This is a genomic window from Belnapia sp. F-4-1, from assembly GCF_000802185.1.
GTDB lineage: Bacteria > Pseudomonadota > Alphaproteobacteria > Acetobacterales > Acetobacteraceae > Belnapia.
The window spans coordinates 1,570,819-1,625,867 of the sequence record NZ_KN676113.1 but is presented as its reverse complement, the minus strand read 5'-3'; the positions used below and the strand labels follow the sequence as shown (position 1 = coordinate 1,625,867).

General features: G+C 72.9%; 54 protein-coding genes (1 of these 54 running past the window's edge). 29 read left to right on the top strand and 25 right to left on the bottom strand.

Annotated elements, in window-relative coordinates; all coding sequences use genetic code 11:
- Together LH62_RS07880 and LH62_RS07875 are read right to left on the bottom strand one after the other, a co-directional pair.
- Nucleotides 1-311, bottom strand: partial view of a penicillin-binding protein 1A gene (locus LH62_RS07880; protein ID WP_082012413.1) — the 5' end (the start) only. 2,239 nt of this gene lie to the left of the window's left edge; only the first 311 of its 2,550 coding nucleotides appear in the window; it begins with the start codon at nt 309-311; the stop codon falls past the left edge of the window.
- A 96-nt stretch (nt 312-407) separates the two neighbouring features.
- Complete coding sequence (locus LH62_RS07875; RefSeq protein WP_043360454.1) at nt 408-1,556, bottom strand: N-acetylmuramoyl-L-alanine amidase; 1,149 nt, start codon at nt 1,554-1,556, stop codon at nt 408-410.
- Between the two features lie 864 nt (nt 1,557-2,420).
- Here LH62_RS07875 and LH62_RS07870 point away from each other — a divergent pair.
- Nucleotides 2,421-5,423, top strand: coding sequence for a ribonuclease E/G (locus LH62_RS07870; protein ID WP_043360451.1), 3,003 nt, complete (start codon nt 2,421-2,423; stop codon nt 5,421-5,423).
- A gap of 66 nt (nt 5,424-5,489) precedes the next feature.
- Here the strand turns inward: LH62_RS07870 and LH62_RS07865 are convergent, their stop codons facing one another.
- Nucleotides 5,490-6,695 carry an MFS transporter gene (locus LH62_RS07865; protein ID WP_043360448.1) on the bottom strand — a complete coding sequence of 402 codons (1,206 nt, stop codon included), beginning with the start codon at nt 6,693-6,695 and terminating at the stop codon, nt 5,490-5,492.
- Nucleotides 6,692-7,393: a helix-turn-helix transcriptional regulator gene (locus LH62_RS07860; RefSeq protein ID WP_043360445.1), complete on the bottom strand. Its 702-nt coding sequence runs from the start codon at nt 7,391-7,393 to the stop codon at nt 6,692-6,694. Before LH62_RS07860 ends, LH62_RS07865 begins: the two co-directional genes overlap by 4 nt.
- 97 nt (nt 7,394-7,490) lie before the next feature.
- Here LH62_RS07860 and LH62_RS07855 point away from each other — a divergent pair, with 97 nt between their 5' ends.
- Entirely contained in the window at nt 7,491-7,841 is a 351-nt protein-coding gene (locus LH62_RS07855; RefSeq protein ID WP_043360443.1) for an antibiotic biosynthesis monooxygenase, read from the top strand.
- Between the two features lie 5 nt (nt 7,842-7,846).
- Here the strand turns inward: LH62_RS07855 and LH62_RS07850 are convergent, their stop codons facing one another.
- The 3 genes from LH62_RS07850 to LH62_RS07840 form a co-directional block, all read right to left on the bottom strand.
- On the bottom strand, nt 7,847-8,584 hold the full coding sequence (locus LH62_RS07850; RefSeq protein WP_043360440.1) for a DUF4189 domain-containing protein: 738 nt from the start codon (nt 8,582-8,584) through the stop codon (nt 7,847-7,849).
- Between the two features lie 119 nt (nt 8,585-8,703).
- Complete coding sequence (locus tag LH62_RS07845; RefSeq protein WP_043360437.1) at nt 8,704-9,885, bottom strand: pyridoxal phosphate-dependent aminotransferase; 1,182 nt, start codon at nt 9,883-9,885, stop codon at nt 8,704-8,706.
- 4 nt (nt 9,886-9,889) lie between these two features.
- The gene (locus LH62_RS07840) at nt 9,890-11,344 is read right to left on the bottom strand and encodes a gamma-glutamyltransferase (RefSeq protein WP_043360435.1); all 1,455 of its coding nucleotides are present in this window, start codon (nt 11,342-11,344) and stop codon (nt 9,890-9,892) included.
- Between the two features lie 163 nt (nt 11,345-11,507).
- Between LH62_RS07840 and LH62_RS07835 the strand changes: the two genes are divergently transcribed.
- The gene (locus LH62_RS07835) at nt 11,508-12,236 is read left to right on the top strand and encodes a DsbA family protein (protein ID WP_043360433.1); all 729 of its coding nucleotides are present in this window, start codon (nt 11,508-11,510) and stop codon (nt 12,234-12,236) included.
- Nucleotides 12,237-12,239: 3 nt separating this feature from the next.
- Nucleotides 12,240-13,049: an MBL fold metallo-hydrolase gene (locus LH62_RS07830; protein WP_043360431.1), complete on the top strand. Its 810-nt coding sequence runs from the start codon at nt 12,240-12,242 to the stop codon at nt 13,047-13,049.
- Here the strand turns inward: LH62_RS07830 and LH62_RS07825 are convergent.
- Nucleotides 13,013-14,569 (bottom strand): M81 family metallopeptidase, encoded by a 1,557-nt coding sequence (locus LH62_RS07825; protein ID WP_043360428.1) that lies wholly within the window; start codon nt 14,567-14,569, stop codon nt 13,013-13,015. The two genes, LH62_RS07830 and LH62_RS07825, sit on opposite strands and share 37 nt — an antisense overlap.
- Before the next feature lie 66 nt (nt 14,570-14,635).
- Here LH62_RS07825 and argE point away from each other — a divergent pair, with 66 nt between their 5' ends.
- Both argE and LH62_RS07815 read left to right on the top strand, forming a co-directional pair.
- A complete protein-coding gene (argE, locus tag LH62_RS07820) occupies nt 14,636-15,793 on the top strand; it encodes an acetylornithine deacetylase (RefSeq protein WP_236552504.1) in 1,158 nt (385 codons plus the stop codon).
- 2 nt (nt 15,794-15,795) lie between these two features.
- The gene (locus tag LH62_RS07815) at nt 15,796-16,764 is read left to right on the top strand and encodes a succinylglutamate desuccinylase/aspartoacylase family protein (protein ID WP_043360423.1); all 969 of its coding nucleotides are present in this window, start codon (nt 15,796-15,798) and stop codon (nt 16,762-16,764) included.
- Nucleotides 16,765-16,820: 56 nt separating this feature from the next.
- On the opposite strand, the gene LH62_RS07810 is transcribed toward LH62_RS07815, so the two are convergent.
- A complete protein-coding gene (locus LH62_RS07810; protein WP_043360420.1) occupies nt 16,821-17,594 on the bottom strand; it encodes a molybdopterin-binding protein in 774 nt (257 codons plus the stop codon).
- A 34-nt stretch (nt 17,595-17,628) separates the two neighbouring features.
- Nucleotides 17,629-17,907 (bottom strand): hypothetical protein, encoded by a 279-nt coding sequence (locus LH62_RS30195; RefSeq protein WP_144404418.1) that lies wholly within the window; start codon nt 17,905-17,907, stop codon nt 17,629-17,631.
- Between the two features lie 109 nt (nt 17,908-18,016).
- Between LH62_RS30195 and LH62_RS07800 the strand changes: the two genes are divergently transcribed.
- The 3 genes from LH62_RS07800 (at nt 18,017) to LH62_RS07790 (ending at nt 21,666) form a co-directional block, all read left to right on the top strand.
- Nucleotides 18,017-19,303, top strand: coding sequence for a glycosyltransferase family 4 protein (locus LH62_RS07800; protein ID WP_236552503.1), 1,287 nt, complete (start codon nt 18,017-18,019; stop codon nt 19,301-19,303).
- A 173-nt stretch (nt 19,304-19,476) separates the two neighbouring features.
- Nucleotides 19,477-20,187 (top strand): response regulator transcription factor, encoded by a 711-nt coding sequence (locus LH62_RS07795; RefSeq protein ID WP_052213922.1) that lies wholly within the window; start codon nt 19,477-19,479, stop codon nt 20,185-20,187.
- 63 nt (nt 20,188-20,250) lie between these two features.
- Nucleotides 20,251-21,666, top strand: a complete 1,416-nt coding sequence (locus LH62_RS07790; protein ID WP_236552502.1) for a mannose-1-phosphate guanylyltransferase/mannose-6-phosphate isomerase — start codon at nt 20,251-20,253, stop codon at nt 21,664-21,666.
- Between the two features lie 419 nt (nt 21,667-22,085).
- On the opposite strand, the gene LH62_RS07785 is transcribed toward LH62_RS07790, so the two are convergent.
- Together LH62_RS07785 and LH62_RS07780 are read right to left on the bottom strand one after the other, a co-directional pair.
- Nucleotides 22,086-23,054 carry a tripartite tricarboxylate transporter substrate binding protein gene (locus LH62_RS07785; RefSeq protein WP_043360410.1) on the bottom strand — a complete coding sequence of 323 codons (969 nt, stop codon included), beginning with the start codon at nt 23,052-23,054 and terminating at the stop codon, nt 22,086-22,088.
- 31 nt (nt 23,055-23,085) lie between these two features.
- Nucleotides 23,086-24,480, bottom strand: coding sequence for an MmgE/PrpD family protein (locus tag LH62_RS07780; RefSeq protein ID WP_201445445.1), 1,395 nt, complete (start codon nt 24,478-24,480; stop codon nt 23,086-23,088).
- A 130-nt stretch (nt 24,481-24,610) separates the two neighbouring features.
- Between LH62_RS07780 and LH62_RS07775 the strand changes: the two genes are divergently transcribed.
- From LH62_RS07775 to LH62_RS30190, 5 genes are all read left to right on the top strand, one after another.
- A complete protein-coding gene (locus LH62_RS07775) occupies nt 24,611-25,390 on the top strand; it encodes an SDR family NAD(P)-dependent oxidoreductase (RefSeq protein ID WP_043360405.1) in 780 nt (259 codons plus the stop codon).
- 21 nt (nt 25,391-25,411) lie between these two features.
- A complete protein-coding gene (locus LH62_RS07770; RefSeq protein ID WP_043360402.1) occupies nt 25,412-26,371 on the top strand; it encodes a tripartite tricarboxylate transporter substrate binding protein in 960 nt (319 codons plus the stop codon).
- Nucleotides 26,372-26,373: 2 nt separating this feature from the next.
- Nucleotides 26,374-27,390: a LacI family DNA-binding transcriptional regulator gene (locus LH62_RS07765; protein ID WP_043360400.1), complete on the top strand. Its 1,017-nt coding sequence runs from the start codon at nt 26,374-26,376 to the stop codon at nt 27,388-27,390.
- An 18-nt stretch (nt 27,391-27,408) separates the two neighbouring features.
- Complete coding sequence (locus tag LH62_RS07760) at nt 27,409-28,302, top strand: NAD(P)-dependent oxidoreductase (protein WP_043360398.1); 894 nt, start codon at nt 27,409-27,411, stop codon at nt 28,300-28,302.
- A gap of 227 nt (nt 28,303-28,529) precedes the next feature.
- Nucleotides 28,530-28,760: a hypothetical protein gene (locus LH62_RS30190; protein ID WP_144404417.1), complete on the top strand. Its 231-nt coding sequence runs from the start codon at nt 28,530-28,532 to the stop codon at nt 28,758-28,760.
- Nucleotides 28,761-28,804: 44 nt separating this feature from the next.
- Here the strand turns inward: LH62_RS30190 and LH62_RS07755 are convergent, their stop codons facing one another.
- Nucleotides 28,805-29,245: a hypothetical protein gene (locus tag LH62_RS07755; protein WP_043360396.1), complete on the bottom strand. Its 441-nt coding sequence runs from the start codon at nt 29,243-29,245 to the stop codon at nt 28,805-28,807.
- Nucleotides 29,242-29,973, bottom strand: a complete 732-nt coding sequence (locus LH62_RS07750) for a DUF2786 domain-containing protein (protein ID WP_043360393.1) — start codon at nt 29,971-29,973, stop codon at nt 29,242-29,244. The genes LH62_RS07755 and LH62_RS07750 overlap by 4 nt, the downstream gene beginning before the upstream one ends.
- A gap of 80 nt (nt 29,974-30,053) precedes the next feature.
- On the opposite strand from LH62_RS07750, the gene LH62_RS07745 reads away from it, so the two are divergent.
- The 3 genes from LH62_RS07745 (at nt 30,054) to LH62_RS07735 (ending at nt 32,339) form a co-directional block, all read left to right on the top strand.
- Complete coding sequence (locus LH62_RS07745; RefSeq protein WP_043360391.1) at nt 30,054-30,437, top strand: VOC family protein; 384 nt, start codon at nt 30,054-30,056, stop codon at nt 30,435-30,437.
- Between the two features lie 94 nt (nt 30,438-30,531).
- Nucleotides 30,532-31,746: a sorbosone dehydrogenase family protein gene (locus LH62_RS07740; protein ID WP_082012817.1), complete on the top strand. Its 1,215-nt coding sequence runs from the start codon at nt 30,532-30,534 to the stop codon at nt 31,744-31,746.
- Complete coding sequence (locus LH62_RS07735; protein WP_043360388.1) at nt 31,743-32,339, top strand: c-type cytochrome; 597 nt, start codon at nt 31,743-31,745, stop codon at nt 32,337-32,339. Before LH62_RS07740 ends, LH62_RS07735 begins: the two co-directional genes overlap by 4 nt.
- Here LH62_RS07735 and LH62_RS07730 read toward each other — a convergent pair.
- Entirely contained in the window at nt 32,336-33,310 is a 975-nt protein-coding gene (locus LH62_RS07730; RefSeq protein WP_043360386.1) for an L-threonylcarbamoyladenylate synthase, read from the bottom strand. The two genes, LH62_RS07735 and LH62_RS07730, sit on opposite strands and share 4 nt — an antisense overlap.
- Nucleotides 33,307-34,068, bottom strand: a complete 762-nt coding sequence (gene cysQ / locus LH62_RS07725; protein ID WP_043360383.1) for a 3'(2'),5'-bisphosphate nucleotidase CysQ — start codon at nt 34,066-34,068, stop codon at nt 33,307-33,309. The genes LH62_RS07730 and cysQ overlap by 4 nt, the downstream gene beginning before the upstream one ends.
- Nucleotides 34,069-34,158: 90 nt before the next feature.
- Here cysQ and LH62_RS07720 point away from each other — a divergent pair, with 90 nt between their 5' ends.
- Genes LH62_RS07720 through LH62_RS07710 form a run of 3 tightly spaced genes read left to right on the top strand, consistent with a single transcriptional unit; the run spans nt 34,159 to nt 37,588 of the window.
- A complete protein-coding gene (locus LH62_RS07720; RefSeq protein ID WP_043360382.1) occupies nt 34,159-35,664 on the top strand; it encodes a leucyl aminopeptidase in 1,506 nt (501 codons plus the stop codon).
- Between the two features lie 10 nt (nt 35,665-35,674).
- Complete coding sequence (locus LH62_RS07715; RefSeq protein WP_052213920.1) at nt 35,675-37,078, top strand: M17 family metallopeptidase; 1,404 nt, start codon at nt 35,675-35,677, stop codon at nt 37,076-37,078.
- A 60-nt stretch (nt 37,079-37,138) separates the two neighbouring features.
- Nucleotides 37,139-37,588 (top strand): DNA polymerase III subunit chi, encoded by a 450-nt coding sequence (locus tag LH62_RS07710; protein ID WP_043360379.1) that lies wholly within the window; start codon nt 37,139-37,141, stop codon nt 37,586-37,588.
- 6 nt (nt 37,589-37,594) lie between these two features.
- Here LH62_RS07710 and LH62_RS07705 read toward each other — a convergent pair whose 3' ends face one another.
- Together LH62_RS07705 and LH62_RS07700 are read right to left on the bottom strand one after the other, a co-directional pair.
- Entirely contained in the window at nt 37,595-39,271 is a 1,677-nt protein-coding gene (locus LH62_RS07705) for a radical SAM/SPASM domain-containing protein (RefSeq protein WP_160299797.1), read from the bottom strand.
- Nucleotides 39,272-39,367: 96 nt separating this feature from the next.
- On the bottom strand, nt 39,368-40,336 hold the full coding sequence (locus LH62_RS07700; protein ID WP_043360375.1) for a tripartite tricarboxylate transporter substrate binding protein: 969 nt from the start codon (nt 40,334-40,336) through the stop codon (nt 39,368-39,370).
- Between the two features lie 211 nt (nt 40,337-40,547).
- Between LH62_RS07700 and LH62_RS07695 the strand changes: the two genes are divergently transcribed.
- Nucleotides 40,548-40,727, top strand: a complete 180-nt coding sequence (locus LH62_RS07695; RefSeq protein WP_043360372.1) for a hypothetical protein — start codon at nt 40,548-40,550, stop codon at nt 40,725-40,727.
- A gap of 1 nt (nt 40,728) precedes the next feature.
- On the opposite strand, the gene LH62_RS07690 is transcribed toward LH62_RS07695, so the two are convergent.
- Nucleotides 40,729-41,172 (bottom strand): nucleoside deaminase, encoded by a 444-nt coding sequence (locus LH62_RS07690; protein ID WP_201445444.1) that lies wholly within the window; start codon nt 41,170-41,172, stop codon nt 40,729-40,731.
- A 45-nt stretch (nt 41,173-41,217) separates the two neighbouring features.
- On the opposite strand from LH62_RS07690, the gene LH62_RS07685 reads away from it, so the two are divergent.
- Genes LH62_RS07685 through LH62_RS07655 form a run of 7 tightly spaced genes read left to right on the top strand, consistent with a single transcriptional unit; the run spans nt 41,218 to nt 50,496 of the window.
- Nucleotides 41,218-41,934 (top strand): gamma-glutamyl-gamma-aminobutyrate hydrolase family protein, encoded by a 717-nt coding sequence (locus LH62_RS07685; protein WP_043360369.1) that lies wholly within the window; start codon nt 41,218-41,220, stop codon nt 41,932-41,934.
- Complete coding sequence (locus LH62_RS07680) at nt 41,931-42,731, top strand: pseudouridine synthase (RefSeq protein WP_043360366.1); 801 nt, start codon at nt 41,931-41,933, stop codon at nt 42,729-42,731. Before LH62_RS07685 ends, LH62_RS07680 begins: the two co-directional genes overlap by 4 nt.
- A complete protein-coding gene (gene rsmD / locus LH62_RS07675) occupies nt 42,728-43,282 on the top strand; it encodes a 16S rRNA (guanine(966)-N(2))-methyltransferase RsmD (protein ID WP_043360365.1) in 555 nt (184 codons plus the stop codon). Before LH62_RS07680 ends, rsmD begins: the two co-directional genes overlap by 4 nt.
- Nucleotides 43,279-44,442 (top strand): glycosyltransferase family 4 protein, encoded by a 1,164-nt coding sequence (locus LH62_RS28160; RefSeq protein ID WP_052213918.1) that lies wholly within the window; start codon nt 43,279-43,281, stop codon nt 44,440-44,442. The genes rsmD and LH62_RS28160 overlap by 4 nt, the downstream gene beginning before the upstream one ends.
- A gap of 37 nt (nt 44,443-44,479) precedes the next feature.
- Nucleotides 44,480-47,098 carry a glycosyltransferase gene (locus tag LH62_RS07665; RefSeq protein ID WP_160299796.1) on the top strand — a complete coding sequence of 873 codons (2,619 nt, stop codon included), beginning with the start codon at nt 44,480-44,482 and terminating at the stop codon, nt 47,096-47,098.
- A complete protein-coding gene (locus LH62_RS07660) occupies nt 47,095-49,146 on the top strand; it encodes a DUF6212 domain-containing protein (RefSeq protein WP_144404416.1) in 2,052 nt (683 codons plus the stop codon). The genes LH62_RS07665 and LH62_RS07660 overlap by 4 nt, the downstream gene beginning before the upstream one ends.
- Nucleotides 49,147-49,194: 48 nt before the next feature.
- Complete coding sequence (locus LH62_RS07655) at nt 49,195-50,496, top strand: NAD(P)/FAD-dependent oxidoreductase (protein ID WP_043360358.1); 1,302 nt, start codon at nt 49,195-49,197, stop codon at nt 50,494-50,496.
- Here the strand turns inward: LH62_RS07655 and LH62_RS07650 are convergent, their stop codons facing one another.
- Complete coding sequence (locus LH62_RS07650) at nt 50,497-51,486, bottom strand: alpha/beta fold hydrolase (RefSeq protein ID WP_043360355.1); 990 nt, start codon at nt 51,484-51,486, stop codon at nt 50,497-50,499.
- Entirely contained in the window at nt 51,483-51,683 is a 201-nt protein-coding gene (locus tag LH62_RS31060; protein WP_043360353.1) for a hypothetical protein, read from the bottom strand. Before LH62_RS31060 ends, LH62_RS07650 begins: the two co-directional genes overlap by 4 nt.
- Before the next feature lie 119 nt (nt 51,684-51,802).
- Here LH62_RS31060 and LH62_RS30185 point away from each other — a divergent pair, with 119 nt between their 5' ends.
- Nucleotides 51,803-52,180, top strand: coding sequence for a hypothetical protein (locus LH62_RS30185; protein WP_043360351.1), 378 nt, complete (start codon nt 51,803-51,805; stop codon nt 52,178-52,180).
- On the opposite strand, the gene LH62_RS07635 is transcribed toward LH62_RS30185, so the two are convergent.
- The 4 genes from LH62_RS07635 to LH62_RS07620 all read right to left on the bottom strand — a co-directional run.
- Nucleotides 52,177-53,016, bottom strand: a complete 840-nt coding sequence (locus tag LH62_RS07635) for a hypothetical protein (protein WP_043360349.1) — start codon at nt 53,014-53,016, stop codon at nt 52,177-52,179. The two genes, LH62_RS30185 and LH62_RS07635, sit on opposite strands and share 4 nt — an antisense overlap.
- A 151-nt stretch (nt 53,017-53,167) precedes the next feature.
- Complete coding sequence (locus LH62_RS07630) at nt 53,168-53,710, bottom strand: polymer-forming cytoskeletal protein (protein WP_052213915.1); 543 nt, start codon at nt 53,708-53,710, stop codon at nt 53,168-53,170.
- A 168-nt stretch (nt 53,711-53,878) separates the two neighbouring features.
- Nucleotides 53,879-54,601, bottom strand: a complete 723-nt coding sequence (fabG, locus tag LH62_RS07625) for a 3-oxoacyl-ACP reductase FabG (protein WP_043360346.1) — start codon at nt 54,599-54,601, stop codon at nt 53,879-53,881.
- Nucleotides 54,601-55,049: hypothetical protein (locus tag LH62_RS07620; RefSeq protein WP_236552501.1), on the bottom strand; the 449-nt coding region annotated here is incomplete at its 5' end. The genes fabG and LH62_RS07620, both read right to left, overlap by 1 nt.

The window sequence follows — 55,049 nt, the reverse complement described above, 5'->3', positions numbered from 1 at the left end:
ACGCGCCGCTCGGTGGCCAGCTCCGCCAGCAGCCGGCTGTCGGCGGCATAGATGCGCGACATCTGCGGCGGCTGGTAATCGGCCAGCCAGCGGTAGTCGGGCAGGTCCGCCGCCACTTGGCGGTAGAGCCCGTAGCCGGCCACCGCGCCGCCTGCCCCGCCGACGGCCAGCAGCATCAGCAACCCGCCGAAGACGCCACGAAAGGGCGTCCGCCGCCGGCGCTTCTTCTCCCGGGGCGGCGGGTCGCGTGGCGGTGGGGGCGGCGGCGCGACGTCGAGGGTGGGCTCGGGGCGGTAATCAGGCGGCGACATGGCGGTCCCAATACAGCGTCGCGGAGCGGGCGGCCACGCAACCAGGCGAGATATAGGCCCCCGGCCCGCCGGCACCACGCAGAAGTGCGGCCTGCCTCAGCCGGCCGCCACCAGCGCGCCGGAGGTGCCGAGGAAGCCGTGGATCGCCTCCGCCAGCGCCGTGGCGACCTGGGCCCGGTGGCTCGCCCGGTTCAGCGCCGCCTCGTCTTGCGGGTTGGACAGGAAGCCCATCTCCACCAGCGCCGCGGGCACATCGGGCGCCTTCAGCACGACGAAGCCGGCCCGCCGGTGGGTGTTCGGCAGCAGCGCGACCCGGTCCTCGAGCGAATCCACCACCAGCCGCGCCATGCGCTCCGAGCCGGAGCGCGTTTCCTGCCGGATCAGGCTGAGCAGGATGCGCTGCACCTCGGGCGAGACGCTCGGCAGGCGGAGGCCGCCATTGCGGTCCGCTTGGTTCTCCCGCTGCGCAAGCCGGGCCGCCAGGCTGTCCGTCGCGGTCTCGGAAAGGGTGTAGACGCTCGCCCCCCGCGCCCCCGGCGCGCTGTCCGCATGCAGCGAGAGGAAGAGCGCCGCCTCCCGCCGCCGCGCCATCTCCACCCGGCTGCCGAGCGGGATGAAGACGTCGCGCCCACGGGTCAGCGCCACCCGGCAGCGGCCGGCGGCTTCCAATTGCCGCTTCAGCTCCAGCGCCGCGGCGAGGGTGATGCGTTTCTCATGCGTGCCCTGGCCGCCGATCGTCCCCGGGTCGCGTCCGCCATGCCCGGCATCGAGCATCACCAGCGGCAGGGTGCCGCGCGGCGGCAGGGCGGCGGTGGCGAGCGGCCGGCCATGGGCGATTCGGGAGAAGCCCTCGGCCGGCCCGGGCCGCAGCCGGATGACGAGCTGACCGCGCGCCACCGCCACCTCCGGCGCCGCCACCGGCCCGGCCAGCGCCAGGATGAGCGTTTGCGTGCCGCCGCTGCCTTCGCGCCGCGCCTCGGTGACGAGGCCGGCGCCAGCCAGCCGGTCCGGGCCGCGCCAGCGCTGGTTCGGCAGTTCGATCACAAGCCGCGCCGGGCGCAGCGTGGCGGAGACGCGCCAGGCGATGCCCGGCCCGATGGGCAAGGTCAGCCGCGTTTCGCCCCGCGCCGCGCTGAGCCGCGCCTGCGGCGCCGCCGCCTCGGCGAGGCCGGGTAGAATCAGTCCTGCGGCGCCGGCGATCAGCCCGCGCCGCCCCAGCCGAAACCGGCCATACCCCTCGGTCATCGATGCCACGCCCCCCAGCGTTGCGGCGGCAATCTAGCCCCTGGCCGATACCGGGTGAAGCCGCATCGCCGGGCATTGCCCGCTTGTGTGGCGTCGTTATGACCAGAATACGGGCGATGCTACCCACGGTGGTTCAGATGACGGCCGCGTCAGCCTTGTGGAAGCCAAACCCCTCCCTTATGGTGCCTTGCCCCGGCGGCGCCCGCTGCCGGCGGAGGATGACGGCGCTTCTGCGCCTGCAGGCCATGGACCGGATCGGTCCGCAGGGTCGGCGGTGCGGTTCGCGGCAGTCCGGCATGGGGGGCAGCAGCCGCCCTCGCGTTTCGCCGGGCCGCCACCCGCCACGGTCCCCCGACAGGCCCCTGGGTCCGCCCTGGGGCATGGCGTCGGTGGGGCTGCCCGGGACGCCGCCTTCGTCGCCATGCGGGACGTGTCGCGTGCGGACCCTTGACGCCCCATCCCAACCCTTCGGGACGTCCCTGGTGCAAGCGTGGCCGACGTCGCCCCAGCCCCGCCCCGCGGGTCTGGCACCGGGGGCGCGAACCCTGGGGTGCCGCCCCGGGCCGATGCCTTGCGCCGCACCCGGCGCGGCGGCAGCCCGGGCCCCGGCCCCCGCCGGAGGAGGATGGATGGGCGCATGACGCGCGTGCCCTGCCCCCGCGATTGGCCGCCACAGGCGGCGATCAGCGGGAGGATGCAGGTCACTAGGATCGAAGCCCGGTGGACCGGAGAGGAGGGCCACCAACGTGTGGCCCCCCGCTCCGCGACAGCGGGCCGCGTCGCGCCATCCCTCGCTTTCGGGTCACGCCACCCCGATCCGCCGCGCCGCACCATCGTGCCGCGCGGCGCGGAGCCACCGCTTCGATGACAAAGCGCATGCTGATCGACGCATCCCACGCGGAAGAAACCCGCGTGGTGGTGCTGGACGGCACCCGGCTCGAGGAATTCGACCTCGAGGCCGCGAGCCGCCTGCCCCTCAAGGGCAATATCTACCTGGCCAAGGTGGTCCGGGTGGAACCCAGCCTCCAGGCCGCCTTCGTGGAATATGGCGGCAACCGCCACGGCTTCCTCGCCTTCAGCGAGATCCACCCCGACTACTACCAGATCCCCGTCGCCGACCGGCAGCGGCTGATCGAGATGCAGGCCGCCGAGGCGCGCGAGGAGGAGGAATCGGAGGAGCGCGAAGCCGCCCTCGCCGATGCCCTGGAAGCCGCCGCCGTCGAGCCCGAAGCGGCCCCCGAGGCCCCGCCGGCCGAGGCCGTCGCCCCCGAGGCGGAGCCGGTTGCCGAACTTGCGGCGGAGCCGGTTGCCGAGCCTGCGGCAGAGGCGTCCACGGCTGAGGCGGAACCGGCCGCCGAGCCTGCGGCGGAGCCGCCCTTCCCCGAGGCGGATGCGCCCGCCGCAGCGGAGCCGGCCGCCGAGCCTGCTTCCGGCAGCCCCATCGAGATCGCCGCCGAAGCCCGCTTCGAGGCCGCGCCCGCCCCGGGTGAGGGCGACCAGCCCGAGCTTCCGGTCGCCAACGGCGTCCTCCCCAACGGCCATGACCACCAGGCCACTGCCGCCGATGAAGACGGCGAGGAAGACGAGGACGGCCCCGCCCCCGAGACCATCGGCGGCGAAGGCCCCGAGGAGGTTTCCCGCGAGCGGCGCATCCCGCCTCGCTTCCTCCGCCACTACAAGATCCAGGAGGTCATCCGCCGCCGGCAGATCATGCTGGTTCAGGTGGTGAAGGAGGAGCGCGGCACGAAGGGCGCGGCGCTCACCACCTACATCTCGCTCGCCGGCCGCTTCTCCGTGCTGATGCCGAACTCGCCCCGCGGCGGCGGCGTCTCCCGCAAGATCACCTCCGTCACCGACCGCAAGCGCCTCCGCGAGGTGATCGACGAGCTCGGCCTGCCGGGGGGCATGAGCCTCATCGTCCGCACCGCCGGCGCGCAGCGGCCGAAGCCCGAGATCCGGCGCGACTGCGAGTACCTGCTGCGGCTCTGGGACAACATCCGCGACCGCACCATGGCGTCCACGGCGCCCGCACTGATCTACGAGGAAGCGGACCTCATCAAGCGCTCGATCCGCGACGTCTATGCTCGCGACGTGGAGGAAATCCTCGTCGACGGCGAGGACGCCTTCCAGGAGGCGCGCGAGTTCATGCGCATGCTGATGCCGCAGCATGCCCGCAAGATCCAGCTCTTCCGCGACGGCGGCCTCTTCGCCCGCCATCAGGTCGAGGCGCAGCTCGATGCGATGCACTCGCCGATGGTCCAGCTCCGCTCCGGCGGCTACCTGGTCATCAACCAGACCGAGGCGCTGGTCGCCATCGACGTGAACTCCGGCCGCTCGACGCGCGAGCGGCACATCGAGGACACGGCGCTCCGCACCAACCTCGAGGCGGCGGACGAGATCGCGCGGCAGCTCCGCCTGCGGGATCTCGCCGGGCTCATCGTCATCGACTTCATCGACATGGAGTCGGCCAAGCACGACGCCATGGTCGAGCGCCGGGTGAAGGAGGCGCTGAAGCATGACCGCGCCCGCATCCAGGTCGGGCGCATCAGCCATTTTGGCCTGCTGGAGATGTCGCGCCAGCGGCTCCGCCCCTCGCTGACCGAGACCACCTTCGTCACCTGTCCGCATTGCCAGGGCCGCGGCCAGGTCCGCAGCCTCGAGAGCAGCGCCTTGCAGGTGCTGCGCGGCATCGAGGAAGAGGCGGCGCGCCGCCGCTCCGCCGAGATCTGCGTCCATGTCGCCTCGCAGGTCGCCTTCTACCTGCTGAACCGGAAGCGCGAGCGGTTGCAGGCGATCGAGGCGCGCTTCGGCATGTCCGTTGTCTTCGAGCCGGACGACACGCTGATGCCGCCCGCCTTCCGGCTGGAGCGGCTGCGCGCCGCCGAGCCAGGCCGCATCCCCGAGGCGCCCAGCGCGCTCCGCATGGACTACGCCCCGGAACCCGAGCCGGAGCCCGAGGCGGAAGCCGAAGCCGAGGCCGAGGCCGAGGAAGCCGTCGAGGCCGCCGCGCCGGCCGAGGCCAGCGAGGCCGAACGCGCCGAGGCCGAGCGCCAGGGCGAGCGCCGCCGCCGCCGCCGTCGCCGTCGCGGCAATGGCCAGCGGGGCGAAGGCGCCCAGGCGAACGGCCAGGCCGAGGGCGACAGCGAGGAGGAAGGCGAGGGCGAGGAGGAGCAGGCCGAGGCGCCCGCCGCCGCCGAGGCTCTGCCCGAGGCCATCGCCGTCGCCGAGGCTGTCGCCGTCACGGAGGAGCCTGCCGAAACGGCAGGCCAGCCCGATGCCGAGGGCGAGGGCGAGGCCGGCCGCGATGGGCCCCGCCGCCGCCGTCGCGGCCGCCGTGGCCCGCGTGCCGGCACCCCGCGCGAGGGCGAGGAGGCTGCCCCGCAGGAGGCCGAGCCGGCCCCGAAGCCGCGCTACACCGGCCCGACCCCGGCCGACCCCTTCGCCGGCCATGTGGACGACATCATGGCCGCGATGGAAGCCGCCGAGGCTGCGGCCGAAGCCGCCGCCGCGGCCCGCCGCTCGGCCCGCGCCGCGCCGCCGCCGGCGCCCGAGCCGGTGGCCGAGCCCATACCCGAGGCGCCCGTCGCCAGCGAGCCGGCCGCCGAAGTTGCGCCTCCGCCGCCGGAGCCGGAGGCGGAAGCCGCTCCGGTTGTGGAAGCGCCTGTCATGGAAGCGCCTGTCGCCGACGCTCCGGTCGCCGCAGCCCCTGAGCCTGCTCCCGAGCCGGCGCCGGAACCCGTCGCAGCCGAGCCCGCCCCGGTGTCGGAGCCGGAACCCGAGGTGGTGCAAGGCCCCGCCATCCAGCCGGTCAGCGTCGATGCGCTGGATGAGGCGGCGCCGAAGCGGCGCGGCTGGTGGCGGCGATAAGCCAGGATCGAGGGGGGCAGACCCCCCTCGATCTCCTGCCACCAAAGGGCCGGGGGCCTTTAGGGATCAGCGCCGAGGTGGTGAATCGGCGCCGGTCAGGTAGCCGGCGAGGCCCAGGGCCAGCGCGCCCGCCAGGGTAGCGAAAGCCACGGGCCAGGCCGTGCCGGCCGGGGCGGCCGCCACGGCCCAGCCGGTCATCGCCGGCAGCGCGGCGCTGCCCAGCGTCTGCGCCAGGTTCACCGTCGTCGCCCCGCGCCCGACCAGATGGTCGGGGAAGAGCGACCGCCCCTGCGCCACCACCACCACCGGGTAGCAACTCATCAGGCAGAGCAGCACCAGCAGCCCCGCCGCCACCGGCAGCGGCGCCTGCGGCCAGAGGGCGAGCGCCAGCAGCACCAGCACCGCGCCACCCGCCATCCCCGCCACCAGCCATTTCCGCGTGTTCAGCCGGCGCTCCAGCGGCCCGACGCAGAGCAGGCCGAGCACCAGCGCCAACCCCATCGCCCCGAGCACCGCGCCGCGTGGGCCAGGAGCCAGGCCGTGCACCTCGGAAAGATAGGGCCCGGCCCAGACCGCCAGCACCGTCGCCATCGCCGCATAGCCGACCAGATGCATCGCCAGCACCGGCAGCAGCCCCGGCGTGGTCCAGACGGTGAGCTGGCCGCGCAGGGCCCCGGCCAGCGTCTCGTGGGGCTGCGCCGGTGCCGGACGGTCCGGCGGATCATCGCGGACCCAGCCCCACCACAGCGCGGCAAGGCCGAGGGTGAGCGCGGCCGAGAGCGCATAGGCCCCGCGCCAGCCCAGCAGCGAGGCGGCCCAGGCGAAGGGTGCGCCGGCCAGCAGGATGCCGATCTGGCTGAAGGCGAAGACCCGGGCGAGGGCTGTCGTCAGCCCCTCGCCGGCATGCCAGCGGGCGCAGAGCACCACGCTCGCCATGAAGGAGGCGGCGCAGCCGAGGCCGAGCAGGAAGCGTCCGGCGAGAAAGAAGCCTGCATCCGGCGCCAGCCCCTGTGCCAGTGCTCCCGCCGCCGCCGGCAGGCTGAGCGCGGCGACGGTCAGGCGCGGCCCGAGGCGGTCGAGGGCCAGGCCGACCGGAATCTGCAGCACCAGCAATGCCAGGAAGAAGGCGCCGTTCGCCGCGCCGAGCAGCCCCGGCCCGGCGCCGAGGTCGCGCGCCAGCTCCGGCCCGATGACGCCGAGCGCGGCGCGGTGGAACTGGCTGGCGCTGGTCATCAGCGTCAGCGCCAGCAGCAGGCGCGCGGCGGGGCTCATGCGGCGATGCCGAGCGCCTCGCCGAGCCGCCGCGCCCCTTCCGGCGTCAGGCGCAGGCGGCGGCGGGCGAGCGGGTCGCCCTCCCGCTCCGCCGGGATGCGGGTGAGCCAGTGGCGGCGTAGGCAGCAGGCGGCGATCTCCCGGCCGAGGCCGCCGGCGAGATGGGCGCGGCGCTCCGACCAGTCCATGCAGTCGCAGGCGAAGCGCCGGGCGGCGCGGGCTGCGTCGAGGTCGACGCCCATGGCGGCGAGGCCGACCTCGCCCGCCGCCGTCACCACCCAGCCCCCGGCGGTGGGGGCGATCCAGCTCCGGCCGGTCAGCCCCGCATGCAGGGCGACGCCGAGGCGCCCGGCCAGGTGGTCGTAGCAGAGGCGGGCGGTGCGGAAGGCCTCGCCATGCGGCCAGCGTCGCGCAGGAGAGACGGCTTCGGTGAGGCCGCCGAGGGTTTCCAGCATCGCCGCCACCTCCTCCGAGGCCAGGCGGTGATAGCGGTGCCGCCCTTGCGGATGGACGGCGATCAACCCTCCCTCGACGAGGCGGCCGAGATGCGCGCTCGCCGCAGGCGCCCCGATGCCGGCGACGCGGGCCAGCTCGCCGGCCGTCAGCGCCTCGCCGGAGAGCAGCGCCGTCAGCATGGCGGCCCGGGCCGGGTCGGCGAGGAGGACGGCGGTGGCGGCGAAGGCGGCGGGGCTGGTCATGACGCCAAGCCTAGCGCGGATCGTAAATCGGCGCTTCGCCGCCGGGCGAAGGACAGGCGGCGCGCGGCATGGCAGGGTCGGCCCTGGGAGGACCCGCATGATCGCCGTTATCTTCGAGGTCGAGCCGGCCGAGGGCCGCTTCGACGAGTATCTGGACCATGCCGCCCGGCTGAAGCCGGAGCTGGAGAAGGTGCCGGGCTTCATCTCGGTGGAGCGCTTCCGCAGCCTGACCAACCCGGCAAAGCTGTTGAGCCTTTCCTTCTGGGAGGATGATGCGGCGGTCGCCTGCTGGCGCAACCACGACCTCCATCGCAGCAGCCAGGCGGCGGGGCGGGCAGGCATCTTCGCCGGCTACCGGCTGCGCGTCGCCGCGGTGCTGCGCGACTATGGGATGGCGGAGCGGCGCGAGCAGGCACCGGCCGACAGCCTCGCCCTGCACGGCTGGTAAGGGGTTCAGCCGCCGCAGCCGCTGGCGACGACCTCGCAGGCGGCGCTGCGGTCACGGGTGCCGCAGCTGGCCATCGCATGGCTTTCCGCCGCCTCGCGCGTGGGGCCGGAGCCGCCGGCGGCGAAGGTGATGGTGTAGGTGCTCGGATCGGCGGTGCGGACCAGCCCGTTGCTCCGCCGCGCCTGCGCCACGGCACCGCAGCGGTCGGTGATTTCCAGGGCGAGGCGGCATGCGGTGCCCTGCGCCTGGCAGCGCCGCTCCGCCTGGCCATGGGCGGCGATGCGATCGGCCATGCCATAGGTAAGGCCGAAGCTGCTGCTGGGGGCCGGGGCGAGGTAGACGGCGCCGCTCCGCCCGCCCGCGCCCCCAGGTCCCGCAAGCGCCGGCGGCACCGGCGCGGCGGCGAGGCCACGGACCTGCGGCGTGTAGGGACCGTTGCCGATCGATCCGAGGCGTTGCCCGGTCGGGCCGCGCAGCGCGGCGTAGTTCGGATCAGGGGCCGATACGCTGCGGCCGGCGAAGGCGGTCTGGCCGCCACTGCGCTGGAAATTCTGCCCGGCGACGCAGCGGATCAGGCAGGCCTGCACCGGCGCCGGATTGGTGCGGATATTGGCCGAGGCGGCCTCGCAGCTCCGGGTGCAGGCGGGGGTTGCCGTGGTGATCTGCGCCTTGGCCAAGGCGGGAGCAAGCAGAATGCCGAGCACCACGTCCCATATGGCGAGGCTGCGGAACGGCCCTGGCATGCGGTTTCCCCGTGATGCGCCGATTTCGGCGGACGGGCGCGTCCCACCCGACCTGGCCAGCACGGGTAAGGTTTTATCAACTTATTGGATATATCCATTAACGCAATAACGCGGGGTCGTTACCTTTGGAGGAAGCGGGCGATCCGTGCTGGCGCCGCCGCCATCTCCGGCTCCGGCCCGCAATAAGAGAAGCGGAGGAAGCGTCCGCCCCGCGCCGCGTCGAAATCGACACCGGGCGTCGCCGCGATGCCGGCCTCGGCCAGCAGGCGGCGGCAGAATTCCGGGCTGTCATTGGTCAGGTGCCCGACATCCGCCCAGAGGTAGAAGGCGCCATCGGCGGGAGAAAGCCGGTCGAGCCCCGCCGCCGGCAGCTCGGCCAGCAGCGCGGCGCGGTTGCGGGCGTAGCGGGCGAGGTTGGCCTCGAGCTCCGGCCGGCAGGCGAAGGCGGCCTCGGCTGCCACCTGCGCCACATGCGGCGCATTGATGAAGAGGTTCTGCGCCAGGCATTCCACCGGACGGACCAGGTCCTCCGGCAGCACCAGCCAGCCGATGCGCCAGCCGGTCATCGAGAAGTATTTCGAGAAGCTGTTGACGACGACGGCGCTGGTGGAATGGGCGGCGGCCGTGCGCTCCTCCACCGTGCCGTAGGTCAGGCCGTGGTAGATCTCGTCCGAGATCAGCCGCACCCCCTCCGCCTCGCACCAGCGGGCGATGGCGATGAACTCCTCGGCCGGCAGCATGGTCCCGGCCGGGTTGCAGGGGCTGGCGAGGATCAGCCCGGCGGGGCGGGGGTCGAGCGCCTCCAGCATGGCGAGCGTCGGTTGCCAGCGCGTCGAGGCGTCGCAGGGCAGGATCTGCGGCCGCATGCCGAGGGCGGTCAGGATGTTGACGTAGGGCGGGTAGTAGGGCGCCGCCATGGCCACCGCATCGCCCGGGTCGAAGGCGGCGAGGAAGGCCAGCGGAAAGGCGCCCGAGGCGCCCACCGTCACCGCGATCCGCTCCGCCGGCACCGCCGTGCCGTAGCGCTCGGCGTAATGCGCGGAGATGCGCTCGCGCAGGGAGCGGAGGCCGAAGGCTTCCGTGTAGCCCATGGGCGCCCCGGCCTCGAGCGCCGCCACCACCGCCTCGGCCGCGCCGCGCGGGGCGCCGGTGCCGGGCTGGCCGACCTCCATCCGGAGGATGCCGAGCCCGTCGGGGAAGGCGCCGGCGGGAAGCACCGCCGCCCGCGCATTGGCGGCGGCGATGACATCCATCACCAGGAAGGGCGGTGCCGCGGCCCCGCGGCCGACCTTGAGGGCCATGGCGCTACTGGTCGATGGCGCCCAGCGCGACGCCGGCGCCGCGCGGGTCGGTGACGATGGAGCAGCGGTCCGGATAGCCCGGCAGGTAGTTCGGGCAGACCGCGAGCTGGGTCCGCGCCGGCTCCGGCGAGCCGCCCTCGATGGCGTCCCGCGGTGCGGCGGAGCGCAGCAGTTGCAGCGCCACGGGCCCGGCCACGCCGGCCGGCGCCGCCTCCTGCCCGGAGGCCGCGGCGGCAAGGCGGAAGCTCTTAATGTTCGGGTTGTAGGCCAGCGCCGCCGAGAGCAGCGGTGGCCGCACCTGGCCGATATTCGGTGCCGGCGCCATCAGGAAGCCGAAGCTCGGCGCCATCCGCCCGGTGCCGAAGAGGTTGTTCACGGTAAAGGCGCAGCTCACCGCATTGCCGCTGCGGTCGAAGACGACGAGGCCGGTGGAGGCGCCGACCGGCCCTGGCTCGGCCGCCGGCAGGCTGGCGGCGAGGATCGCGCGTGCATCGCCACCTCCCTGGCGCCAGGCGGCGGCGGCGGCGAAGCCGCGGCGGGCGGCATCGTTGAGGTTCGCCCCGCCCTGGAGCGCGGCGAAGGTGGCGGCGGCGGCCAGCCCGCCATCGGCGGGCGGGGGCAGGAAGGCGAGGCGGTCGCCGTTGCGGGCGGGCAACTCGATCGGGGCAACGAGGTTGGGCAGGCCGGCGCGCAACTCCTCCAGCGTGAGGTTGCCGCCGGCGGTGCGGGAGGCGACCTCCAGCCGCCGGGCAAGGGTCCCCTGGTGCAGGTCGCCGACGCCGGCGATCCGGAGCTGGCCGAGCGTGCCGGCGAGTTCCGGCTGGACCATCATCTCGCCAGCGCCCTTTGGCTGCCCGTCCGGCCGGGCGAAGATCGCCCGTGCGCCAGGGTCGGCGAAGAGCGGGCCGGAGACGGCGGCGAGGTCGGTGGCGAGGCCGCGGCTGACCTCCGTGCCGAAGCGGGCCAGCTGCTCGGCCGGGGCCATCAGCTCCTCGAAGGGGCGGCCCGGGTTGCGGGTGTAGAGGCCAAAAAGGCCGCGGGCGAGCAGCGGCACGGCGGCCGGCCGGTCGGCGCCGGCGGGGATGGCGGCGCGGCTGCCGGGGAGGAAGAGCACCGCCTCGGTCGCGCCCTTGGCCGGGTCGAAGGAGAGGCAGGCGCCGCCGCCGCCGAGCCCGGCGCGGGAGGGCAGGGTGACGGCGAGGGCGAAGCCGGCCGCGACCGCGGCATCCGTCGCCGTGCCGCCGGAGGCCAGCACGTTGCGGGCGACCAGCGCCGCCGCCGGGTCTTCCGTCGCCACGCCGCCGAGGAAGCCGCGGACGAAGCCGGGCGCGCCGGCCGGCGGGCCGCCGCCGAAGACGGGAGAAAGGAGGTTGTTCACCGTGCCGCAGCCGGGGAGGGCGAGGGCGGCGGCCAGCAGGACGAACCTGGCCCGCCTGAGGCCGCTGGCGCTGGTGGTCATGCTGTTGCCTGGTCCCCCTGTCGAGGCGGCGTGGGGCCAGGGCCTGCCCCCGCGCGCCGCGCCGATCCTGGGGCGGCCATAAACGCCTTCGTCATCAGCGGCAACCGGTGTTGATTCCGGGGCGCCGGGCTAGACTGGCGGCGATCCTCGGGAGACTGCCCGCTTGAAACGCATCCTCGTCGCCCTGGTGGCCCTCGGCCTGGTGGGCACCGCCGTGGCCCAGGGCTTCACGCCCGAGCAGCGGCGGGAGATCGTCACCATCCTGCGCGAGGCGCTGGTGCGGGACCCGACCATCCTCCGCGAGGCCATGGCCGCGGCGGACCAGGCGGAGCAGAGCGAGCGCGCGGGGGCGGTGCGTCAGGCCATCGCCAGCCAGGGCGAGGCGCTGTTCCGCGACCCGGCGGACCCAGTGAAGGGCAACCCGCAGGGCGCCGTCACCATCGTCGAGTTCTTCGACGCCCGCTGCGGCTATTGCAAGCAGATGCAGCCGGCGATGGAGCAGCTGCTGCGCCGCCAGCGCGACGTGCGGCTGGTGCTGAAGGACCTGCCGATCCTCGGCCCGAACAGCGTGCTGGCCAGCCGCGCGCTGATCGCGGCGCAGCGCCAAGGCAAGTATGCCGAGCTGCACGATGCGCTGATGAAGCTGCGCGAGGAGCCGGCCGAGCCGGTGCTGCGGCGCGAGGCGGAGCGGGCCGGGCTCGACTGGGCGCGGCTGCGGCGGGACATGGACGATGCCGGCATCCAGGCGCGGCTGAACGGCAATATCCGCCTTGCCCAGGCGCTGCGGATCGAGGGCACGCCGGCGCTGGTCATCGGCGAGGCGCTGGTGCCGGGCGCCGTCGACCTCGCCACGCTGGAGCGGATGGTGGCGGAGGCGCGGCGGGGGGGCTGAGCGGTGCCGCACTTCATCTGCCAGGCCTGCACCGTCCAGTTCGCCGAGAGCGCGGCGCCGCCCGCGCAATGCCCGATCTGCGAGGATGAGCGGCAATTCGTCCCGGCCCGCGGCCAGTCCTGGACGGTGCTGGAGGCGATCCGCGGTGGCCACAGCAATGCCTGGCGGCAGCTGGCGCCGGATCTGCTCGCCGTGCAGACGGTGCCGGCGCTTGGCATCGGCCAGCGGGCGCTGCTGGTGCGGACGCCGGGGGGCAACCTGCTCTGGGACTGCATCGCCCTGCTCGACGGGGCGACAGAGGCGATCATCCGGGGGCTCGGCGGGCTGGCGAGCATCGCCATCAGCCATCCGCACTACTACTCGACCATGGTGGACTGGGGCCGCGCCTTCGGCGTGCCGGTCTGGCTGCATGCCGATGACCGGCAGCATGTGATGCGGCCCAATCCCTGCCTCCGCTACTGGGAGGGGGATGCGCAGCCGGTGCTGCCGGGGGTGACGCTGCACCGGCTCGGCGGGCATTTCGCCGGAGGGACCATCGCCCATTGGTCGGCCGGGGAGGGCGCGCTGCTCTCGGGCGACATCCTGCAGGTGCTGCCGGACCGGCGGCACCTCGGCTTCATGCGGAGCTATCCCTGCCTGATCCCGCTGCCGCCGGCCGAGGTGCGGCGGATGGCGCACTATTGCGACCGGCTCGGCTTCGACGCGATCTACGGCGCCTTCCATGAGCGGGAGATCGTCACGGGCGCCAAGGCGGCGCTCGCCTGTTCGGCGGAGCGCTACTGCGCCTGGGTCGGCGGGATGGTCGAGCCGTAGCGGACCTCGGCATCGATCGGGAAGACCGGCCGGGGTAGGCGCCGCCAGGCGAAATTCGCCAGCACCGGGCTGGTGAGGCCGGGGACATCGACCTCGATGATTCGCGCGTCAGGGAAATGCTCGTCGAAGCCGGCGCGGAAATGGCCGCGGCTCTTCACCACAAGGCAGCGCAGCGTGGCGATGTCGATGCCGTGCATCTCCAGCATGCGCGGCTCGGCGAGCTGGCGGCGGAGCGAGCCGACGACGACACGCAGGCCGGAGCCGCCGAGCTCCAGCAGTGCCGAGGGGCCGAGGTCGAAGCGCCGGCCGGCCATGATGCCGCGGCGGCCGAGCCCCTGTCCGTCGCGCAGCGCCAGCACCCGGGCTGGGGCGGTGAAGCGGCGGCTGAACCCGCTTTCCACCCGGTTGAAGACGGCGTCGAAGGCGGCGCCCTCGCCCAGCGCATGCGCCTCGGCGGCCAGCGCCGGGTCGACCAACACGCCGGCGACGGCGCCCGTTGCGCCGGCCTCGTGCAGGGCCTGCAGGATGAAGGTGGTGCTGCCGCGGCCGCCGCCCCCCGGATTGTCGGCAACATCGGCGAGCAGCACGGGCGGCGCCCGGCCTTCGCCCGCCGCGACGGCCATCCGCACCGCCTCGTCGAGCGGGGTCAGGTCGCGGCGGTAGCGAAGGTGCTCGGCCCAGACCCGGTCGGCGAGGGCCTGCGCCGCGGCCTCGGCCGCCGCGGCATCGCCGTCGCGTGCGGTGACAGTCACCGTCATCCCGCACTTCGGCAGGTCGGAGAAGACGAAGCCGGCGGCGACCGAGGCATTGGCGATGCGCTGGTCCTCGCGCATCAGCGCCTCGGCGGCCTGGATCGCCTCGGCATAGGGGCCGGCGGCGGTCAGCAGGGTGACGGAAGGCGGGGTCAGCGGCAGGCGGCGGAAGGCCTTCGCCATGCGCGCGCCACCTAACATGTCATGCAGCAGGTCGGCGCAGTCGGCGGCGCGCTCGGCCATGTCGACATGCGGGTTGGTGCGGTAGACGACCAGCGCGTCGACGGCATCGACCAGACGTTCGCTCACATTGCAGTGAAGGTCATGGCTGCACACCACCGGTATGGCGGGACCGAGGATGCGGCGCACCAGGGCGGCGAGCGTGCCGTCGCTGTCCTCGTCGCCGGTGGCGGAGGAAGCGCCGTGGCTGGCGATGTAGACGCCGTCGAGCGGCAGGGCGGCGGCGAGGCCGCGGCCGGTCTCGTCGAGGAAGTCGAGCAGGACCGCCTGCTCGATGGGCCCGCCGGGCGGCGCAGCGGCGACGAGGATGGGCACCGGCTGCCAGGGGCCTGCTGCATCCATCCGCCCGTAGAAGCCGCCGATCTCGGCCGGCAGGTGGCTCGCCTCGGCACGGGCGAGACGCGTGATCTCGTCGCCGCGCACCAGGCATTGGCGGGCGAAATCCTCGAGCGTCGTGGGCGGGGCGAAGGCATTCGCCTCGAGATGCAGCCCGAGCACCGCGATGCGTGGTCCCCTGCCTTGATCCATGCCACAGCCCTCCCCGGATTGCCGGCTTCGCCACCCCGTATAGACTGCCGGATGGGAGACAATGAAATGATGCAGCTCGGCGAGGCACTGGGGCTGCTCGACCGGCTGGTGGCCTTCGACACCACCAGCCGCAACAGCAATCTCGATCTGATCCGCGATGTGGAGGCGTGGCTGGCGGCGCATGGCATCGCCAGCCGCGTCACGCTCGATGCGGAAGGCCGCAAGGCCAATCTCTACGCCATGGTCGGGCCGCGCGTGGCAGGCGGCGTGGCGCTCTCGGCGCATGTCGATTGCGTGCCGGTGGATGGGCAGGACTGGAAGGCCGACCCCTTCCGGTTGCGGCGCGAGGCCGGCCGGCTGATCGGCCGCGGCACCAGCGACATGAAGGGCTTCGCCGCCTGCGCCATCGCCATGATGCCGGAGTTCGCCGCGATGGACTTGCAGCGGCCCGTGCATCTCTGGCTGACGCATGACGAGGAAACCAATGCCGCCGGGGCCTGGCGTCTGGTCACGGAGCTGGAGCCCGACCCGCTGCCCGGCGTCTGCATCGTCGGCGAGCCGACGGGGATGGCGCCGGTGGTCGGGCACAAGGGCTATGCCAGCTGGGATGTCACCGTGACGGGCCTTTCCGGCCATTCCTCGCGTGCCACCGAGACGGCCAACGCACTCCATGCCGCCGCCGAGGGCGCCGCCTTCCTCGCCCGCCGGGCGCGGCTGTTAGCGAAGCTCGGGCGGCGGGCGGAGGGGTTCGAGCCGCCCTTCACCACGGTGCATGTCGGCACCTTCCGCGCCGGCAGCATCCTCAACATCGTGCCGGACCGTGCCGAGATGACCTTCGAGGTGCGCTCGGTGCCGGGCGACGATGCCGAGGCGGTGCTCGCCGAATTCCAGACCTTCATGGAGACCGAGGCGATGCCGCCGCTGCGCGCGGTGCACCCCGCGGCCGAGCTGCGGATCGCGCCGCGCTCCGTGCTGCCGCCGCTCGACCTCGCCGAGGATGCGCCGCTCACCCTGCTGGTGCAGCGGCTGACCGGGCGCAATGCCGCCGGCCGCGTCAGCTATGGGACGGAGGCAGGGGTTTACCAACGCGCCGGCATCCCCACCATCGTCTGCGGACCCGGGCACATTGCCCAGGCGCATCAGCCGGAGGAATGGGTGGCCGACAGCGAGATCGACTCCTGCCTTGGCTTCCTCGGGCGCCTGGCAGGCACGCTGGCGGGGTGAGCATGCCGCGCACTTCGCCTCCGGTTCAGGGCGGCTCCGGCCTGCTGCGCCTCGAGGTGCAGATCGCCGCGCCGGACCTGCGCCCCTTCCTCGGCGGCAATGCGCTGCCGGGGGTCTGGAGCTTCGCCGCCGAGGCGCCGGGGCCACATGTCGCCGTGGTCGCGCTGATGCATGGCAACGAGATTGCCGGCGCCGTGGTGCTCGACCGCTGGCTGCGCGCCGGGCTGCGGCCGGTGCGGGGGCGGCTGTCCCTCGTCTTCGCCAATGTCGATGCCTATGCCCGCTTCGACCCGGCGGACCCGACGGCCAGCCGCTTCCTCGACGAGGACATGAACCGGCTCTGGGACGAGGAGACGCTGGAGGGCGGCCGCCGCTCCACCGAGCTGCGCCGGGCGCGCGTGCTGCGGCCCTTCTTCGATGACGTGGACATCCTGTTCGACCTGCATTCGATGCTCTGGCCCTCGGACCCGCTGATGCTCGTCGGGCGGTCGGCGCGGGCGGCGGAGCTGGCGCTCGGCCTCGGCGTGCCGCCACTCGTCGTTTCCGACCAAGGCCATGCGAGCGGCAGGCGGCTGATCGACTATGGGCCGCTCAGCCGGCGCGCCGCGATCCTGGTCGAGGCCGGCTCGCACTGGGAGACGGCGACGATCGCCACGATGGAGGCCTCGGGCGCCGCGCTGCTCCGGGCGAGTGGCGTGGTGGCGCCGGAGCATCCAGTGCTGGCGCCGCCGGCCGCGCCGGCGAAGCCTCGCCTCGCCGAGGTGACGCGCACGGTTGCGGCGCGCACATCCGCCTTCGCCTTCGTCCAGGCCTTCCGTGGCGGCGAGGTGGTGAAGCGACGGAACACGCTCATCGCCCTCGACGGCGAGGCGGAGATCCGCTCGCCGCATGACGACTGCCTGCTGGTGATGCCGAGCCTCCGGACCATGCCGGGGCAGACGGCGGTGCGGTTGGCGCGGTTCGTGGGGTAATTCTCGGTTGCCCGTTCATGCCTCCGGCCGCGCCGACCTTCGGCGATCGAGCTTTGTCAGCCCTCCGGCGGCGGCTCGCCCTCGCGTGCCTCGCCGAATTGCGCCAGCAGGGCCAACATCGCGCGGGCCGCGGCCTCCACCGCCTCGGCCTCGGTGCCCTTGGCGACGAGCGCGACGCCGCCGCCCTTGCCGCGGTAGTAGGGATAGCTGCCGAGGTCGAGCGCCGGGTGCTGCTGCTGGATCGCCGTCAGCCCCGCCGCGATCTGGCCCTCATAGACGTAATCGGCATGGACGGTGTGGGAAAGGATCGGCCTGCCACGCTCGAGGGTGGGGGCCAGCGCATCGAACATCGAGCGCATGATACGCGGCACGCCGGCCATCACATGGACATTGCCCATGCTGAAGCCGGGTGCCGTCGTTTCCGCGCAGCGGATGGGCACCGCGCCGCGGGGCAGTGTCGCCATGCGCAGGCGGGCCTCGTTGAACTCGACCGGCGGGTCGCGCCGGGCGTAGTCGGCCGCCATGATGGCGCGCGTCTCCTCATGCACCTCCCAGGGCACGCCGAAGGCGCGGGCGATGCACTCGCTGGTGATGTCGTCATGCGTCGGGCCGATGCCGCCCGTGGTGAAGACATGGGTGAAGCGCGCCCGGCACTCGTTCACCGTGGCGATGATCGTCTCCGGCACGTCGGGGATGACGCGGGCCTCGCGCATCGGGATGCCGAGCTCGCCGAGGCGGGTCGCCAGGTGCTGCAGGTTGGCGTCGCGGGTCCGGCCCGAGAGGACCTCGTTGCCGATGATGAGCAGGCAGGCGGTGGGATTGTTGGTCATGGCGGCTCCGGACCCTGGCGTGGTTCCGGAGAGCTTAGCCCGCCCCGCCGCCTTCGCCGAGACGCAGCGTTACCGCCTGGCGCACCGCCGGGTGGCGGAGGCCGATGCGGCCCGGGGCGATGGCCTCCTGCCAGCCGCTCGCCCGCGCGTGGCGGATGAGGCGGGAGGGCAGGACGATGACCCCCGGCCTGGCGCGGCGGCTCGAGACCTCCACCTGGTCGGCCTCGAATTCCACGCGCCAGCCCTCGCGCTGGGCCAAGCGGAGGAGGGTGGAGAGGACGGACCAGTCGGTCCTGGGACGGGCGGCTTCCATGCACATGCGTAATGCCTGGCGATGCCGATTGTTGCCCTGGCCCGCGGATTTGTGCAGCAGGGCGGCGCGAGACGGCACGCAGCGTTTGCCCTGCCCCTGGCGATCGGGCATGAGCGGACCCCACGCCCCCGTGACCGCCGACAGGATCGACCGAAGCATGCGCGTGCTCTTCGTCCACCAGAATTTCCCGGCGCAGTACCGCCACGTCGCCCGCGCGCTGGCCCGGCGGCCCGGGATGCAGGTGATCGGCCTCGGGGAGAACGCCGCGGAGCCGCTGCCGGGTGTCCAGCACCTCCGCTACAAGGCCCCGCATGCCGGGGCCAAGGAGACGCACCGCTATGTCCGGCGCTTCGAGAACGCTGTCTATCGCGGCCAGCAGGCGGCGCGGGCGGCGATCACCTTGAAGGAGCGGGGCTTCACCCCGGACATCGTCTGCTGCCATCCCGGCTGGGGGGAGGGCCTCTTCCTCCGCGACGTCTGGCCGGAGACGAAGCTGCTCTACTACTGGGAGTTCTACTACCACTCGACCGGCGCCGATGTCGGCTTCGACCCGCCGGGGCAGGTCTCGATGGACGATGCCTGCCGGGTGCGCATCCTCAACGCCAATCACCTGGTCTCGCTCCAGGTGGCGGATTGGGGGCAGACGCCGACGCAATGGCAGGCCAGCCGCTTCCCCGACTGGGCCCGCGAGCGCATCTCGGTGGTGCATGAAGGGGTCGATACCCATGCCATCCGCCGGCGGAAGGGGGTGCGGATCACCCTGGCCGATGGCTGCACCCTCGCCGAGGGCGACGAGGTGGTGACCTTTGTCGCGCGCGGGCTCGAGCCCTACCGCGGCTTCCATGTCTTCATGCGGGCCCTGCCGGAAATCCTGGCACGGCGGCCGGCGGCGCAGGTGGTGCTGGTCGGCGGGGACGACCCGCATTACGGCAGCAAGCCGCGCGAGGGCGAGAGCTGGAAGGCGGTGCTGCTGGCCGAACTGGGCGACCGGCTGGACCTCTCACGGGTGCATTTCACTGGCAAGGTGCCGCATGAGACGCTGCTCGGCCTGCTCAGCCTCAGCATGGCCCATGTCTACCTGACCTACCCCTTCGTCCTGTCCTGGTCGATGCTGGAGAGCATGTCGCTCGGCTGCCTCGTCATCGGCTCCGCCACCGCCCCGGTGCAAGAGGTGATCGAGCATGGACGGAACGGGCTGCTGGTCGATTTCTTCTCGCCGGACCAGGTGGCGGAGACGGTGGTGCGGGCGCTCGAGGACCCGGCGGCCCACGCACCTCTGCGGGAGGCGGCGCGGCGCACCGCGGTGGAGCATTACGACCTCGACAGCGTCTGCCTGCCGCAGCACCTGGCGCTGATCGATGCCGTCGCCGCGGGTCGGCGGCCAACCTTGCCATAACTTCATTCACGAATCTGTGCTCAACCCCGGGTTCGGTAACAGTCCATTGAGGAAACTCGGAATACGATTTCAGGCGTGACAAGTCGTGCTGCGCTGCACACTATGGCGCTGCATCAATCACTGATTGACGGCCGAGGTCGCTGGCGGCTCCGGGAATGCCGTAGAGGATTGGCATGGAACAGCAGGGTCTCGGGATCATCGAAACGGACACCGGCTTTGGCCGCAAGCTGGCCAGTTTCTTCGATCAGCATGGCTTTCCGGTCGAATTGCACCAGGATCCGAAGCCGCTGCTGGCGCGCCTGCAGAACCGTCCGCCGAGCGTCATCCTCCTCGGGGAAGGGGACAAGCCGGCCACCGCGTTGCAGACCCTTCGGCGCATCCGCGAGATTTCCGTCATCCCCTGCATCATGCTCGCCCAGCGCGGCGACGACCTTAGCGAGATCGTGGTGCTGGAGGCCGGCGCCGACGACCTGGTGGACCGCGACCTGCCGCCCCGCGCCCTGCTGGCCCGTATCCGCGCCGTGCTGCGGCGGGGCGAGTGGGGCACCGTGCAGGCCGAACCGGTGATCGGCGTCGATGGCTGGCGGCTGATCCCCCAGCGGCGGCAGCTGCTGCGGCCGGACGGGTCGGAATGCGCCCTCACCACCGCCGAGTACGACCTGATGTGCCTGCTGGTCGAGCATCGCGGCAAGCCGATCAGCCGCGATGCCATCGCCCGCGCCGTCTTCCGCCGCCCCTTCCGCGCCGAGGACCGGACCGTTGACAATCTCGTGCTGCGACTGCGCCGCAAGCTCGGCCTGGCCCAGCAGGACTGCATCAAGACCGTGCGCGGCGCCGGCTACATGTTCGCAGGCTTCGTCGACTGCGGCCGCAGGGTCGCCTGATCTTCACCCTGTTTCCGGCCATCTTTCCGGTGTAGGCCGCCGTAAACACGACGGAGAAGCATTGTGGCGATCGTGCCGGTGATCTTGTCAGGCGGAACGGGGACGCGGCTCTGGCCGCTCTCGCGCGAGGGGTACCCGAAGCAATTCTGGCCGCTGCTCGGCAGCGAGACCATGCTCCAGCAGACGGCGGGCCGGGCCATGGGCGCGGAGTTCGCGCCGGCCGTCGTGGTCTGCAACGAGGCGCACCGCTTCCTCGTCGCCGAGCAGCTCCGCGAGGCGAAGGTCGAGGGCGCCCGCATCCTGCTGGAACCGGCCGGGCGAAACAGCGCCCCGGCCATTGCCGCCGCCGCGCTGCTGGTGGCCGAACAGTCGCCGGAGGACGTGATCTGGGTGAAGGCGGCGGATGCGGCCATCACCGATGTGCCGGCTCTGCACGCCGCCCTGGCCAGGGCCGTTGTCGCGGCGCAGGCCGGGCGCATCGTCACCTTCGGCATGCGGCCGACCGCGCCGGAGACCGGCTATGGCTACATCGAGCCGGGCGCCGAGCTGGCCGAGGCGCCGGGGGTCATGCGGCTCGAGCGCTTCATCGAGAAGCCGGACGCGGCCAAGGCGGCCGACCTGCTGGCCGATGGCCGGCACCTCTGGAACAGCGGCATGTTCGTCGCCACGGCCGCGACGCTGCTGGCCGAGCTGGAGCGCTTCGCTCCCGAGGTGGTCCGCAGCGTCACCGCCGCCATGGCCGAGGCGAAGCGGGATCTCGACTTCATCCGCCTCGGCGCCAAACCCTTCGGCGCGGCACCGGCCATCTCCATCGACTATGCGGTGATGGAGAAAACCTCGCTCGCCGCGGTGGTGCCGGCGGATATCGGCTGGTCCGACCTCGGCTCCTGGGCGGCGCTCTGGGAGGTCGGCGAGAAGGACGGGCGCGGCAATGTCGTCAGCGGTCCGGTCTCGCTGGTCGATGCCGAGGGCTGCCTGGTGCGGTCGGAGGGCATCCTCACCGGCGTGGTCGGGCTGAAGGATGTTGTCCTCGTCACCACGGACGATGCGGTGCTCGCCATGCCGCGGGACCGGGCGCAGGACGTGAAGCAGCTGGTCGACCAGCTTCGCCGCAGCGGGCAGAAGGAGGCGACGGAGCACCGCCGCGTCTACCGCCCCTGGGGCAACTATGAGGGGCTGATCCAGGGCGACCGCTTCCAGGTCAAGCGCATCCAGGTCCGGCCGGGGCAGAAGCTCTCCCTGCAGAAGCACTTCCACCGTGCCGAGCACTGGGTGGTGGTGCACGGCACCGCCATCGTCCACCGCGACGGCGAGAACATCCTGCTGCGCGAGAACGAGAGCATCTACCTGCCGCTCGGCTGCATCCATCGGATGGAGAATCCGGGGATGATCCCGCTCACCCTGATCGAGGTACAGGTCGGCTCCTATCTCGGCGAGGACGACATCGTCCGCCTCGAGGACACCTACGGGCGCAGCTGACCGAAGGGTAAGGGCGGCGCGGCCAGCTGTGGGAGGAGGGTGCGGAAGGCCGCCCCTCCCGCGGCAGGCACCAGGGAGATGTGGCCGCCCGCGCCCCGTTGGGAAGAACGGGTCGGAGGCCGGGCCGCATTCGCCGGCGGGTAGCCCGGCCCGTCATCGGCCATGGCCACCGGGCGCAAGGCTGCCCGCCGCCGGCCGTGGCCATGTCCGCAGCCATCCAGGGTGCCATCCCGTGCGGCCAGCCTCCCCATCCCTCCCACCGACGCAGGACCGCGGCCTGGCGCGAAGACTCCGGGCTCTGCCGCGTCGGCGGCGGCCGGGTGACGGAAAGGTCGTGCAGTGCGAAGCTTGTCGGCAGCATCTGCGATGCCAGGCTCTCGTCCGGGACGAAGTCGGGCCGGCCTGACGGCGGATGCGGCCTATTCCAGCCGGATGGCGAGGTCGCGCAGGACGGAGCCCCAGCGTTCCCGATCGGTGGCGAGGAATTGCTGCATCTCGGCCGGCGTCTGGGTCAATGGCAGGGCGACCTGGGCGCGGAAGGCCTCCTGGACCTGGGGGGATCTCAGTCCTTCGGCCACGGTGGCGGCGATGCGGGCGGCAACCGGCGCCGGCAGCCCGGCCGGGCCGAGCAGGCCGAACCAGTTGGCCGCCTCCACCGGCAGGCCAAGCTCCTTCAATGTCGGCGCCGCGGGCAGTTGCGGGACGCGCTCCATGGCGCCGATGCCGAGGATCCTCGGCCGTCCGTCGCGCGCCGCGGCCTCGGCCGGGCCGGCATTGAGGAACATGCAGTCCACCTGCCCGGCGATCAGCGCCGTGGAGGCCGGCGCCGCGCCGGTGAAAGGAACGTGCAGCATCTCCAGCCGCGCCTGCCGGGCGAGCCCCTCCATCGCCAGATGCGAGGTGCTGCCGATGCCCCAGGAGGCGAAGCTGATCCGGCCCGGCTGGCGGCGCGCCATGTCGAGGAAGGCCTCCAGCGTCTCGGCGCCCAGGCCCGGCCGGGTGATCAGCGCGAAGGGGCCGCTGGCGAAACCCGTCACCGGCGTGAATTCGGTGACCGGGTTGTAGGCGAGCTTCGGGTAGATCAGCGGGTTGATGGCATGGGTCTCGGCATTGCCGAGGATGAGCGTATGGCCGTCCGCCGGCGCGCGGGCAGCGGCCTGCGTGCCGACCGCGCCGTTGGCGCCGGCCCGGTTCTCGACGACCACCGGCTGGCCGAGCGCCTGCCCCATGGCCGGCGCCAAGGCGCGGATCAGGATGTCGGCCAGGCCGCCGGGGTTCCAAGGGACGATGACGCGCACCGGCTGCTCGGGGAAGGCGGCCAGGGCGGGGGCGGCCAGCGGCAGGGCTGCGGCCGCCCCGAGCAGGCGGCGGCGGGCGATGATGGGCATGGGCATGGTCCTCCCCCGTTCTTCTGTTTCGTCAGGCCAGAAGGGCCATCAGGCCCCCGATCTCCGGCGCTGTCTCCAGCGCCCACAGCACGTCGAGCGCGGCATCGGCGCGGTCGGCGAAGCCGCCGAGGGCTGCGTTGTCGCGGAACTTCGCCGCCAGCTCCGCATCGCTCATCGGCCGTGCCTCGCTGCCGCGCGCATGCAGCACCGTCGCCTCCCGCTCCCGCCCATCGGCGAGCCGCACCGTCACCCGGGCGGCACCGCGCGGCAGCGAGGCATCGAGCGCCGTCGCGACCTTGGCGCGGAAGGCCGCCAGCGCCGGGTCGCACACCGCCGGCATCTCGAAGTCTGGCACGCCCGCGCGGCCGCGGAGCAGGCCCAGCGCGGCGCCGTGGTGGATGCTGACGCGCGCATCGCGTTCCGTCCGCACCGTGCGGTCGCCGCGGGCGAGCAGCAGCGCATCGCCGGCGACCGTCACGGCGGCGATGGCCTCGGGCGACACGTCGAGTTCGGCGCGGAGCTGGAGGCAGGCATCGATGACGGCGTGGAAGACGATGCCGGCCGGATAGGGCTTGTAGGTGGTGCGCGCGATCTCCCAGCGCTCGCCGAGGCCGGCGGTGATCTCCGCGACCTGCGGCGCGTCGCCCATGGCGCGGGCCCAGCCGAGCGGCCCCTCGATGGCGGCCGGCGCGGCCTCGTAGCCCGCTTCGGCCAGCAGCGCCGCCAGCAGCCCGTGCCGCGCGGCATTGCCCATGCCGACATTCTTCGCGGCACTCGGCAGGTTCTCGACCAGCCCGGCCGACTGGCTGGCGGCGATGCCGAGGGCGTGCCAGGCCTGCGCGGCCGTCAGCCCCAGCAGCCTGGCACAGCCGGCCGCCGCGCCGAAGACCCCACAGGTGGAGGTGATGTGCCAGCCCCGGTCGTAATGCCCGGGCGAGACGGCGTTGCCGATGCGGCACTCCACCTCCATCCCGAGCAGGAAGGCGTGCAGCACCTCCGCGCCGGAATGGCCGCGCTGCTCGGCCAGCGCCAGCAGCGGCGGCGCGACCGGCGCGGCGGGGTGGATGACGGTGCGGAGATGCGTGTCGTCATAGTCCAGCAGGTTGCCGGCGATGCAGTTGACGAAGGCGGCACTCAGCGGGTCGAGCTTCCGCCCCTGGCCGATGACGGTCGCCGCCGGTGCGCCGCTGAACCCAGCCATCACCTTGAGGGCGGTCGTGACCGCCGGATCCCGCGCCACGCCCAGCGCGCAGCCGAGATGGTTGAGCAGGCTGCGCACCGCCTCGTGCCGCAGCGCGGGCGGGATGTCCGTCCAGCGGGAGGCGGCGAGGAAGTGGCCGAGTGCCTCGCCGGCATAGGCTTGGCTGCTCATCGGGCGCGGCGTGCCGGAGCCGGCATGGCATGTTTCCTGGACGTATTGCAGCAAGATGCTGCCGGGTTGTGGTATCGGTAACCGCTAACATTCCGACTGTAAAGCGCTGTTAGTTCGATTGCGCTGGGGATCGCTTCCTGCCTAGGCTCGGCAAATGGTAGCGATCACACCAAATTCGGAAGGGATGAAATTGGGTAGCCTCCGTGGCCGCAGTGCGCTGGTCACCGGCTCGACCGGCGGCATCGGCCTCGCCGTGGCGGAGGCCTTGGCCATCGAGGGCTGCGCCATCCTGCTGCACGGCCTCGCCACGGAGGCGGAGGCGGCCCTTGCCCTGGCCACGGTGCAGGCCCATGGCGTCGAGGCCCGCTACCTCCGGGCGGACCTGGCCGATCCGGCGGCCATCGCTACCTTGGTCGCCGAAGCAGGCTCGGCAGACATCCTAGTGAACAACGCCGCCACGCGGCATTTCGGCCCGGTCGAGGATACGCCGCCCGAGGCCTGGGACATGGACATCGCCGTCAACCTCTCGGCGGCCTTCCACCTGCTGCGGCTGGTGCTGCCGGGGATGCGACGGCGCGGCTGGGGCCGGGTGGTCAACATGTCCTCGATCTACGGCCTGGTCGGCGCTGCCGGGCGCATCGGCTATGTCACCACCAAGACCGCGCTGATCGGGCTGACCCGCGCCGTGGCGCTGGAGACGGCCGGGAGCGGCATCACCTGCAACGCGCTCTGCCCCGGCTCCACCCTTACGCCGAACATCGAGGGGCGGCTGCGCGCGGCCATGGCGGAGCGTGGGCTCGGCCGGGCGGCGGCGGAGGCGCAATTCCTGGCCGGCAAGCAGCCGACCGGCCGTTTCGTGCAGGCCGAGGCGGTGGGCGCGATGGCGGCCTTCCTTTGCGGCGAGGCGGGGCGGGACATCACCGGGGCCGTGCTGCCGATCGATGGCGGATGGTCCGCGACCTGAACCGGCAGGAGGACAAGCGGGATGGAACGGCGAACCTTGTTGGCGACCCTGGGCGCATCGGCGCTGCTGCCGGCGCCGGCCCTGGCGCAGGCCTTTCCCTCCCGCCCCTTGCGGCTGATCGTCACCTGGCCGCCGGGCGGCACCACCGACATCCTGGCGCGGCAGCTCGCGCCGCAGCTCTCGGCCCGGCTCGGCCAGCCGGTCGTGGTCGAGAACCGCGGCGGCGCCTCGGGCGCCATCGGCGCGGCGGAGCTGGCGCGGGCGCCGAGTGACGGCCACAGCTTCGGCATGGTGACCAGCACGGTGATCTCCGCCGCGCTGCTCTCCCGCACCGCCTATGACCCGCTGCGCGACCTGACGCCCATCCTGCTGCTGGCGCGCGTCGCCAACATCCTCGTCGTCAACCCGTCCCTGCCGGTCCGCACGGTGCCGGAGCTGATCGCCCTGGCGAAGGCGCAGCCGGGAAGGCTAACCTTCGGCTCGCCCGGCACCGGCTCGGCGGTGCACATCTCGGGCGAGATGTTCAAGCTCGCCGCCGGCGTCGACATGCTGCACGCGCCCTATCGCGGCGGCGGCCCGGCGCTGGCCGACGTGGTGGCCGGGCATCTCCAGCTGATGTTCGGCAATGCCAGCTCCACCCTGCCCTTCGTGCGCGAAGGCTCGCTGCGCGCCATTGCCGTCACCTCCGCAGCGCGCGCCGCCTACCTGCCGGATGTGCCGACCATCGCCGAGACGCTGCCCGGCTTCGCCATCGACGAGTGGTACGGGGTGCTTGGCCCCGCCGGCATGCCGCCCGCCGCGGCGGAGCGGCTGAACGCCGCCTTCATGGACATCGTCACCCAGCCCGACGAGCGCGCCCGGCTGCTGGAAGGCGGCGCCGAGGTGGCCGGCGGCACGGTCGAGGCGTTCCGCCGCTTCATGGCGGAGGAGGTCGACAAGATCGGCGCCGTGGTGCGCGACGCGCGCATCATCGCGGAGTAGGCATGGACGGAGATCCCCCCGGCGCCGCGGCGCGGATGCGGGACGTGGCGCGCGTCGCCCAGGTTTCGGCCATGACCGTCTCCCGCGCGCTGAAGGATCCGGAGCGCGTCTCGCCCGAGGTGCGGGCGCGCATCGAGCGAGCGGTGCGGCAGGTGGGCTACGTGCCGAACCGGCTGGCCGGCAGCCTGTCCTCCTCGCGCTCCAACGTCATCGGCCTGGTGGTGCCGAGCATCAGCAACTCGCTCTTCGCCAGCACCATCCAGGGCATCTCCGACGTGCTGCGGCGGCATGGGCACGAGCTGATGATCGCCTCCTCCGGCTATGGCGAGGCGGCGGAGGAGGCGGCGATCCGCGCCTTCCTCGGCCAGCGCGTTGCCGGGCTGATCCTGCACGACACCACGCATTCGCCGGAGGCGGTGGCGATGATCCGCCGCGCCGGCATCCCCGTGGTGGAGAACGGCACCCTCACCCGCCAGCCGCTCGACATGGTCGTCAGCTATTCCAACCATGACGCCTCGATGGCGATGACGCGGCACCTGCTGCGGCTCGGCTATCGCCGCATCGGCTTCGTCACCCTGCCGCTGGCAGCCAACGAGCGCAGCCGGGACCGCCGCCGAGGCTATGCCGCCGCGCTGGACGAGGCCGGCCTGCCCTACGACCCGCGCCTGGTGCTGGAGGTGCCGCCAGGCCTCGCCGCGGGGGTGGAGGCGCTGGACCGGCTGCTTGAGGGCGGCGGCGATCCGGATGCCATCTTCTTCGCCGGCGACGTGCTGGCGATCGGTGCCGCGCTGGAGTGCAACCGGCGCGGCTGGCCGGTGCCGGGCCGTGTCGCCATCGCCGCCTTCGACAATATCGACCTGCTCGGCCATCTCGTGCCGCCGGTGACCACGTTGCGCCTGCCGCGCCACGAGATCGGCCGCCGCAGCGCCGAGGTCCTGCTCGACCGCATCGAGGGCCGCGCGACCGGTCCGCTGACCGTGGACCTGCGCTTCGAGATCATCCACCGCGCCAGCACATGACAGGGACGAGTACGTGACATGACGGATCAGGTGATCGGCTTCATCGGCCTCGGACAGATGGGCAGCCGCATGGCCGCGCGGCTGCTGGCGGCCGGCCATCGCGTGGTGGCCTACGACCCCGTGGCGGCGGCACTCGATGCCGCCGTGGCAGGCGGCGCCACTCGCGCCGCCTGCCCGCGCGAGGTGGCGGACCGGGCGGACTTGGTCTTCGCCAGCCTGCCCACGCCCGGCGTGGTGCGCGCGGTGGCGCTCGGGCCGGATGGCGTGCTGCAGGGCCAGCGTGCGCGCTGCTTCGCCGACCTCTCCACCACCGGCCCGCGCGTGGCGGGCGAGGTGGCGGCCGGCTTCGCCGAGGCGGGCCGCACCACCTTCGACTGCCCGGTGAGCGGCGGCATCACCGGGGCGGCGAATGGCCGGCTCGCCATCATGGTCTCCGGCCCGCGCGCCGAGTATGCGGCGCTGGAGCCACTGTTGCAGGTCCTGGGTAAGCCCTTCTTCTGCGGTGAGGGGGCGGGCCAGGCGCAGGTGCTGAAGCTCTGCAACAACCTGCTCGCCGCCGCGGCGCTCGCCGTCTCCTCCGAGGCGCTGGCGATGGGCGTGAAGGCGGGGCTCGACCCGGCGCTGATGTGCGAGGTGATCAACGCCAGCAGCGGCCGCAACAGCGCGACCCAGGACAAATTCCCCCGCGCCGTCATCCCCCGGACCTTTGATTTCGGCTTCACCACCGGCCTGTCGCACAAGGATGTCCGGCTCTGCCTCGATGAAGCGGAGGCGATGGGCGTGCCGATGGTGGTCGGCAGCGCGGTGCGGCAGATGCTGGCAGTGACCAGCGCGACCTTCGGCCCCGAGAGCGACTTCACCCATGTCGCCCGGGTCGTCGAGGACTGGGCCGGCGTCACGATCGGCGGGTGACGGCAGCCCTGTCACGCCGCCCTTTGGCCGCGGCGGTGCATCACATCGCTTACGTGCCGCTAAAACAATAAGGTTTCGGCACGCCAATTCACCCATCGGCCAGCGCCTCCACCGGCCTCGAGCCGGAACGCCCGGTCGTGCTCCGGCCTGCCTTGGGGCTCCGCGCCGCCCGGGCGGGCGTAGTCCGCGCATGGATCCGCAGGTGCCGAGGGGAGGTCCGGCGGAGCTTGGGGAGGAGAGGGTTCGTCCCCGGGTGGCGCCGGCTGGTTGGCCGGGCGGTTCAGCTCAAGATCGAGGCGGGCGGCCCGCCGGTGATGCGGCCGCCGGACCGGCGCGGCTCCGGCACGCGGCTGCCGGAGCGGGCGCTCGCGCACGACCTCGGCTCGGGCGGTGCGGTGGAGCTGCGCTTCGAGCCGGCGGGGGTGCTGGCGGCCGTCCGCTTCGTTCCTGTGCCATAGCCGCGCGCTCCCGGCAGGCCAGAAGCCGCCAAGCCGGTGATGCGCTATCCCGCACCGAGGAAGACGGGCCGCGCCGCAAGGTCGAAGGCGATCCCCGCGGCCTGGAGCGAGGCCGCCAGCTCGGCTTCCGGCATCCGGGCATGGCGGACCAGCAGGTGCAGGTAGAGACCGACGAAGGCCGGGCCGTGGCCGGCGCTCTCGCCTTCCGCCGTGCTGGTCATCGCATGGGCGAGCTCGTGCAGCAGGACCCAGCTCGGCAGCTCCGGCGGTGCCTCGATGGCGAGGCGGGTGGCGCGGGCGACGGTGCGGCGGGCCTGGCGGGGCAGGGGCCGCACCCGGGGCGGGAAGCGAAGCCCCTCGGCGGACCAGACATGGTCGACCAGTGCCTGCAATTGCCCGAAGGGGACGAGGGAGGCGTCGCGCGGCGCCACCACCCGGTCCTCCCAGGCGTAGAGGCGGCGGGCCATCGCGTCGTCGCGGCTCATCGCAGGCGGCGGGCGTGCGGGTCGGCGCCGACCGGGCGATTCAGCCCGACCCGGCCGCCGGCGGCCGCACCATCACCCCAGGCGCCGCGGTCACGCACCGTCGCCGTGCTGGTGACGCTGCGGAGCCGGATGCCGAGGCCACGGAAACCTTCCTCCACCTTGCGCTCCTTCGCCAGGACGAGGGCTGTACCGGTCGAGGTCGCAGCCTGCCGTACCTCGGCGGCGGCCTGGCGCTCATCCGCCATGGCGTCGAGGCGCTTCGCCACCCGGTCGGCGAAGCCGTAGCGGAAGCTCCGCAGGATGGCCTGCCCGGGCAGCGGGTTGTCCCGATAGGCCGGGCTGCGGCGGTAGCGCGCCTCCTCGAAGGTGAGCGCGCCCTCGACGACGCGGAGCAGGTACTCCGCCATCTGCACGTCGGGCTCGAGGCCATAGAGGACGAAATCCTCGCGCCCGTCGGTCCAGCCGCGGCATTCGCAGAGCCGGAGCACGGACGGGAAGAGCCAGCGCAGCGCGACGCGGCCCGGACCCTGGACGGTGAGGCGCGCCTGCACGCAGGCCTCCTCGCGCAGCTCCACCTCGCCCATGGAGAGGCCGTAGACTTCAAGCAGCTCGCCCACCTTGGCGGCGGCGGCCATGGCTTCCGCCTCGGAGCAGCCGCGCTCGACGGTCTTGGCGGCGAGGGCCCGGATGCGGGCCTTCACCTTGGCGAGTTCGCTCTGCTGGTCCATCCCGGGCAGATGAGGCGGCGCCCCGGCGGTGGTCAAGGCCGCCGTCGCAGGGCTAGGCTCGCGGCCCGAGGGAGGACCTGATGCCGCGCTACCGCTTCGACCATGTGCATCTCCGCAGCCCGGACCCGGAGGCGACCGCCGCCTGGTTCGAGGAAATGCTGGGCGCCGAGATCATCCGCAGCCTGCAGCAGGGCAAGCCGCGAATCGACATGAAGGTCGGCGGGCAGGATGTCTTCATCATCCAGGCCGATGCCGCCGCGGCCGCGCCGCCTTCCGCGCCCTACCAGGGCATCGACCATTTCGGCCTGAGCGTGGAGGGGCTGGACGAGGCGGTGTCGGGGCTGAGGGCGAAGGGCGTGCAGTTCACCATGGAGCCGACTTCGCCGCGGCCCGGCATCCGCATCTGCTTCATCCGCGGGCCGGAAAACATCTCGATCGAACTGCTGGAACGGACGCCAGCGTGATCGCCGGGAAGGGTGCCGTGGCATTGTCTTGCCGGGACGACATGAATTAGCTTCCAGGCGAATGGCGCAGCTAGGCGCCGTCCTGGAGGAATTGATGACGTCCCATTCCGCATGGCGTATGGCGCTGGCCGGTGCCCTGTCCCTGTCGCTGGGAAGCGCGGCCCTCGCCCAACAGGCCGCGGCCCCGCCCGCCTGGGCCCAGGGGCGCCCGGCCGAGCAGGCGAACAGCTCGCTGGCACCCCATGCCCCACGCCTGACGGCAACCCCGGCGGACCGCATCCCGCTCAACTCCATCCGGCTGCCGGAGGGCTTCAGGGCGGAGCTCTGGGCCTCCGGCATGCCGGGCGCGCGCATGATGGCGCGCGGAGAGGATGGCACCGTCTATGTCGGCACCCGCACCATCGGGCGCGTCTATGCGGTCAAGGACGAGGGCAACGCGCGCAGCACGCGCATCCTGGCGCAGCGGCTCGACAACCCGAACGGCGTGGTGGTGCGGGACGGCGCGCTCTACGTCATCGCCGTCAACCGGGTGCTGCGCTTCGACAACATCGCGCAGAACCCGAATGCCGAGCCAGTGGAGTTGACGGAGGCCTTCGCCCTGCCGACCGAAGGCCATCACGGCTGGAAATTCGCCGCCTTCGGGCCGGACGGCAAGCTCTACATGAATATCGGCGTGCCCTGTAACGTCTGCACCTTCGACGAGAACCGGCATGCGCTGATCGTCCGCTACAATCCCGACGGGTCGGGGCGCGAGGTGATGGGGCACGGCATCCGCAACTCGGTCGGCTTCGACTGGCGGCCGGGGACCAATGTGCTCTACGCCAGCAACAATGCCCGGGACTGGGCCGGCAATGAGCTGCCCGAGGACACGCTGCACCGGCTGTCGCGCCCGGGCGAGCATCATGGCTTCCCCTATTGCTCGGGCAACGCCTGGCAGGACCCCGGGCATACCGGGCGCCAGTGCTCTGAATTCCCGGCGCCGGTGGCGTTGCTCGGGCCGCATACGGCGCCGCTCGGCATGCGCTTCTACACCGGCACGATGTTCCCCGAGGCCTATCGCGGGCGGGCCTTCATCGCCCGGCACGGCTCCTGGAACCGCGACGCCAAGAGCGGCTTCGACGTGGTGACCGTCACGCTGAACGAGGACGGCACGCAGGGGCAGGTGGAGCCCTTCCTGAGCGGACTCCTCGACACCGCCGGGAACAGCTTCTCAGGGCGGCCGACCGATGTGCTGGTGATGGCGGACGGGTCGCTGCTGGTTTCCGACGAGCAGAACGGCGCCATCTACCGCATCACCTACCGGCGATGACAGGCTTGCGGGTTCTGTTGCTGGGGCTGGCGCTGATGGCGCCGGCCCTTCCCGCTGCCGCGCAGGGCGATGCGGCGGCGCGCGGCGCGGCGCTGGTGGCAGAGCGCAATTGCGGCGTCTGCCATGGCGAGCGGGGCATCTCCGCCATGCCGGGGATTCCATCGCTGGCCGGGCAGCAGGCGGAGTTCGTCGCCCTGCAGCTCGTGCTGTTCCGCGAAGGGCTGCGCGACGTGCCGGCGATGCAGGCGCCCGCCGATGGGTTGACCGACCAGCAGGTGGAGGACCTCGGCGCCTATGTCGCCACCCTGCCCCATGCGCCGCCGCCGGACCGGGCGCCGCGGGATGCCGGCGCCTTCGAGGCCGGGGCGGCGCTGGCGGGCCAGTTGCGCTGCGGGGTGTGCCACCTCCCGGCCCTCACCGGGCAGAACCAGGTGCCGCATATCGCCGGGCAACGCGAGGACTACCTGGCGGAAACGTTAAAGGCCTACCGCGACAGCAAGCGCCACGGCTCGGACACGCAGATGAACGGCGTGGTCCAGGGGCTGAGCGACGCGCAGATCGCCCAGATCGCCCACTACGTGGCGCAGCGCTAGCCGCGCGGCGCCGCGGCGCGCGCCAGCCGGTCGTTGATGGCGGCGCCGAGCCCCGTCTCCGGCACCGGCATGGCGGCGATGCCACGGCAGCCATGCGCGCTGCCCGCCTCGTCCAGCCAGCGCAGCCCGGCGAAGAGGCGGGCGGCGGCCTCGCGCAGGTCGCCGGCCTCGGAGAGGTTCCAGGCCACCGATGCACCGGGCAGGGGCGGACCGAAGGCGAGCAAGGCCTCATCCGGGCCGACCGAGGTCGCGCCGAGGCGCACCGGCAGGCCAGGGGCGTAGTGCGAGAGCAGCATCCCCGGCGAGCGCAACGAGGCCGTCGCCACCGCGGCCGAGGGGGGCAGGGTGCGGCCGACGGGGCCGAGCTCCGCCTCGATCGCCTCCACCGGCACGCCGCCGGGCCGGAGCAGCACGGGGCCGGCGCCGGTCAGGTCCAGCACGGTGGATTCGACGCCGACCGCGCAGGGCCCGTCATCCAGCACCGCGGCGATCCGCCCGCCGAGGCCGTCCAGCACATGCTCGGCCGTGGTCGGGCTGACCTGGCCGGAGCGGTTGGCCGAGGGCGCCGCCACCGGTACGCCGGCGGCCCGCAGCAGGGCGAGCGCCGTCGGATGCGCCGGCACCCGCACCGCCAGCGTATCCAGCCCGGCGCCGGCCAGCGGGTCGACCCGGCATTCCGGCCGGCGTGGCAGCACCAGCGTCAGCGGCCCGGGCCAGAAGCGGGCGGCCAGCCGCCGCGCCCGGTCATCGGCGCGGACTTCGGCGAAGGCGGCCTCGGCCTCCGGGTAGTGGCAGATCAGCGGGTTGAAATGCGGCCGCCCCTTGGCCTCGAAGATGCCGGCGACGGCCCGGGCGTTCCGCGCATCGGCGCCGAGGCCGTAGACCGTCTCGGTCGGGAAGGCGAGGAGGGCGCCCTCGCGCAGCAGGGCGGCGGCACGATTCAGCTCGGCAGGAGTCAGGCGCTCCGTCATGCGCCGCGGCAGATGAAGTCGGGGTTGCGCCAGCCCGGCTTGCCGTAGCGGAGCGGGGCGCCGTCCACCAGCGTCACCGCGCCGCCGGCAGCCTCCACCAGCGCCTGGCCGGCCGCCGAATCCCATTCCATGGTCGGGCCGAAGCGGGGGTAGAGATCGGCCGCGCCCTCCGCCACCCGGCAGAATTTCAGCGCGGAGGAGGCGCTGCGCCGTTCCGCCACCGGCCGCCCGGCAAGGAAGGGCTCCATCCGCGGGTCGTCGGCATAATGACGGCTGGCCAGCACCGTCAGCCCCTCGGCCGGCGGGCGGCGGGCCTGGATGGGGCGGCGGGTACCCTCGCCCTCCTCCTTCCAGGCGCCGGCGCCGAGCAGGCCGCCGAAGATCTCCCCCGTCGCGGGCAAGGCGAGCGCCCCGAGCACCGCCCGGCCCTCCCGCACCAGGCCGATGCAGACGGCGTATTCGCTGCGGCCCTTGGCGAAGTCCCGGGTGCCGTCGAGCGGGTCGACCAGCCAGAAGGCCGGGCAGGCCGCGGTGACGAGGCCGCCGGCCACCTCCTCCTCCGCCACGACGGGGATGCCGGGCGTCGTGGCGCGCAGCCCCTCGACGATCAGCGCCTCGGCCACGTGGTCGGCCTCGGTGACGGGGCTTTCGTCGGATTTGCGGTCCACCACGAAGCCGGCGCGGCGCACCGCCTCGATCGCGGCCGCGGCGCGGCGCGCGAGGCTGGCGGCGAGGTCCAGCAGCAGTACATCATCCATCCCCGCAGCTTTACCCGGCCGCCCCGCCTCCCGCCAGCGGCGGAGGGTGCTATCCTTGGCAGCTCACCCTTGTCCGGGAATCCCAGCCGCATGATCGACATCGCTTTCGTGAAGCCCGCCCTGCCCCGCCATGGCGCGCTGGTGCTGCCCATCGGCGAAGGGGCGGAGGCCCTCGGCGGGCTCGCGCAGGCGGTCGATGCGGCGAGCGGCGGCGCCGTGCAGCGCGCGCTGACGGCGGCCAATTTCAAGGGTCGCAAGGGCCAGAGCTGCACCATCTGGGCCCCGGCCCTGGCCGATGGCGCCGCGGGGCCGGCCCGCATCGTCGCCATCGGCCTCGGCAAGGAGGTGACGGCGGAGGCAGCCGAGGCGGCCGGCGGCGCGCTCTACGGCGTCATCCAGGCGGAGCGCGAGGCGGTGGTGTCCGCCGAGGCGCTGCCGCCGCCCGTGGCCGCGGCGCTCGGCATGGGCCTCTTGCTGCGCAGCTACCGCTTCGACCGCTACCGCACCACGGAGAAGGAGGAGGACAAGCCGAAGCTCGAGCGCCTCTCCATCGCCACCGATGCCGCGAGCGCGGCGAAGGCCGCCTGGGCGCCGCTGCGCGCCGTCGCCGACGGCGTCTTCCTCACGCGGGACCTGGTGACCGAGCCGCCGAACATTCTCAACCCGCCGGAGATGGCGGAGCGCTGCCGCGCGCTGGAGAGCCTCGGCCTCACCGTAGAGATCATGGGGCCGAAGGAGCTGAAGAAGCTCGGCATGGGCGCGATCCTCGGCGTGGCGCAGGGCAGCGCGCAGGAGCCGCGCATGGTGGTGATGCAGTGGAACGGCGCGTCCAAGGGGAAGAAGGGCACGGCGCAGCGCCCGGTCGCCTTCATCGGCAAGGGCGTGACCTTCGACACCGGCGGCATCTCCATCAAGCCCGCCGCCGGGATGGAGGACATGAAGTGGGACATGGCCGGCGCCGGCGCTGTCATCGGGCTGATGGCGGCGCTCGCGGGCCGCAAGGCGAAGGTGGATGCTGTCGGCCTCGTCGGCCTCGTTGAGAACATGCCGAGCGGCAGCGCGCAGCGCCCGGGCGACGTGGTGACGACGGCGAGCGGCCAGACCGTCGAGGTCATCAACACCGATGCCGAGGGGCGGCTGGTGCTGGCCGATGTCCTGCACTACTGCCAGACGCGCTTCGCCCCGCGCTTCATGATCGACCTGGCCACGCTGACGGGCGCCATCATCATCGCCCTCGGCCACGAGCATGCCGGCCTGTTCAGCAATGACGACGAGCTGGCCGGTCGGATCATGGCGGCCGGCAAGGCGGTGGGCGAGGCCTGCTGGCGGATGCCGCTGGGCGAGGCCTATGACAAGCAGATCAAGTCCGAGATCGCCGACATGAAGAATGTCGGCGGGCGGCCGGGCGGTTCGATCAGCGCGGCGCAGTTCATCCAGCGCTTCGTCGACACCAAGGCAGGGCCGATGCCCTGGGCGCATCTCGACATCGCCGGCACCGCCTGGAGCGGCAAGGACCTGGCGACATCGCCGAAAGGGGCGACGGCCTTCGGCCTCCGCCTGCTCGACCGGCTGGTTGCCGAGCATTACGAAGGCTGAGCCGCCTTTCATGCTGACGGTGAAGCTGCGGCGGGCGCCGCGCGAGGAGGCGCGGGCGCCGCTCGCCCTGCCGCTGCCGGATGCCGCCGCCGTGCCGGCCGCGCTGCGGGCGGCGGCGGAGGCGGCCGGCTTCACCGGCGCCCTGCGCCAGGCGGTGATGCTGCCGGAGCGGGGGGTGATGCTGGTCGGCACCGGCGCCGCGCGCCGGGCACTCGACTGGGAGGAGGCGGGCGGTACGGCCGCCGCCATGGCGGGCGAAGCGCGGCGCTTCGGCATCGATGCGCGCGGGCTGGCGCCGGCCGATGCCGCCGCCCTCGCTGCCGGGGCCTGCCTGCGCGCCTGGCGCTTCACCCGCTACCGGGCGGAGCCCTCGCCAGGGCCGCGGCGCCTCGACCTGATCGTCGATGACCCGGAGGCGGTGTCCCCGTGCTGGGACCGGGCGGCGGCCGGGGTGCGCGGCTGCCTGCTGGCGCGCGACCTCGCCATGGAGCCCGGCAACGCGCTCACCACCCGCGCCTTCGCCGCGCGGCTGGAGGCGCTGGCCGAGCATGGCATCGCCGTCGACGTGCTCGGCCGCAAGCGGCTGGCGCGGGAGGGGCTGGGCGGGCTGCTTGCCGTCGGCGGGGGCAGCGAGAACCCGCCGCGGCTGGCCGTGCTGCGCTGGCGCGGCAGCGTCGCGGCGGCGCCCGTGGTTTTCGTCGGCAAGGGCATCTGCTTCGACACCGGCGGCATCAGCGTCAAGGGCGCGGCGGGGATGGAGGCGATGAAGGCCGACATGGCTGGCGCCGCTGCCTGCGCCGGGGCGATGCTGTCCCTCGCGCTCCGCCGTTCCCCGGCGCCCGCCATCGCCATCCTCGCGCTGGCCGAGAATGCGGTGGGGGCGGAATCCTACCGGCCGGGCGACGTGCTGCGCATGGGCTCAGGCCGCAGCGTCGAGGTCATCGACACCGATGCCGAAGGGCGGCTGGTGCTGGCCGATGCGCTGCACTACGCGCAGCGCTTCAAGCCACAGGCGGTGCTCGACCTGGCGACGCTGACGGGCGCCATCGTCACCGCGCTCGGGGCGCATCGGGCCGGGCTGTTCGGCACCGATGCCGGGCTGCTGGCCCAGGCCCAGGCGGCGGGGGAGGCAGTGGGCGAGATGCTCTGGCCCATGCCGATCGGGGCGCGGCACCGCGAGGACCTCGCCAGCGCCATTGCCGACCTGAAGCAATGCGCGAGCGGGACGCGGCAGCCGGATGCCTGCCATGCCGCGGCCTTCCTCCGCGAATTCGCGGGGCCGGCGCCATGGGCCCATCTCGACATCGCCGGCGTCGATGACCGGGCCGAGGCGACGGCGCTCGGCCCGCGCGGCCCGAGCGGCTTCGGCGCAAGGCTGCTCGATACCCTGGTCGCCATGTATTTCGAGCATTGATCGTCCGATGACCGGAGCGCCGCCTGGCGCGGAGGTCTGATTCGGCCGAGGGAGGATCGCATGGCCGAGGTCGCCTTCTACCATCTCACCCGATTGCCGCTGGAGATGGCGCTGCCGAAGCTGCTCGGCCGGGTGCTCGGCACCGGCGGGCGGGCGGTGGTGCTCTGCGGCAGCGAGGAGCGGGTGGCCGCGCTCGACGATGCGCTCTGGAAGTCGGCCGACCCGGACTGGCTGCCGCATGGCACGGCCAGGAGCGGCCATGCCGCCATGCAGCCGATCTGGCTGACGGCGGAAGATGCTCCGGCGCCGAACGGCGCGCGCTTCCTCGTGCTGGTCGATGGGGCGGAGAGCGCGCGGTTCGGCGAGTACGACCGGGTGCTCGACCTCTTCGACGGCGCCGACGAGGAAGCGGTCGCCGCCGCCCGCCGCCGCTGGAGCGCGGCCAAGGCGGCGGGGCATGCGCTCTCCTACTGGCAGCAGGGCGCGCGGGGCTGGGAGAAGAAGGCCTGATGCCGATCAGACGCGGTACAGCACCGCGCCGTCCATCTGGAAGCCAAGGTTGCGGGTGGCGATGCGGACTTCGAGAAGCTCCGTTCCTTCAGCGTCGGTTTCGAAGCCAACTCCGCCTACGACGTCCATTGGGCCGCTCAGCCTGATGGTATCAACCACCTGACAAGTCTTCAGCAGCTCCACGACAGCAAAACTCTGTTGCTCCCATCCGGTGAAGGCGGCATTCAGGTCGATACGATAACGGCCGGGCGGAACGCGCCAATAAGGTCCCCAGACGCGAATGGCGGCCTCGGGCTCGAACGCCTGGGGGTGATTCAGGATCAGGCTGCCGTGATCGGCGGCGACGTCCTCCCGCCGGTTGAAGGCGAGCGCCGGAATGCAGATGACGCGCATCTCCTGCGTCGTCACCTCCTGCACCATGCGGGTTACTGCCTGCGGGTCGTCGATCCGGCAGTTGCGGCAAGCCGGCATCGACGCCCAGTCCTTGCGCCGGAACCGCTCAAGCGCGGCCAGCCGTGCTTCGCTCTCGAGAAAGGCCTTGACGTCGCCATCGGCGACGCTGCCAAGCTTGCCCTGGCGGAGGAAGTCGAAGCAGCAGGCGACGACGGTGCCGTCCCAGTCTATCACGAGGTCGGAGGCGACCTTCGCCGGAGAGCAGCAGGCCGCAGCCGGGGCCAAGGATTCCTGTTCGAAAACGGTATTGTGGCCGCACCGGTTCGACAGGGCGGAGAAGTCTGGCAGGGCCGCGCCCAGGTCGAGCGACATGCGCAGCATCTCGGGGATATCCCCGAAATTTTCCCGATTCAAAGGAACCGAGAGATGGGCACGCTGACCAAGTTTGCTCAGCAGTTGCCGGATGCGCGGCATGGCCCGGTGGTGGCGCAGCGGGTCCATCCGACGATCATAGACATCTGGCCGGATCGACTCGACATGGACGGCGATGGCGCAACTGTGCTCGAGCGCCCCGTCATGCCGGGACGGCTCGTAGACCGACCCTGTCGTGGCGATCAGAGGCGAGGCTGAGGGCAGCCGCGCACGGATATAGGCCAGGCGCTCCTTGAGATGCGGGTCGAGCATCGGCTCGCCGTAGAGCCCGAACACGATGGAGCCGGCATAGCCAAGCTCGGCCAACCCATCGACGATCGATTGGAAGAGCGGCATCGACATGACGCCCTTCGGCACGTCGGCGGTGACCGGCTTGTTGGTCGGGCAGTTGATGCAGGAGGCCGGGCAGCGCGTCGTCGTTCCGAGGATCACGCAGCTCAGCTTCGTAAGATCCTCGGCCGAGACCGGGTCGAAATCGAAGGCGGCATCGCGGGAATCCGGAGCATGGCCATCGGTGACGGTAAGGAGACGAAGCAGGGGCGGTTCGGCAACCTCTTCGACCTCGACCACGATCCGGTACCCGTCCGGCTCCGGGATGAGCGCATGCAACAGCACACGATCATCCGGGCCACGCTCCAGCCTGCGGCCGCCGGTTGCGACCCCGGTGCCGCCGGCGAGCGGTGCGACATGGATGCGGACATCGGCCGCGGCTGTCCGGGCATGCAGCTGCACCTGCGCCAGAATCGACACCGGGCCCGCTGGAAGGGTTGCATCATACGCGACGAGGGGGCGAAGGCCGGCTGCGGATGGCGGCAACTGGGGCGTTGCGACATGAACGTTACCGAAGTTGATCTGCACGGCAGCGTCCTGTACCCAACGCATGAGGCTGAATCAGCAGGACCTATTCTAGGCGATACATTGTTGCCTATCAATCTTTGCTTTGGTTGATAGGCCTCAGCCTTCCAACCGAATCCCCGTCAGCTCCACCAGCCCCTGCCAGCGCTCCACCTCCGCCCGTTGGAAGGCCGCGAACTCCGCTGCCCGCAGCGGCGCCGGGGTGAAGCCGAGGCTGGCCAGCCGCGATGCCATGGCCGGCTCGGCGAGGATCTTCGGCAGTGCCTCCGAAAGCCGGTCGATGACCGGCGCCGGCGTCCGCGCCGGGGCCCAGAGGCCGAACCAGGCATCGACGGCCATGTATCCCGCGCCGGCCTCGGCGAAGCTTGGCACATCCGGGACGTCGGGCAGCCGCGCCGGGGCGCCGATGCCGAGAGCCCGCAGCCGCCCCTCCTTCACCAGCGTCATCACCTGCGGCCAGGTGGAGACGAAGAAGTCGACGACGCCGGCGATGGTGTCCGTCGTCGCCTGGGCGCCGCCGCGATAGGGCACGTGCGTCGCCTCGAGACCGGCGCGGCGGACGAAGCTTTCGGCGATCACATGGCTGGCCGAGCCGACGCCGGAGGAGGCATAGGTGAGGCGCCCCGCCCTGCCGCGCGCGGCAAGCTCGGCGAGCGTGTGGGCGGGCGAGCTGGCGGGGACGACGAGGGCGTGATGCACCTCGGCCAGCCGGCCGATCGGGGTGAAGTCCTCAACCGGGCGATAGGGCAGGTCGCGCACCATGGCCGCGTTGGCGGCATGGGTCTGGTTGTTGCCGAGGCTCAGCGTATAGCCGTCCGGCGCCGCGACGGCCGCCGCCTGGGTGCCGACCACGGCGGCGCCGCCCGGCCGGTTCTCGACGATGAAGCTGCTCCCCGGGATGGCGGCGGCCAGCGCCTCGGCCAGCGCGCGGGCCAGCACATCCGTGCTGCCGCCGGGCGGGTAGGCGAGCAGGATGCGGACGGGCTTCACCGGCCAGGGCGCCTCCTGCGCAGGGAGAGCGCCGGGCGCCAGCAGGGGCGCGGCAAGCAGCGCGCGGCGACGGATCATCCTTTGTCCTCTCTTCGGAAATATCCGGTAACGTAATTTCACCGCTTCGTGACGGTATTAACCGGTGTGGTCAAGCTTCGGGATACACTTGGTTTCTACTTTGCCGTTATCATGACACAACCATACGGCATCCTCCCCCCGGATGCAGGAGACCAGAGATGCCACGCAGACATGCTGCGCGCTGCACCGGCCCGGCGGGGGGATGAGGCGCATGGAACGGCGCACCGATCCCTGGGGGGACTTCCTGCGGCGCATCCTTCTCTCGGCGGGGCTCGCCAGCGCCGCAGCGGTATCCTCCACCGCGACGGGCAACGACACCCCGCAGGCCGAAGTGTCGGAAGCCGAGGCGCAGCCGCAGCCGGAAGCCTCGGTCCCCACCGCCAAGGCCTGACCTACCGCCGCGCCGCGAAGAATTCGCGCAGCACGGCGCCGCATTCCGCCTCGCGCATCCCGCCCACCACTTCCGGCGCGTGATGGCAGGAGGGTGCGGCATAGATCCGCGCGCCATGCTCGACACCGCCGCCCTTCGGGTCATAGGCGCCGAAGACCAGGCGCCGAATGCGGAAGAAGCCGATCGCCTGGGCACACATCGGGCAGGGCTCCAGCGTCACCGTCAGCGTGCAATCGGTGAGGAATTTGTCGCGCCGCCCTGCCGCCGCTGCGCGCAGCGCCAGCAGCTCGGCATGGGCCGAGGGGTCGTGCCGCGCTTCCACCTCGTTGCCCGCCCGGGCCAGTACGCGCCCGGCAGCATCCGTCACCACTGCGCCGACCGGCACCTCGCCCCGCGCCGCGGCGGCGCGGGCCTCGTCGAGGGCGATTTCGATCGGGGCAGGCATGGCGCGAGCTTGCCCCGCCCCATGCAGGAGGTCTAGCAGAGCGCCATGCCCACCCGTCCCATCATCGGCGTCACCCTGGATGCGGAGGAGCCCGGCGGCTACTCCAAGTTGCCCTGGTATGCGCTCCGCAAGAACTACTTCGCCGCCCTGGCCGAGGCCGGCGCCCTGCCGATCGCCCTGCCGCACCACCCGGAGCTGGCCGAGGCCTATCTCGACCGGATCGACGGGCTGCTCATCACTGGCGGCGCCTTCGACGTGGACCCTTCGCTCTATGGCGAGGGCAGCACCCACCCGACCGTGACGCTGAAGGCGGGGCGGACCGATTTCGAGCTGGCCGTCACGCGCGGGGCGCTCGCGCGCGACCTGCCCGTGCTCGGCATCTGCGGCGGCGAGCAGCTGCTGGCGGTGGCGCTGGGCGGCACGCTGGTCCAGCACATCCCGGACAGCATCCGGACCGAGATCGAGCACGAGCAGCCGAACCCGCGCAACGAGCCGGGGCATGAGATCGCCATTGCCGAGGACACGCTGCTGGCCCGCATCGTCGGCAAGCCGCGCATGGCGGTGAACAGCGCGCATCACCAAGCCGTCGCCACGCCGGGCGCCGGGGCTCGGGTCAACGCGACGGCCCCCGATGGCGTGGTGGAAGGCCTCGAGCATCCGGGCCACCGCTTCGCCCTCGGCGTGCAGTGGCACCCGGAATATGCGGTCGATCCCGCCGACCCGTTGATCTTCGCCGCCTTCGTCGCGGCCTGCCGCCGGTGAGCGAAACCGAGGACGACGCGGCGGAGGATGGCGAGCGTGGCGAACGCATCGCCAAGTGGCTGGCCCGCGCCGGCGTCGCCAGCCGCCGCGACGCGGAGCGGATGATCGCCGAGGGGCGGGTGAAGCTCGATGGCAAGGTGGTCGGCAAGCCGGCCACCTTCGTCCAGCCAGGGCAGGCGGTGCTGGTCGACAACCGCCCCGTCGCCAACGCGCAACGGACGCGCCTCTTCCGCTACCACAAGCCCGACGGGCTGGTGACGACGCATCGCGACGAGAAGGGCCGCAAGACCGTCTTCGACGCGCTGCCGCCCGGCCTGCCGCGGCTGATTTCTGTTGGGCGGCTCGACCTCACTTCCGAGGGGCTGCTGCTGCTGACCAATGACGGCGCGCTGGCCCGGCGGCTGGAGCTGCCCTCCAACGGCTGGATCCGCCGCTACCGCGTGCGGGTGAACGGCGATGTGGACGAGGGGGTGCTGGCCTCGCTCGGCAGCGGCATCATCGTCGACGGCGTGCGCTACGCGCCGATCGAGGCCGGGCTCGACAGCCGCAAGGGCGCCAATGCCTGGCTGACCGTCGCCCTGCAGGAGGGCCGCAACCGCGAAATCCGGCGGGTGATGGAGTATCTCGGCCTCACCGTGAACCGGCTGATCCGCGTCTCCTACGGCCCCTTCCAGCTTGGCGCGCTGCCGGCCGGGGCGGTGGAGGAGGTGAATGCCAAGGTGATGCGCGAGCAGCTCGGCCTGACGGAGGAAGCGCCGCCCCGCCGCCGGGCCGCGCCGAGAGCAGGCGAGGGGTGAGAATCATCGCCGGCCGGCATCGCGGGCGGCGCCTCGCCGCGCCTGCCGGCATGGCGACCCGCCCGACCGCCGACCGCGTGCGCCAGGCGCTGTTCGACATGCTCTGGCATGCCCCCTGGGCCGGGCGGGAGCGGGTGGAAGGCGCCGCGGTGCTCGACGCCTTCGCCGGCACCGGGGCGCTGGGGCTGGAGGCGCTGTCGCGCGGCGCGGCGCGAGCCAGCTTCATCGAAACCGACCGGGCGGCGCTGGCCGCGCTGCGGGCCAATATCGCCGCCTGCCGCGAGGAGGCGCGCTGCACCGTCCTCGCCGCCGATGCGACCAGGCCGCCGCGCGCGGCCTTGCCCTGTGGCCTGCTCTTCCTCGACCCGCCCTATGCCGAGGGGGTGATGGAGCGGGCCCTCGCCGCGCTCGCCGCCGCCGGCTGGATCGCGCCGGATGCGATCATCTGCGCCGAGTATGCCGCGGGCGATGCCGTGCCGCCGCCGGGCTTCGCCCTGCTCGCCGAGAGGGCGCATGGTGCCGCGCAGCTGCTGGTGCTGCGCCCGGCATGACGGTGCGGGCCCGCCGCCTGCGGCGGCTGCTGGTGCTGCTGCCCTCCGCCGCGATCGGCGGGGCGGAGCGACACACGGCGACCCTGGCGCTGGCGCTGGCCGAAGCGGGGGTCGAGGTCATCGTCGCGGCCGAGCCGGACCTGCTGCCCGGCCTCGCGCCGCTGTTCCACCCTCTCGCCACGGTGGCTGCGCCCATAGGCTGGCGCGAGGCGGAGGGACTGGACGCCAATGCCGCCCGCCAGGCCCGGGCCGCCGCGGCGCTGGTCCCCCACCATGCGCCGGATGCGGCGCTGCTGCCGCTGCCCTGGCCGAGCCACGGCCTCGGCCTGCAGGGCGCCCTGGCCGAGGCGCACCTGCCGGGCCTCGCCATCATCCATCTCGCCCCGCGCGAGCCGGTGCCGGTGCCGGCGGCGCTGCTGCGCCCGGCCCTCGCTGCGCCGCTGGCCTGGGCAGCCGTCTCGGCCCCGGTCGCTGGGCGGGTGGAAGCATTGTTCGGCCTTGCCCCCGGGCAGGTGGCCGTGGTGCCGAATGGCGTCGCGGCGCCGGCAGAGGATCCGGCCAGGCGGGCGGCGCAGCGCCGGGCCCGGCGGGCGGCGCTCGGCCTCGGCCCGGCGGCGCCGCTGGTGCTCTTCGCCGGGCGGCTGGAGGAGAAGAAGGGCGCCGACCTGCTGCCGGCCCTGGCGGAGCGGCTGGAGGAATCGTCGGGCGCCACGCTGGTCGCGCTGGGCGAGGGGCCGCTGGCGCCCTCGCTCGCCGCGCACCCGGCGGCGCGGCTGGGTGGCCCGCTGCGCCTGGGGGGCCTGGCCGATGATGTGGGGGACTGGCTGCTGGCGGCGGACGCGCTGGTCCTGCCCTCGCGGCTCGAAGGCTGCCCGCTGATCGCGCTGGAGGCGGCGGCGCGGCGCTGCCCGGTGGCTGCGACCGCCGCGGCCCTCGAATGCTGGGGCAAGATGGCCGACTCTTTAGCTTTCGTCTCCGAAACGCAATCTATACTGGGCTTGACGAGTCACGTCTCTGTGATACTAGGGAAGGCACTGTATACAACTGGCCGGATTGATGCGGCCGAAGCGTATGCCACACGTCACGGCATGCGGGAGATGCTCAACCGGTATTCCGTGCTCCTGCGCGGTCTCGTCGCGGGACATGGACGATACGGGTAGCTGCGGCATGTTCTGGGACGGGCGCAGACCGATGCAGATGATGCGGACCGTCCAAGGACCTGCGGCGAGCAACTGGACCGCCGGCGTCGAGGTCGCGGTCGTCATCCCGGCCTATCGCCAGCCGGGCCTGCTGCCAGAGGCGATTCTTTCCGTCCTCGACCAGCAGGGCGGGCCGCTGGCCGCCGTCGTCGTCGTCGATGACGGCTGCCCCTACCCGGAAACGGCCGAGACGACCCTCGCCTTCGCCAGCCTGCACCCCGGCCGCGTCTTCCTGCTGCGCCGGCCGAATGGCGGGCTGTCCGCCGCCCGCAACACCGGCATCGATTTCGTCCTCGACGCCCTGCCCGGCTGCCGCGCCCTGCATTTCCTCGACGCCGACAACCGGCTGCACCCGCATTACCTGGCCCGGGCCCTGGCGGCGCTGGCCGCGGCGCCGGCGGAGGTCGGCTGGGTCTACCCGGACATCGACGAATTCGGCGGGCACGACCACTGGACGACAGGCGGCGCCTTCTCGCTGGTGCAGCTGCTGACCTGCAATTACTGCGAGGCCGGCAGCGTCGTCCGGCGGGAGATGGTCGAGGGCGGCCTCCGCTTCGACGAGGCGATGCGGGACGGCTTCGAGGACTGGGATTTCTGGCTTTCCGCCGCCGCCCGCGGCTGGCGCGGCCAGCACCTGCCCCATGCCGGATTCCGCTACCGGCGCCGGCCGGAAAGCATGCTCTCCTCCTCCGAGCGGCTGCGGCCGCTGCTGCTCGGTCAGCTGCACCGCAAGCATGCGGGGCTCTTCGCGCCGCGGCGGCTGCTCGCGGCGGAGGCGGCCGAGGCGCCCCGCTTCGCCTTGCACATGCCGGACGAGGGCCAGGTTCGCCTTGTGGTCGACCCGGCGGGCGAGGGCACCGGTCTGCCGCCCAACCAGGCCCGTGAGGCGATGCTCGCGGCGATGGAGCAGCCGAGTGCCTGCCAGTACCCGGAGATCCTCTGCTTCACCGAGGCGCCGGTGCTCGACCTGCTGGCCAGGGCTGGCGTGCTGCACATGATCTTCTGGTGGGCCGAGCGGCTGCTGCGCGACGCGCATGTCGCGGCCCTCGAGATCGTCCCGACCGACCAGCCGATGCTGGCCCTGGAGCGCTCCGGCCCGGCCGAGGGGCAGGTGCCGTCGGCCCCGCTGGTTTTCGTCCGCAGCGGGGTGCTGTGGGCGGCGGCCGGCGACCCTTCCCCGGCCTGGATCGAGAGCCTGCAGGGGCCGGCTCCGCAGCCCATCACCGCGCTGCTGCGCCTGCGCCTGCGCCTGCCGGCGCCGGCCTCGCTCGCCAGCCCCCTGCCGCTGCGGCTGCTGCTGCTGGAGGTGGCGGCGCTCGGCCGCCTGCGCCGCCGGCGGAGCGCTCTGCCGGCCGGCTGGAAGCGGGAGTACCGCCCGCCGCGCGGCCGCATCGCCGCGGATGCCGAGGCCGCCATCGGCATCGGCCGGCTGCTGCCGCGCCTGCCGCGGCCGGGGGTGCGCGATATCGGCTTCCTGCTGCCGCTCTTCGCCTTCGCCGGGCTGGAGAAGGTCATCCTCAACCAGGCCGCCGTGCTGCGGCGGCGGGGCTGGCGGACGCATCTGATCGTGCTTGGCCAGGGGCGCATCGACCGCGGCGCGGAATTCGCCGGCGCCTTCGACACGGTGATGCTGATCGACGGGCTGGGCGAGACGGCCGTTTCCTGGGAGGGCGGCTATTTCGGCGCCGGCGTCTCGCATTTCGGCGGCTCGCAAGCGGCGCGGGACGTGCTCGGCGTGCTGGCTGGGCTCGACGTGCTGATCAACGTCCACTCCCTCGCCGGGCAGGCGCTGATGGCGCCGCTGCGCCGGCTCGGCGTCCGCGTCTTCGGCGGGCTGCACCTGATCGAGCACGGGCCGCATGGCGAGCCGCGCGGCACGCCGCATGTCCAGGCCGCCTACGAACATGCCTATGACGGCATTATGGTGATCTCTCGCCAGCTGCGCGACTGGTGCATCGGCGCCGGCATCCCCGCGCGGAAGATCCACCTGGTGGAGAACGCGCCGGGCTATGCGACGCGGCCTTCGCGTATCGCCGCGGCCCTCGCCGCCCGGCAGCGGCAGCGGCGGCCGCTCCAGGTGCTCTTCCTCGGCCGGATGGACTGGCAGAAAGGGCTCGACCGGCTGGCTGCCATCATCGGCCGCAGCGCGCCGCTCGGGCTGCGCTGGCGTGTGGCGGGGCGGGCGGTGCTGGCCGATGCCGCGGCGCCGCAACTCAGCGTGCCGGTCGAGCCGCCGGCCTTCGATCCGGCGGCGCTGGATGCGCTCTATGCCTGGGCCGATGTGCTCGTGCTGCCCTCGCGCTTCGAGGGCGTGCCGCTGGTGGTGCTGGAGGCGCAGCGCATGGGCTGCGCCGTCATCGCCACCGATGTCGGTGCCGTGGCGGAGGCGATCCGGCACGGGGAGGACGGCTTTCTCGTCCCGCACCGCCAGGCGGAGGAGGCGGTCATCGACGGCTTTCTCGAGACGCTGGCACGGCTTTCGGCCGACCGGGCGCTGCTGGCCGGCGTCGCCACAGCGGCTGCGGCGCGGCTGGCCAAGGCCGACTGGCCGGTGCGGATGCAGGATTTCCTCGACCATCTGGACCGGCTGGTGCCGGTGCAAGGGCAGCCAGGATGACAGTGCTGATTGCGCCGGCCGATCTCGCCGAGCTTTACGACGGCAGCCCGGCGCTGCTGGCGATGGAGGGGGTGGCGCTCGCCCTCCTCGCCCAGCCCGGCCTCTCCGCCTGGCAGGTGACGATGCAGGGCGGCAGCCTCCGCCTGCATCGCCCCGGCGCGGCGGCGGAGGCGGCGACGCGGCCGGTCCCGGTGCCGCCGGCCCAGGTGCTCGCCGTGCTGGCGCCCGAGGCCGCGGCGGCCGCGCCGCTGCTCGCCTGGTGGTCCGCGGCCGGGCCCGAGGTGCCGCCGGTGATCGAGGCGGCGGAGCCCGCGGCGGCGCTGCCGGAATTGATCCGTCTCGCCCTCGCCGCCCTGGTCCGCCAGGCCGCGGCAACCGCCGTGCTGCACCGCGCCCTCGCCGCCGCGCGGCAGGAGGCGGAGGAGAGCCGCGAGGCCATCGTCTCGCTGATCCAGCATGGCAGCCGCCAGGGTCCGCCGGCGGCGCTCAGCCAGGTGCTGGCGCTGGAGCCCGCGCCGACCGGCGAGGCGGTGCCGGCCGCGGAAGGCCGGCTGGCGGCCGCGCAGGTGCTCGGCCTGAACCTGGAGGGCGTGGCGAGCCTCGCGCTGCATGTGCAGGAGGCGCATGTCGGCCCGGCCGCGCTGCTTCGCCTGCGGCTTCTCGGGGCGGAGAGCGGGCGGGTACATGGCGCCTGGCTGGTTCCGGGCGAGGCGCTGCGACCGGGCTGGCTGGTGCTCGACCTGCCGAGCCCGCTCGGCCCGGTGCGGGAGACGGCCTGCCTCGACATCGCGGTGGAGCTCGAGGCGGGCGACGGCTTCGCCCTCTCCCTCGGGGCCGGGGTGACGGCGCCGGAGCGGGCGCTGGCGGTGCGGGGCGGGCGGGTGCCGGAGCGCGGCCTCGCGCTGCGGCTCTGGACCGCGCCCTTCGGCCGGCGCTTCACCGTGCCGCCGCATTGGGATGCCGAGGCGATCGGTCTCGAACTCGGCTGGCCCGGCGTGCCGATGCGGCTGCCGGCCCAGATCTGGGAGGCGGCACGTTTCCCGGCCGGGCAGGTGGAGTGGGTGGCGCTCGGCAGCGAGGCGCCGCGGCTGCTGGCGAGCTTCGGGGCAGGCCGGCGGCTGGCCATCGCCCTGCCGGTGGTGCCGGTGAACGGGCTCGACCTGTTGCAGGCGGAGGTCGCGGTCGCCCGCGGTGATGCCGGGCAGCTGGAGGCCGCCCTCTGGCTCCAGCCCGAGGGGGCGCCGCTGGCGCTCGAGTCCGATCTGGTGCTGGATGCGCCGGAGGCGCGCTGGAGCGGCTGGCGCCGGCCGCCGCCGGACGGTGGGCCGCTGCTGCTGCCCCTCGCCCTGCCGCCCGACGGGCCGCGCAACGTGGCGGTGGTGCTGGTGCTGCGCCATGCCGGCAGGCCGCCGGCGGCGCCGCTGCGGGTGGAGTGGTCCGAGCTGATCGGCCTCCGTGGCCTCGGTGCCACGGCGCGGCCGGAGCCGGTGAACCCCCTCCCGGCCCCGCCACCGGCGGAGCCGGTGCGGGCCGCACCCGTCCCGTCCCGCCCTCCCGCCATCGCCGTCCAGGCCAGCCCGATGATGACGATGGCCGGGCCGCATGCCGCGCTCGTCCGGCTGCAGGAGTATTTCGTCACCCCGGATGGCGGCTACCGCCACCTCGACATCTGGCTGGAGGAGGTGGGCGACGGCCCCTGGGCCTGGCCGCTGCTGCGCTTCAAGCTGGCCCAGCGGGGCGGAGGGCCGGTGCTGGAATTCCGCAGGCGCGAGGGCTGGCCGAACCTCTTCTCCATGTGGCCAGGGACGGAGGCGGATGGCTGGGGCCCCTACCTGCTGGTGCGGGAGGCGGACCTCGCCGGTGACCTGCTCGACCGCCTGCCGCACCAGCGCGACCGCCACATGCTGGCCGCGCTGGTGCGGCTGCTGCCCGAGGCCGTGGCCCGGGCGGTGCAGGAATCGCCAGAGGCGGCGGCCCAGGAGGCGATGTGGCTCGGCCTCGCCCATCGGCTGGCCGAGGCGCTGAAGGTGCCGGCCGAGACGGCATGATCGCCGGGCGGCTTGACGCTGGCCATCCGGTTTTGGAAATCTCGCCGCATGCAGAACACCCTCGAGCCCGATGTCCTCGTGATCGGCGGCGGCCCCGCCGGCTCCACCGCCGCCGCGCTCCTCGCCCGGCAAGGCCGGCAGGTCACGCTGGTCGAGAAGGAGAGCCACCCCCGCTTCCATATCGGCGAGAGCCTGCTGCCGCGGAATCTCGACATCCTCGAGCGCCTCGGCGTGTTGGAGGCGGTGCGCGGGATCGGCGTGCACAAGCCCGGCGCCGAATTCGTCTCCGACCGCACGGGGCGGAGCTGCGCCTTCCCCTTCGCCCTGGCGCTCGACCGTGAGCGGACCCATGCCTGGCAGGTGCGGCGCTCCGAATTCGACCGGCTGCTCTTCGCCAATGCCGGCCGGCTTGGCGCCACCACGATGGAGCGGACGCGCGTCACCGACATCCGGTTCGCCGCCCCCGGCGAGCGGGCGACGGTGACGGCCGAGGGGCCGGAGGGCGAGACGCTCACCTTCCGCCCGCGCTACCTGCTGGACGCCTCGGGCCGCGACACCTTCCTCGCCGGCCGGCTGAAGGTGAAGACCAGCAACAAGTACAACAACACCGCCGCCAGCTACGCGCATTTCCGCAACGTGGAGCGGCGCGACGGCGAGCTGGACGGCTATATCAGCATCCACCTCGCCGAGGATGGCTGGTTCTGGCTGATCCCGCTGCCGGGCGACGTCATGAGCGTCGGTTTCGTCGGCAACCAGGCGGCCTGGAAGGGGCGGAAGGGCAGCGCGCAGGACCTTTTCCTGCAACGCATCGCCTCCAGCCCGACGGTCGCGGCACGGATGCGCAATGCCGAGATCGCCTCCGAGATCTACGCCACGGCGAATTACAGCTACCGGGCACGGCAGGGGAACGGCCAGGGCTACCTGATGATCGGCGACGCCTATGGCTTCGTCGACCCGATGTTCTCGACCGGCGTGCTGATGGCGATGACCGCCGGCGAGCTCGGCGCCAAGGCGGCGCATTGCTGGCTCGACGACCCGGTGCGCGGCCAGCGCCTGGCAGATCGCACCAACCGCGAGCTGGCGCGGGCGATGGACCGCATCTCCTGGCTGATCTACCGCGTCAACGACCCGGTCATGCGCTCACTCTTCATGGCGCCGAAGAACACGCTCTGGATGCGTGACGGCATCATCAACATGCTGGCCGGCAACCTGCGCGGCTCCTGGCGCGCGGCGGTGCCGATCCTGAGCTTCAAGGCGGTCTACCACACCTTCTCGGCCCTGCACCGCGTGGGGCTCGGGCCGAAGATGCCGGAGGAAGGCCCGCCGCCCGCCCTTGTGCCGGCAGAGTAGTCAGTCGGCCTTCGCCAGCCAGGCGCGGCCCGCGGCCTCCGCGCCGGAGGGCAGGGGTTCGGCCGGCGCCTCGATCCAGGCGGCGATGTCGCGGGCGACCACGGCGCGATCATTGTCGCGCAGCAGCAGGTGGTGCCCCTTCGGATAGAAGCCGAGGCGGACCGGCGCCGCCGGGCCGAAGGCGCGGACCAGCCGCCGCACCGGGCCTTCGGACACGATGCGGTCCTCGCCGCCATAGAGCAGCAGCGCCGGCGTGCGGAGGCGCGGCGCCGCCTCCAGCGCGCGGTCCATCAGATCGACGAGCCCATAAACGAGATCGACCCGGAAGGTGCGGAGCGTCAGCGGGTCGCGCCCCCAGCGGCGCATCGCCTCCTCGTTGTTGGTGGGCGAGAAGCCGGGGGCGGAGCCGCTGAAGCCGACCGCGGGGATGGCATGCGCCGCGATCTCGAGCGTCTGCCGCGCGAAGGCGCCCATGGAGGCCCGGCCGCGTACGCCTGGCGCCAGCAGGATCAGGCCGGCGACCGGCGGCGGATCGGCGGCGGCCATCGTCACCAGTGCGACGGCCGCGCCCATGCTCTCGCCGACAAGAAAGACGGGCACGCCGGGATAGCGCGCCGCCAGCAGCCGGGCGACGGCGGCGGCATCGGCGGCAAGCGTCGCCGTCCCCGGCCAGTAGCCACGATGCGGCCCGGCGCCGAAGCCGCGCTGGTCGTAGGCGAAGACGCCGATGCCCAGCGCGATGAAGAGCGATGCCGGAATGTCGAAGAAGTTGAAGGAATAGTCGCCGAAGCCGTGCAGGGCGAGGAGGATCGCCCGTGGTCGGCCTTCCGGAAGCCAGGAGGCATAGGGCAGGCGCGCGCCATCGGCGGTGACGAAGGCCTTGTCGGCCATGGCGGGGTCGCGCTCGGCGAGGCCGGCCGGCATGACGACCGGCGTGCAGCCCGCGGTCCCGAGCAGGCCAAGCAGGCAGAGCCGGCGGGAGGGGTTCACTCCGTGCGCCGCTGCATCCAGTTGCCGGCGCGCCCCAGCGCATTGCCGGTGGAATTCGCGGCGCGGCCCAGGGCCTGGCCGGTCTGGCTGCCGGCGCGGTCGATCGCCTCGCCGGCCCGCGTCGCCGGCTGGCGGCTCTGGCAGGCGGCCATGCCGATCAGACAGAGCGCGAGCAGCGCGCGGAGAGGGGCGGACATCGGTTCGGCAACTCCGTTCGGCAACGACAATTGGGATATGGCGCGCCCCGCCCAGTGGCAAGGCCGTTGCGGCTGCGCTAGCCTCCTGTAACGGTAGGAAACACAGGAGACAGCCTCCCATGATCCAGCGTCGCCTGATGGCCTTCGGCGCCATCCTTGCCCTCGCCGCCTGCGCACGCCCGGCGCCGCTTCAGGAAGGCAGCGGCGAGTTCGTCGGCCGCGGGACGCTCACGCAACGCGCCGCGGAGATCAGGCGGGCCGGCGCCGGGCTCGGCTGGGTGATGCAGGATCAGGGGCCTGGCCTGATGCGCGGCACGCTCAACGTCCGCAGCCACCAGGCGGTGGTCGACATCCCCTACGACACGCGGCGCTTCAGCATCCGCTACGTCACCAGCACCAATCTCGACTACACCGGCGGCACCATCCACCGGAACTACAACAACTGGGTGCGCAACCTGCAGAACGCCATCGTCGTGCAGTCCGGCGCGCAAAGCTAGGCCTGGTCGATCAGGCTGTCCCGCTCCGGATAGGGCTCGGCCGCCAGCGTCTCCGGCTCGATGATCTCGCCATGGTTCGGCCGCGGCAGCAGGGCGAGCCGGGCGTCGATCTGGCCGTAGACGAGCTGGCGGAAGGCGGTGCGCGACAGCCGCCCGCTTTCCGGCACCTGCTCGAGGAAGGCCTGGAATACCGCACGGTAGCGCGCCGCCTGGCGGATGAAGCGCTCGTCGATGTCGTACTTCGCCATCTCCTTCGGTGTCACCGGCAGGATGCGGAGGATGTGCAACGGCAGCTCCTCGGGCGGTGGCAGGGAGGAGTAGCGCGCCTCCGCCCCCGGCTCCGTCCAGCCATGGATCAGCCGCCACATGGCGACGAGGATGCCGCCCAGCTCGCCGACGACGAGGCTCCATTCGGCGGTGAGGCGCAGCAGCCGCGTTTCCTGGAACAGCAGCTGCGTCGTCCGCCGCTCCGTCACCCGGTCGGCGGCGGCGGTGCGGAGCTGCTCCTGCATCAGCGCCGATTGCGCCCGCACCTCCTCCACCAGCGTCTCGGCGAGGGCGCGTTGGTTGCAGAAGAGGGTAGTCTGGCGCAGCAGGTTCTCGGTCAGCGTGCCGAGCTCGATCCGCTGCGTCAGCCAGGTGAAGATGAGCATCAGCAGGCAGGGCGGCAGGAAGAGCGCGGCCAGCATGACCGAGAGGTGCAGCGGCGGCAGGGCGAGGAAGGCCTCCGGCCCCTGCAGCCGCATCAGCACGAAGCCGGCTGCCGGGACGAAGAGGCCGGCCAGCACCGTCACGCCCCAGGCGGCGACATGCATCATCTTGCCCGTGGTGGTCATCCGAAGCTCTCGTCGCAGCAGGAAAGGCGGGGCGATGACCGAAGGCACGAACGCGCCGGGCGGCCGCGCGCCGGCCCGGTGACGCGGGGCAGGGCGGAGGGAGGCCCGCCCTGCCGGGACGAGGGGCCGGGGAATGCCCGGCCGGGATGGGTCAGTCGCCGGCCTCGATCGCCGGTTCCGGGTGGAAAGCGCGCCGGGCCGGCGCCTCGCCAAGCATCTCCATCTGCGCCGTGAGCTGCCCGCCCTCCTCGACCGAGAGGCGGTGGCAGCGCGCGGTGCCAGTGACGATGCCGGTCTCGCGGATGACGAGGCGCTTGCGCGCGGTGATCGAGCCCTCGAACCGCCCGGCAACATGCGCGACATCGACGGTGATCTCGCCGCGGAAGGTGCCGCCGGAGGTGACCATCAGCTCGGTCGCCTCCATCGTCGCATCCACCGTGCCCTCGACGACCAAGCGCTCCGCATCGGCCACGGTGCCTTTCAGGTGGATGCCGCGGCCGACCACGAGGGTGCGCAGGTCGATCGGCTCCGGCACGAGGGCGGGCGTGGCCGAATCGGGGTGGACGGAGGCGTTCGGCGGCCTGTTGCCGGCCGGGCGGAAGACGGGGACGCCCGTATCCGCCTCGCGCGGCCTCGCCGCCGGCTCGGGCACGGGGCTGCCATCCTTGTTACGGTTCAGAATGCCAAGCGACACAGGGGTTTTCCCTTCCTGAGCATATATAACAACAACAAATCGAGAGCAGCGCTGTCCACTGAAATCACGGGCACGAGGCGACCTCCGCCCGTTGCGTTGCGCCGCAGACGCACCCGCCATGGCAGGCTCGTGCAACGCCGTTATCATCTTAACCGAAACAATTGGGTGTCAGCCGAGGCCGCCCGAGATGGCGATCGCCTGGCCGGTGATGTAGCCCGCCCGCTCCGAGGCAAGGAAGGCGACGAGATCCGCCACTTCCTCCGGCCGCCCGGCGCGCTTCGCCGGCACGATCTGGGCGATGCGCTCGCGCGGCATGGCCGCCGCCACGGCCGGGCTCTCGATGATGCCGGGCGCCACCGCGTTGGCCGTGACGCCGCGCGAGGCGTATTCGAGCGAGAGCGTCTTCACCGCCCCGATCAGCCCGGCCTTGGCGGCGGCGTAATTCGCCTGGCCGCGGTTGCCCATGATCCCGCTGATCGAGGAGATAGCGAGGATTCGCCCCCAGCGCGTGCCGATCATCGGCAGGATCAACGGGCGGAGCACGGCGTAGAAGCCGTTCAGCGAAACATCGACGACGCTGCGCCACTGCCCCTCGCTCATTCCGGCCAACGGCGCGTCGTCATGCGTGCCGGCATTGTGGACGAGGATCTGGACGGGGCCGCCCTCCAGCAGCGCCTCGACCGCCGCAGCGGTGGCCGGCATGTCGGTGAGGTCGGCGCCGAAGGCGCGCGCCCGGCGGCCCCCGGCGCACAGCTCCGCCGCCAGCGCCTCGGCGCGGCCGAGGCCGGCATGGGCGTGGATCAGCACCTCGTGCCCCTCGGCCGCGAGGGCACGGGAGATGGCGGCGCCGAGCGGGCTGGCCCCGCCGGTGACGAGGGCGCGGCGCGGCATCACGGCAGGATCACCGCCGCCTGGCCGCTCAGCAGGCGCTGGCCGTCGCCGGCGATGGCGAAGCGGTAGATGAAGCCCGACGCCTCGGCGACCAGCGCCTCCGCCTCGATCCGGAGCGGCCCGGCGACGGTGTCGAGCCGTCCGGCCGCCATCCGCACGTCGCGCAGGCTGCTGACGAAGCCGGCCCGCTGCGGCACGCCGCCGGAGCACAGCGCGCCGTGCAGCGCCATGGCCTGAAGCGCATATTCCAGCCCGCAGATGGCGGGCAGCATGCCGTCCCGCCGGAGCGGGTTGCCGGGCGCGGCATGGCTCTCCGCTTCGCAGAGGATGCGCGCCGCATCCCATTCGAGGGCACGGTCGAGCAGGCACATCGCCCTCTGGTGCGGGACGAGGGCGGCGATGGCCTCGCGGCTCAGCATGGGGCGAGGTCGAGCAGGAGATGCGCGTC

Coding starts and splice junctions, on each gene's coding strand:
- LH62_RS07740 (WP_082012817.1), top strand. CDS start 30,532: ATGACGTCCCATTCCGCATGGCGTATGGCGCTGGCCGGTGCCCTGTCC.
- LH62_RS07710 (WP_043360379.1), top strand. CDS start 37,139: ATGGCCGAGGTCGCCTTCTACCATCTCACCCGATTGCCGCTGGAGATG.
- LH62_RS07825 (WP_043360428.1), bottom strand. CDS start 14,569: ATGGATCAAGGCAGGGGACCACGCATCGCGGTGCTCGGGCTGCATCTC.
- LH62_RS07870 (WP_043360451.1), top strand. CDS start 2,421: ATGACAAAGCGCATGCTGATCGACGCATCCCACGCGGAAGAAACCCGC.
- LH62_RS28160 (WP_052213918.1), top strand. CDS start 43,279: ATGACGGTGCGGGCCCGCCGCCTGCGGCGGCTGCTGGTGCTGCTGCCC.
- LH62_RS07775 (WP_043360405.1), top strand. CDS start 24,611: ATGAAATTGGGTAGCCTCCGTGGCCGCAGTGCGCTGGTCACCGGCTCG.
- LH62_RS07795 (WP_052213922.1), top strand. CDS start 19,477: ATGGAACAGCAGGGTCTCGGGATCATCGAAACGGACACCGGCTTTGGC.
- LH62_RS07875 (WP_043360454.1), bottom strand. CDS start 1,556: ATGACCGAGGGGTATGGCCGGTTTCGGCTGGGGCGGCGCGGGCTGATC.
- LH62_RS07865 (WP_043360448.1), bottom strand. CDS start 6,695: ATGAGCCCCGCCGCGCGCCTGCTGCTGGCGCTGACGCTGATGACCAGC.
- cysQ (WP_043360383.1), bottom strand. CDS start 34,068: ATGGATGATGTACTGCTGCTGGACCTCGCCGCCAGCCTCGCGCGCCGC.
- LH62_RS07715 (WP_052213920.1), top strand. CDS start 35,675: ATGCTGACGGTGAAGCTGCGGCGGGCGCCGCGCGAGGAGGCGCGGGCG.
- LH62_RS07845 (WP_043360437.1), bottom strand. CDS start 9,885: ATGGCCCTCAAGGTCGGCCGCGGGGCCGCGGCACCGCCCTTCCTGGTG.
- LH62_RS07815 (WP_043360423.1), top strand. CDS start 15,796: ATGCCGCGCACTTCGCCTCCGGTTCAGGGCGGCTCCGGCCTGCTGCGC.
- LH62_RS07730 (WP_043360386.1), bottom strand. CDS start 33,310: ATGACGGAGCGCCTGACTCCTGCCGAGCTGAATCGTGCCGCCGCCCTG.
- LH62_RS07750 (WP_043360393.1), bottom strand. CDS start 29,973: ATGGACCAGCAGAGCGAACTCGCCAAGGTGAAGGCCCGCATCCGGGCC.
- LH62_RS07655 (WP_043360358.1), top strand. CDS start 49,195: ATGCAGAACACCCTCGAGCCCGATGTCCTCGTGATCGGCGGCGGCCCC.
- LH62_RS07840 (WP_043360435.1), bottom strand. CDS start 11,344: ATGACCACCAGCGCCAGCGGCCTCAGGCGGGCCAGGTTCGTCCTGCTG.
- LH62_RS07690 (WP_201445444.1), bottom strand. CDS start 41,172: ATGCCTGCCCCGATCGAAATCGCCCTCGACGAGGCCCGCGCCGCCGCG.
- LH62_RS07855 (WP_043360443.1), top strand. CDS start 7,491: ATGATCGCCGTTATCTTCGAGGTCGAGCCGGCCGAGGGCCGCTTCGAC.
- LH62_RS07760 (WP_043360398.1), top strand. CDS start 27,409: ATGACGGATCAGGTGATCGGCTTCATCGGCCTCGGACAGATGGGCAGC.
- LH62_RS07860 (WP_043360445.1), bottom strand. CDS start 7,393: ATGACCAGCCCCGCCGCCTTCGCCGCCACCGCCGTCCTCCTCGCCGAC.
- LH62_RS07755 (WP_043360396.1), bottom strand. CDS start 29,245: ATGAGCCGCGACGACGCGATGGCCCGCCGCCTCTACGCCTGGGAGGAC.
- LH62_RS31060 (WP_043360353.1), bottom strand. CDS start 51,683: ATGTCCGCCCCTCTCCGCGCGCTGCTCGCGCTCTGTCTGATCGGCATG.
- LH62_RS07785 (WP_043360410.1), bottom strand. CDS start 23,054: ATGCCCATCATCGCCCGCCGCCGCCTGCTCGGGGCGGCCGCAGCCCTG.
- LH62_RS07735 (WP_043360388.1), top strand. CDS start 31,743: ATGACAGGCTTGCGGGTTCTGTTGCTGGGGCTGGCGCTGATGGCGCCG.
- fabG (WP_043360346.1), bottom strand. CDS start 54,601: ATGCCGCGCCGCGCCCTCGTCACCGGCGGGGCCAGCCCGCTCGGCGCC.
- LH62_RS07660 (WP_144404416.1), top strand. CDS start 47,095: ATGACAGTGCTGATTGCGCCGGCCGATCTCGCCGAGCTTTACGACGGC.
- LH62_RS30185 (WP_043360351.1), top strand. CDS start 51,803: ATGATCCAGCGTCGCCTGATGGCCTTCGGCGCCATCCTTGCCCTCGCC.
- LH62_RS07685 (WP_043360369.1), top strand. CDS start 41,218: ATGCCCACCCGTCCCATCATCGGCGTCACCCTGGATGCGGAGGAGCCC.
- LH62_RS07700 (WP_043360375.1), bottom strand. CDS start 40,336: ATGATCCGTCGCCGCGCGCTGCTTGCCGCGCCCCTGCTGGCGCCCGGC.
- LH62_RS07745 (WP_043360391.1), top strand. CDS start 30,054: ATGCCGCGCTACCGCTTCGACCATGTGCATCTCCGCAGCCCGGACCCG.
- LH62_RS30195 (WP_144404418.1), bottom strand. CDS start 17,907: ATGGAAGCCGCCCGTCCCAGGACCGACTGGTCCGTCCTCTCCACCCTC.
- LH62_RS07850 (WP_043360440.1), bottom strand. CDS start 8,584: ATGCCAGGGCCGTTCCGCAGCCTCGCCATATGGGACGTGGTGCTCGGC.
- LH62_RS07720 (WP_043360382.1), top strand. CDS start 34,159: ATGATCGACATCGCTTTCGTGAAGCCCGCCCTGCCCCGCCATGGCGCG.
- LH62_RS07765 (WP_043360400.1), top strand. CDS start 26,374: ATGGACGGAGATCCCCCCGGCGCCGCGGCGCGGATGCGGGACGTGGCG.
- LH62_RS07635 (WP_043360349.1), bottom strand. CDS start 53,016: ATGACCACCACGGGCAAGATGATGCATGTCGCCGCCTGGGGCGTGACG.
- LH62_RS07810 (WP_043360420.1), bottom strand. CDS start 17,594: ATGACCAACAATCCCACCGCCTGCCTGCTCATCATCGGCAACGAGGTC.
- LH62_RS07665 (WP_160299796.1), top strand. CDS start 44,480: ATGATGCGGACCGTCCAAGGACCTGCGGCGAGCAACTGGACCGCCGGC.
- LH62_RS07800 (WP_236552503.1), top strand. CDS start 18,017: ATGAGCGGACCCCACGCCCCCGTGACCGCCGACAGGATCGACCGAAGC.
- LH62_RS07770 (WP_043360402.1), top strand. CDS start 25,412: ATGGAACGGCGAACCTTGTTGGCGACCCTGGGCGCATCGGCGCTGCTG.
- LH62_RS07695 (WP_043360372.1), top strand. CDS start 40,548: ATGGAACGGCGCACCGATCCCTGGGGGGACTTCCTGCGGCGCATCCTT.
- argE (WP_236552504.1), top strand. CDS start 14,636: ATGATGCAGCTCGGCGAGGCACTGGGGCTGCTCGACCGGCTGGTGGCC.